At 47.8% G+C, this 57,671-nt stretch carries 51 protein-coding genes (2 of these 51 cut by a window edge); 18 read left to right on the top strand and 33 right to left on the bottom strand.

What is annotated here, in order from left to right; all coding sequences use genetic code 11:
• Positions 1 to 1,735, top strand: the 3' portion of a protein-coding gene (locus tag EHO60_RS12615) for a type I restriction-modification system subunit M (RefSeq protein ID WP_135768560.1). Its footprint begins 206 nt before the window's first position; the window shows 1,735 of its 1,941 coding nt (coding positions 207–1,941); its start codon lies off the left edge, out of view; the stop codon is at positions 1,733 to 1,735.
• Positions 1,732 to 2,463 (top strand): restriction endonuclease subunit S, encoded by a 732-nt coding sequence (locus tag EHO60_RS12610; protein ID WP_135768559.1) that lies wholly within the window; start codon positions 1,732 to 1,734, stop codon positions 2,461 to 2,463. Before EHO60_RS12615 ends, EHO60_RS12610 begins: the two co-directional genes overlap by 4 nt.
• A gap of 203 nt (positions 2,464 to 2,666) precedes the next feature.
• Here the strand turns inward: EHO60_RS12610 and EHO60_RS12605 are convergent, their stop codons facing one another.
• A complete protein-coding gene (locus EHO60_RS12605) occupies positions 2,667 to 3,986 on the bottom strand; it encodes an ATP-dependent 6-phosphofructokinase (protein ID WP_281283059.1) in 1,320 nt (439 codons plus the stop codon).
• A 98-nt stretch (positions 3,987 to 4,084) separates the two neighbouring features.
• Between EHO60_RS12605 and EHO60_RS12600 the strand changes: the two genes are divergently transcribed.
• Positions 4,085 to 5,101, top strand: a complete 1,017-nt coding sequence (locus EHO60_RS12600) for an LIC_20087 family outer membrane protein (protein ID WP_135768557.1) — start codon at positions 4,085 to 4,087, stop codon at positions 5,099 to 5,101.
• 14 nt (positions 5,102 to 5,115) lie between these two features.
• On the opposite strand, the gene EHO60_RS12595 is transcribed toward EHO60_RS12600, so the two are convergent.
• Genes EHO60_RS12595 through EHO60_RS12575 form a run of 5 tightly spaced genes read right to left on the bottom strand, consistent with a single transcriptional unit; the run spans position 5,116 to position 11,802 of the window.
• A complete protein-coding gene (locus EHO60_RS12595) occupies positions 5,116 to 5,505 on the bottom strand; it encodes a hypothetical protein (RefSeq protein WP_246028303.1) in 390 nt (129 codons plus the stop codon).
• Positions 5,451 to 9,188 carry a methionine synthase gene (metH, locus tag EHO60_RS12590; protein ID WP_135768555.1) on the bottom strand — a complete coding sequence of 1,246 codons (3,738 nt, stop codon included), beginning with the start codon at positions 9,186 to 9,188 and terminating at the stop codon, positions 5,451 to 5,453. Before metH ends, EHO60_RS12595 begins: the two co-directional genes overlap by 55 nt.
• On the bottom strand, positions 9,185 to 9,484 hold the full coding sequence (locus EHO60_RS12585) for an indolepyruvate ferredoxin oxidoreductase subunit alpha (RefSeq protein ID WP_135768554.1): 300 nt from the start codon (positions 9,482 to 9,484) through the stop codon (positions 9,185 to 9,187). Before EHO60_RS12585 ends, metH begins: the two co-directional genes overlap by 4 nt.
• A gap of 24 nt (positions 9,485 to 9,508) precedes the next feature.
• Positions 9,509 to 10,822: an adenosylhomocysteinase gene (ahcY, locus tag EHO60_RS12580; protein ID WP_135768553.1), complete on the bottom strand. Its 1,314-nt coding sequence runs from the start codon at positions 10,820 to 10,822 to the stop codon at positions 9,509 to 9,511.
• Positions 10,822 to 11,802 carry an ArsR/SmtB family transcription factor gene (locus EHO60_RS12575; protein ID WP_135768773.1) on the bottom strand — a complete coding sequence of 327 codons (981 nt, stop codon included), beginning with the start codon at positions 11,800 to 11,802 and terminating at the stop codon, positions 10,822 to 10,824. Before EHO60_RS12575 ends, ahcY begins: the two co-directional genes overlap by 1 nt.
• A 281-nt stretch (positions 11,803 to 12,083) precedes the next feature.
• Here EHO60_RS12575 and EHO60_RS12570 point away from each other — a divergent pair, with 281 nt between their 5' ends.
• Positions 12,084 to 12,332, top strand: coding sequence for an AbrB/MazE/SpoVT family DNA-binding domain-containing protein (locus EHO60_RS12570; RefSeq protein WP_135768552.1), 249 nt, complete (start codon positions 12,084 to 12,086; stop codon positions 12,330 to 12,332).
• Positions 12,326 to 12,652: a type II toxin-antitoxin system PemK/MazF family toxin gene (locus EHO60_RS12565; protein WP_135768551.1), complete on the top strand. Its 327-nt coding sequence runs from the start codon at positions 12,326 to 12,328 to the stop codon at positions 12,650 to 12,652. Before EHO60_RS12570 ends, EHO60_RS12565 begins: the two co-directional genes overlap by 7 nt.
• Here EHO60_RS12565 and EHO60_RS12560 read toward each other — a convergent pair.
• From EHO60_RS12560 to EHO60_RS12535, 6 genes are all read right to left on the bottom strand, one after another.
• Complete coding sequence (locus EHO60_RS12560; protein ID WP_425460296.1) at positions 12,645 to 13,310, bottom strand: FecR family protein; 666 nt, start codon at positions 13,308 to 13,310, stop codon at positions 12,645 to 12,647. The genes EHO60_RS12565 and EHO60_RS12560 overlap by 8 nt on opposite strands.
• 133 nt (positions 13,311 to 13,443) lie before the next feature.
• The gene (locus tag EHO60_RS12555) at positions 13,444 to 14,469 is read right to left on the bottom strand and encodes a DNA methyltransferase (RefSeq protein ID WP_135768550.1); all 1,026 of its coding nucleotides are present in this window, start codon (positions 14,467 to 14,469) and stop codon (positions 13,444 to 13,446) included.
• Between the two features lie 75 nt (positions 14,470 to 14,544).
• A complete protein-coding gene (locus tag EHO60_RS12550; protein ID WP_135768549.1) occupies positions 14,545 to 15,108 on the bottom strand; it encodes a hypothetical protein in 564 nt (187 codons plus the stop codon).
• A 62-nt stretch (positions 15,109 to 15,170) separates the two neighbouring features.
• Entirely contained in the window at positions 15,171 to 16,199 is a 1,029-nt protein-coding gene (locus EHO60_RS12545) for a FecR domain-containing protein (RefSeq protein WP_135768548.1), read from the bottom strand.
• Between the two features lie 35 nt (positions 16,200 to 16,234).
• Entirely contained in the window at positions 16,235 to 16,759 is a 525-nt protein-coding gene (locus tag EHO60_RS12540; protein WP_135768547.1) for an RNA polymerase sigma factor, read from the bottom strand.
• A gap of 167 nt (positions 16,760 to 16,926) precedes the next feature.
• Entirely contained in the window at positions 16,927 to 17,688 is a 762-nt protein-coding gene (locus EHO60_RS12535; RefSeq protein ID WP_425460295.1) for a DUF547 domain-containing protein, read from the bottom strand.
• Positions 17,689 to 17,731: 43 nt separating this feature from the next.
• On the opposite strand from EHO60_RS12535, the gene EHO60_RS12530 reads away from it, so the two are divergent.
• On the top strand, positions 17,732 to 18,037 hold the full coding sequence (locus EHO60_RS12530) for a hypothetical protein (protein ID WP_135768546.1): 306 nt from the start codon (positions 17,732 to 17,734) through the stop codon (positions 18,035 to 18,037).
• A 57-nt stretch (positions 18,038 to 18,094) separates the two neighbouring features.
• Here the strand turns inward: EHO60_RS12530 and EHO60_RS12525 are convergent, their stop codons facing one another.
• The 4 genes from EHO60_RS12525 to EHO60_RS12510 form a co-directional block, all read right to left on the bottom strand.
• Entirely contained in the window at positions 18,095 to 18,418 is a 324-nt protein-coding gene (locus EHO60_RS12525) for a TIGR04454 family lipoprotein (RefSeq protein ID WP_246028301.1), read from the bottom strand.
• A 27-nt stretch (positions 18,419 to 18,445) separates the two neighbouring features.
• Positions 18,446 to 20,347, bottom strand: coding sequence for a glycoside hydrolase family 5 protein (locus tag EHO60_RS12520; RefSeq protein WP_135768545.1), 1,902 nt, complete (start codon positions 20,345 to 20,347; stop codon positions 18,446 to 18,448).
• Between the two features lie 7 nt (positions 20,348 to 20,354).
• Entirely contained in the window at positions 20,355 to 21,242 is an 888-nt protein-coding gene (locus EHO60_RS12515) for a patatin-like phospholipase family protein (protein ID WP_135768544.1), read from the bottom strand.
• A 451-nt stretch (positions 21,243 to 21,693) separates the two neighbouring features.
• Positions 21,694 to 22,911, bottom strand: a complete 1,218-nt coding sequence (locus EHO60_RS12510) for an MFS transporter (RefSeq protein WP_135768543.1) — start codon at positions 22,909 to 22,911, stop codon at positions 21,694 to 21,696.
• A gap of 140 nt (positions 22,912 to 23,051) precedes the next feature.
• On the opposite strand from EHO60_RS12510, the gene EHO60_RS12505 reads away from it, so the two are divergent.
• Complete coding sequence (locus EHO60_RS12505) at positions 23,052 to 24,329, top strand: acetyl-CoA hydrolase/transferase family protein (protein ID WP_135768542.1); 1,278 nt, start codon at positions 23,052 to 23,054, stop codon at positions 24,327 to 24,329.
• 172 nt (positions 24,330 to 24,501) lie between these two features.
• Positions 24,502 to 25,611: a GGDEF domain-containing protein gene (locus EHO60_RS12500; protein WP_135768541.1), complete on the top strand. Its 1,110-nt coding sequence runs from the start codon at positions 24,502 to 24,504 to the stop codon at positions 25,609 to 25,611.
• On the opposite strand, the gene EHO60_RS12495 is transcribed toward EHO60_RS12500, so the two are convergent.
• The 4 genes from EHO60_RS12495 to EHO60_RS12480 are packed head-to-tail and all read right to left on the bottom strand — an operon-like array spanning position 25,608 to position 34,104.
• Positions 25,608 to 27,002: a high affinity choline transporter 1 gene (locus tag EHO60_RS12495; protein ID WP_135768540.1), complete on the bottom strand. Its 1,395-nt coding sequence runs from the start codon at positions 27,000 to 27,002 to the stop codon at positions 25,608 to 25,610. The two genes, EHO60_RS12500 and EHO60_RS12495, sit on opposite strands and share 4 nt — an antisense overlap.
• A 31-nt stretch (positions 27,003 to 27,033) precedes the next feature.
• On the bottom strand, positions 27,034 to 32,307 hold the full coding sequence (locus EHO60_RS12490; RefSeq protein WP_135768539.1) for a trifunctional serine/threonine-protein kinase/ATP-binding protein/SpoIIE family protein phosphatase: 5,274 nt from the start codon (positions 32,305 to 32,307) through the stop codon (positions 27,034 to 27,036).
• A gap of 6 nt (positions 32,308 to 32,313) precedes the next feature.
• Positions 32,314 to 32,976, bottom strand: a complete 663-nt coding sequence (locus EHO60_RS12485) for a transmembrane-type terpene cyclase (RefSeq protein ID WP_135768538.1) — start codon at positions 32,974 to 32,976, stop codon at positions 32,314 to 32,316.
• A 3-nt stretch (positions 32,977 to 32,979) separates the two neighbouring features.
• Positions 32,980 to 34,104, bottom strand: a complete 1,125-nt coding sequence (locus tag EHO60_RS12480) for an oxygenase MpaB family protein (protein ID WP_135768537.1) — start codon at positions 34,102 to 34,104, stop codon at positions 32,980 to 32,982.
• A 107-nt stretch (positions 34,105 to 34,211) separates the two neighbouring features.
• Here EHO60_RS12480 and EHO60_RS12475 point away from each other — a divergent pair, with 107 nt between their 5' ends.
• From EHO60_RS12475 to EHO60_RS12460, 4 genes are all read left to right on the top strand, one after another.
• Complete coding sequence (locus EHO60_RS12475) at positions 34,212 to 35,600, top strand: OmpP1/FadL family transporter (protein WP_135768536.1); 1,389 nt, start codon at positions 34,212 to 34,214, stop codon at positions 35,598 to 35,600.
• A gap of 182 nt (positions 35,601 to 35,782) precedes the next feature.
• Positions 35,783 to 36,016 (top strand): YgaP family membrane protein, encoded by a 234-nt coding sequence (locus EHO60_RS12470; RefSeq protein WP_425460293.1) that lies wholly within the window; start codon positions 35,783 to 35,785, stop codon positions 36,014 to 36,016.
• A 1-nt stretch (position 36,017) separates the two neighbouring features.
• Complete coding sequence (locus EHO60_RS12465) at positions 36,018 to 37,433, top strand: TolC family protein (protein ID WP_135768535.1); 1,416 nt, start codon at positions 36,018 to 36,020, stop codon at positions 37,431 to 37,433.
• A 1-nt stretch (position 37,434) separates the two neighbouring features.
• A complete protein-coding gene (locus tag EHO60_RS12460; protein WP_135768534.1) occupies positions 37,435 to 40,605 on the top strand; it encodes an efflux RND transporter permease subunit in 3,171 nt (1,056 codons plus the stop codon).
• Positions 40,606 to 40,624: 19 nt separating this feature from the next.
• On the opposite strand, the gene EHO60_RS12455 is transcribed toward EHO60_RS12460, so the two are convergent.
• From EHO60_RS12455 to epmA, 6 genes are all read right to left on the bottom strand, one after another.
• Positions 40,625 to 40,891 (bottom strand): metal-sensing transcriptional repressor, encoded by a 267-nt coding sequence (locus tag EHO60_RS12455; RefSeq protein ID WP_135768533.1) that lies wholly within the window; start codon positions 40,889 to 40,891, stop codon positions 40,625 to 40,627.
• A 72-nt stretch (positions 40,892 to 40,963) separates the two neighbouring features.
• Entirely contained in the window at positions 40,964 to 41,554 is a 591-nt protein-coding gene (locus EHO60_RS12450) for a TetR/AcrR family transcriptional regulator (protein ID WP_135768532.1), read from the bottom strand.
• A gap of 12 nt (positions 41,555 to 41,566) precedes the next feature.
• Positions 41,567 to 42,556, bottom strand: coding sequence for an aldo/keto reductase (locus EHO60_RS12445; RefSeq protein WP_135768531.1), 990 nt, complete (start codon positions 42,554 to 42,556; stop codon positions 41,567 to 41,569).
• A gap of 118 nt (positions 42,557 to 42,674) precedes the next feature.
• A complete protein-coding gene (locus tag EHO60_RS12440; RefSeq protein ID WP_135768530.1) occupies positions 42,675 to 44,939 on the bottom strand; it encodes an aconitate hydratase in 2,265 nt (754 codons plus the stop codon).
• Positions 44,940 to 45,105: 166 nt separating this feature from the next.
• Positions 45,106 to 46,140, bottom strand: coding sequence for an OmpA family protein (locus EHO60_RS12435; protein ID WP_135768529.1), 1,035 nt, complete (start codon positions 46,138 to 46,140; stop codon positions 45,106 to 45,108).
• Between the two features lie 128 nt (positions 46,141 to 46,268).
• On the bottom strand, positions 46,269 to 47,261 hold the full coding sequence (gene epmA / locus EHO60_RS12430; RefSeq protein WP_425460300.1) for an EF-P lysine aminoacylase EpmA: 993 nt from the start codon (positions 47,259 to 47,261) through the stop codon (positions 46,269 to 46,271).
• Here epmA and EHO60_RS12425 point away from each other — a divergent pair.
• Positions 47,244 to 47,618 carry an STAS domain protein gene (locus EHO60_RS12425; RefSeq protein WP_246028300.1) on the top strand — a complete coding sequence of 125 codons (375 nt, stop codon included), beginning with the start codon at positions 47,244 to 47,246 and terminating at the stop codon, positions 47,616 to 47,618. The genes epmA and EHO60_RS12425 overlap by 18 nt on opposite strands.
• Here EHO60_RS12425 and EHO60_RS12420 read toward each other — a convergent pair.
• A complete protein-coding gene (locus tag EHO60_RS12420; protein ID WP_135768527.1) occupies positions 47,592 to 48,038 on the bottom strand; it encodes a DUF4279 domain-containing protein in 447 nt (148 codons plus the stop codon). The genes EHO60_RS12425 and EHO60_RS12420 overlap by 27 nt on opposite strands.
• Positions 48,039 to 48,273: 235 nt before the next feature.
• On the opposite strand from EHO60_RS12420, the gene EHO60_RS12415 reads away from it, so the two are divergent.
• Positions 48,274 to 48,999 carry a response regulator transcription factor gene (locus tag EHO60_RS12415; protein ID WP_135768526.1) on the top strand — a complete coding sequence of 242 codons (726 nt, stop codon included), beginning with the start codon at positions 48,274 to 48,276 and terminating at the stop codon, positions 48,997 to 48,999.
• 112 nt (positions 49,000 to 49,111) lie between these two features.
• Positions 49,112 to 49,987, top strand: a complete 876-nt coding sequence (locus EHO60_RS12410) for an enoyl-CoA hydratase/isomerase family protein (protein WP_246028299.1) — start codon at positions 49,112 to 49,114, stop codon at positions 49,985 to 49,987.
• Between the two features lie 22 nt (positions 49,988 to 50,009).
• Here EHO60_RS12410 and EHO60_RS12405 read toward each other — a convergent pair whose 3' ends face one another.
• The gene (locus EHO60_RS12405) at positions 50,010 to 50,318 is read right to left on the bottom strand and encodes a 4a-hydroxytetrahydrobiopterin dehydratase (protein ID WP_135768525.1); all 309 of its coding nucleotides are present in this window, start codon (positions 50,316 to 50,318) and stop codon (positions 50,010 to 50,012) included.
• Positions 50,319 to 50,343: 25 nt separating this feature from the next.
• The gene (locus tag EHO60_RS12400) at positions 50,344 to 50,757 is read right to left on the bottom strand and encodes a TraB/GumN family protein (protein WP_135768524.1); all 414 of its coding nucleotides are present in this window, start codon (positions 50,755 to 50,757) and stop codon (positions 50,344 to 50,346) included.
• A gap of 230 nt (positions 50,758 to 50,987) precedes the next feature.
• Between EHO60_RS12400 and EHO60_RS12395 the strand changes: the two genes are divergently transcribed.
• The 3 genes from EHO60_RS12395 to EHO60_RS12385 are packed head-to-tail and all read left to right on the top strand — an operon-like array spanning position 50,988 to position 51,977.
• Positions 50,988 to 51,263 carry a DUF883 family protein gene (locus tag EHO60_RS12395; RefSeq protein WP_135768523.1) on the top strand — a complete coding sequence of 92 codons (276 nt, stop codon included), beginning with the start codon at positions 50,988 to 50,990 and terminating at the stop codon, positions 51,261 to 51,263.
• Positions 51,264 to 51,277: 14 nt separating this feature from the next.
• A complete protein-coding gene (locus EHO60_RS12390; protein WP_135768522.1) occupies positions 51,278 to 51,661 on the top strand; it encodes an LBF_4227 family protein in 384 nt (127 codons plus the stop codon).
• A gap of 13 nt (positions 51,662 to 51,674) precedes the next feature.
• Positions 51,675 to 51,977: a hypothetical protein gene (locus EHO60_RS12385; protein ID WP_135768521.1), complete on the top strand. Its 303-nt coding sequence runs from the start codon at positions 51,675 to 51,677 to the stop codon at positions 51,975 to 51,977.
• A 3-nt stretch (positions 51,978 to 51,980) separates the two neighbouring features.
• On the opposite strand, the gene pyk is transcribed toward EHO60_RS12385, so the two are convergent.
• The 4 genes from pyk to EHO60_RS12365 form a co-directional block, all read right to left on the bottom strand.
• Entirely contained in the window at positions 51,981 to 53,411 is a 1,431-nt protein-coding gene (gene pyk / locus EHO60_RS12380; protein ID WP_135768520.1) for a pyruvate kinase, read from the bottom strand.
• A gap of 56 nt (positions 53,412 to 53,467) precedes the next feature.
• Positions 53,468 to 55,435 carry a hypothetical protein gene (locus tag EHO60_RS12375; protein WP_135768519.1) on the bottom strand — a complete coding sequence of 656 codons (1,968 nt, stop codon included), beginning with the start codon at positions 55,433 to 55,435 and terminating at the stop codon, positions 53,468 to 53,470.
• Between the two features lie 14 nt (positions 55,436 to 55,449).
• Positions 55,450 to 56,496, bottom strand: a complete 1,047-nt coding sequence (gene asd / locus EHO60_RS12370) for an aspartate-semialdehyde dehydrogenase (RefSeq protein WP_135768518.1) — start codon at positions 56,494 to 56,496, stop codon at positions 55,450 to 55,452.
• Between the two features lie 81 nt (positions 56,497 to 56,577).
• On the bottom strand, positions 56,578 to 57,671 hold the 3' portion of the coding sequence (locus tag EHO60_RS12365; protein ID WP_135768517.1) for a hypothetical protein. The gene runs 454 nt beyond the window's last position; the window shows 1,094 of its 1,548 coding nt (coding positions 455–1,548); its start codon lies off the right edge, out of view; its stop codon occupies positions 56,578 to 56,580.

Raw genomic sequence — 57,671 nt, 5'->3', positions numbered from 1 at the left:
TGATATTGTAATTTTTTCTACCGGATCGCATCATGAAACAGAAACAATCGAAATAATTGTTGAAGCTAAAAAGGAAACCATCAAACCAACAAATACAGATAATGGTATTGATCAATTAAAATCATATTTAGCTGCGACTCTTAATTGTAAATATGGTTTGTGGGTGGGAAGTGAAATTCAAGCTTTCGAGAAACTTGAAAAGCCTGGCAAAAAATTACATATTGATGAATGTCTCGATATCCCGTTTGCTGACGGTAAATTTAGGATTGCGCACTCATTTACTGATCTAGTACCTGCAACTGATGTCTTGAAGGATGTTTTTAAGAGATGTCATAATTATATCGCTGCGAACCAAGGAGGAAGTAAAGAATCAGCTTTTCACGAATTTCTAAAAATTATCTTCTGTAAAGTATTTGATGAGAGAAATTCTAAATCCCCGCAGTTTTATATTGACCCCGATGAACAACGAAATTCAAAAGGCCATAAAAGTGTAAATCAGAGAATTCAAGAGTTATTCCAGAATGTTTGTGAAGAATATGGATATATTTTTGGTAAGGATGAAGAAATAAACCTCAAGATTAATGTAATAGCCTATATCGTATCTGAACTTCAGAAGTATAGCTTATTAGACACTGATTATGATTACAAAGGTCAGGCATATGAAGAAATTGTTGGGTCCAACAGTCGCGGCGATAGAGGTGAGTTCTTTACTCCACGGAACCTCTGCAAATTGGCAGTTGATATGGTTAAAGAAATTCTTGGAGAAGATAGCTTAAAGAAAATTAAAGTATTAGACCCATCGTGTGGGACTGGTGGATTTTTAAAAACTTTTGTTCACATTCTTAATGAAATAATTTTCGAGGAAGAAATGAGCAAAAGAGGGGGCGATGCCGAAAAAGCTAAGGCCCTAAGCAGAGAAAAATTAAAAGCTATTTGTGATAAGAATATTTTTGGCATGGATTTTAATCCCGTTTTAGTTCGTGCTGCGCAGATGAATCTTGTAATGCATGGCGATGGTTCTAGTAATGTGTTTCATGAGAATACTCTAAAAAGCTTCGGTGAGTATAGCGATGCAACAAGACAATATATTAAGGATGCAACCTTTGATCTCATAATAAGTAACCCACCTTTCGGTGAGGATTTATCTGTTGATGATTCCCATACATTAGATCAATATCAAATTAGCACTTTTGAATCATCGAATAAAAGAACTGTGATGGCACCTCAAGAGTTATTTATCGAAAGAAGCTATAAATTTTTGAAGCCGGGCGGACTATATGCAATTGTTACTCCTGATAATATAGTTAGTAATCCGTCTTACAGATTTTTACGACATTGGATTTTACTAAAATTCAGAATTATTGCAAGCGTTTCGCTGCCCACAGAAATGTTCCAACCTTCGACCGGCACTCAAACAACCCTATTAATCCTTCGCAAACGCGCGAAACCATTCCAGTCTCTGGAAGAGGTAAAAAAACAATGTAAAGATGAGCATGTCTTTATGTCGATTCCGAGCAGGATTGGTCACGATCAAAGAGGTAATATTATACCGCTAAGAGACGAAGAAGGAAATATTCTTTTAAAAACCATTATAAAAAAGAGAATTACTCGGACACCAGAAGGTGATTGGCAGGAAAGCTCTATCGAAATACAAGAACCTATATCGAATGATATGCTTCCTCATGTATTTAATGATTTCAAAAATTGGTTAACAAATTATAGAAATGAATTATGAAAAATATATCAGTTACAACAACAATTGAAAATATATTTGAAGGTGATTGTCGCCTTGATGCAACGTATTATGCTTCCGACGTATTTCAAGCAAACAAAATACTAGAAGCATACGAGGCTAAAGGGCATGACATCTCATCCATTGGTAATTTTTCAAAAGGAACATTTAACCCACCTCCAATAAAACGAATTTTTACTGATGACATTAAAAAGGGTACGCCTTATATGTTGCCTCATGAGATGTACGATTTTTACTGGGAAGCAAAAAAATTCGTCCTATCAAATAAAATGCCAAATATTAATGATTGGTTTTTGAAAGAAGGCTGGATTATACTATCACAGAGTGGCACTGTCGGAAAACCATATTTTGTGACAAAATCGGACGAAAAAATAGTCCTATCTCAAAATGCAATTAGAATTCCGCCGCAAAACAAAGACTATGGTGGTTTTATTTACGCATATCTTTCTACTTGGATTGGGCAAACTCTTTTAAAAAAGGACAAATTTGGAATTACCGTAAAACATATCAGACCTGCACAGGTTGATTCAATACCCGTTCCAGATATTCCAGATGAAAAAAAGAAATCGATTAGCGAAAAAATCAAAAAAGCATTCGAATTGCGTAATCAAGCTATAGAACTTCTAAATGAAGCCAAAAAAGCAATTTATCAAGAACTGAATGCTCCAGAAAAAAATATTTTCGAAGAGGATGATCCGACTGAAGAGTAATTACCGGATAATAAATTTTGGCCGTTCCCTTCGGGTTGCGCTTTCCGTTTCAATCTTTTGCAAGAGACAGGCAAAAGAATTTCCATTATAATCGTTAACGGTAGAGTAATAAAAAACGCAGGATATTTCTAATACACTCCTTGTGAAGTAAGCTATGTAAACGTAGCTTTGTTTTTTCCTATGTCCTATTTGGGATAATTGGATTAAGATCTAGCGGTCATTCTCGCCGGTTGCCCGGTGGAAGCCAAAAGAGTCCGCCACAAAGTGCTCTTCGTAGGTTGGAGCACCTTCCTTTCCTGGATCGCGAGATCGATCGGCAAGTGAGTGAATACGTTATTCCAAATTCCGATGACCATATCTGTTTTTCCGGCCATCCCCGCGTGAACGGCATTCTGGGCAAGGAAGCCGCAAAAAATCGAATCCTCCGGATTTGCGGGAATCGAACGTATGATATAACTGGGATCGATATATTTCACATTGGTGTCTATGTGTTCTTTCTTGAAAAACTCTATGATCTTTTCCTTCAAAAACACCCCTATATCCCCCAACTTCAGATTTCCGGACGCGTCCCTTTCCTCGTTTTTTCCGAAGAACTTTTGTCCGGCTCCCTCCGCCACGATAATGACCGCGTGCTTTCTTTTTAGGATGCGGTCCTTCAGCACATTCAGGAAAGCCCCTTCCCCTTCCAAATCGAAGTCCACTTCGGGGATGAGGCAGTAATTCACGTTTTGCGAAGCTAAAGCCGCATTCACGGCGATGAAGCCGGAATGTCTACCCATCAACTTCACCACACCGATTCCGTTGGGAGCGCCTTTGGCTTCCACATGCGCACATTCCACGGCTTCCATGGCCTTCGAAAACGCGGTAGAAAAACCGAAGGTCTTTTGCACGTAATTGATGTCGTTATCGATGGTCTTCGGAATTCCGATCACGGAAATTTCTTCTCTCCTTTTTTCGATCTCACGGACGATCGTTTTCGCTCCTCTCAAGGTCCCGTCTCCTCCGATACAGAACAGGATTTTGACTCCGTACAATGCCAAAGTATCGACCATATCCTCCGCTGCCTGATTTCCGCGGGAAGAAGCCAGAATGGTTCCACCGTCCGCTCCGATGTGAGCGACGTTTTCCGGAGTCAGTTCGACCGGACGAGTTCCGTATTTTTTTACCAAGCCTTGGTACCCGTAAGGAAAACCCAAAATGCGGGTAACGCCGTACCGGTAAGTCAGTTCCATCACGACTCCGCGAATCACGTCGTTGATGCCCGGGCAGAGCCCGCCGCAGGTAACGATCCCGGCGGTCACGTTCCTGGGATCGAAATAAATTTTTTCCCTGGGTCCCGCCTGCTCGAAAAAATCCACTTCGGATCCGACATATCTCGTCCAATCTTCCTGGTTTTCGAAAACGGTTCGGAAAATCGACTTGGCTTCCTCCGGAGTATAGTAGTCGTAGCCTGCCGGACTCGGAATTTTACATTCACCGAAACTCTTGATTTTCGTTTTCATCCGTTTTAACTCCTTTGTAATAGAAAAGCGGAAGAGTATTCCCTTTTTTCGACGTAGAGGTCCGATTTTTCATTGGCAGGAGGGATTCCTTCGTCATATATCTTAAATAGAGCACGTAAATGGGAAGTAAGATTCGAAAAAAGAAATCCGCTCCTTCTGTATTACGACCCGCATCCGTATTTCTCCTTTCATTCTGTTTCGGATTGAGTTTCCTCTACGCCGAAAACAACTCCAACTTCCTCTGGGACTCTTTCGGCATCTTTCCGTCCGGACAGGAGCCGACGGAAAAGGCAAAGCTCGGAACTACGGCGGAAGAACCCAAAGAAAAACCAACCGTCTTCTTTTCCTCTCTCACGCTGAAAAGTCCGTTCGAAGTGAAACTTCTACACGATCTGGTTCCTTCCGAAAACGAATCCTGGAAATCGATCCCAGGGATGGACACCGTTCTCCCGAGACCTCTTCGGATGGTCCGAGGCAGAAGGGAATTCTTTTCGCTCTATCCTTCCCTAGGAAAAGAGGAGGTTTTCGTAATGGCTTTGTCCAGTTCTACGCCCAAGGCCGGAAACGGGGAAGCGTATGTAGGGACTTCCACGGAACGTCGAACCTTCGATTCCCTGACGGATATCCGAAGCCAATCCACTCCCATTCCCGGCGGAAATCAGAATATTTCACGGGGGTTGGACAACCAGGCGGGGAACGTATCCGTCGGATATGCGGCGGGAAACGCGGGAATCCAATTCGGTTTGGGAATGAGAATGGCGGGGAACAGCGCCGGTCTCGCGGTCCCGGAATCCGCAAAGTCATCCATCGGAATCAGTTATTCCTTACTTTCCGGGAGCACCAGCCAAAATCACATGGATTTCTTCCTGCAATTTTCCGGAATCAAACGTTTCAATGATAGAACTTTGCTTTCGGTGGAGACGCCCATGCCTTTCAAAGGCTGGCACCAAGGGTATGAATATTACGTGAACCCCGGATTTTCCGTTGCGACAAGAAACCTTAGATTCGAAGGACTCGTGCGGGTCCCTCTACACCAACCTTTTCCTACCACCGACGGTGTGCTGACTCCGGAAATCCAAGGACAACTAGGGGTGAAATACAGCTTTTCGGAAAGTTCCCCGAACCTTCCGAAATAGGTCTTTTTTCCCGTTTAGATCCCTTGCTTTTGGAAAGAAAGGGATACATCCAGCTTGCTGATCAGATTTTTCTTTCGTGAAATACGGATCGTCTTCAGATGCCGGCGAAGATCCCGATCGTAGACTTCTATCCAGGTTTCGTTTACCGGACAGGAGGAATCCTCGCAGGAATATTCCCGAACCTGCAGACTCGTTTCGTGCTCGGCGATCCGCTTGCGAATTTCGGAGGCGAGCCAGGGGTGGAAAGAAAACTCGGAACCAGGTCCACAGACTTCCGTAAACTCGTCATGATGAGAAGGTGTTACCCCGGTTTTTATGGAAAGTTCCGACTTCATGAGCCCCTCTTTTTTTAGACTGTCGGAACCGGCTCTTTGGGATCGTAAGAAAGGTTGGGAGAAAGCCATTTTTCGATCTCCGGTACCGATTTGTTCTTACGCTTCGCATACTCTTCGATCTGATCCCGATCAATCTTTGCCACGGCGAAATATTTCGATTCCGGATGGGCAAAATAGAGTCCGCTGACCGAGCTGGCCGGCCACATTGCAAAATGTTCCGTCAATCGGATTCCGGTACTCTTTTCCACCTGCAATAGATCGAAGAGGGTGCGTTTTTCGGTGTGATCCGGACTTGCAGGATATCCTGCCGCCGGGCGGATTCCTCTGTATTTCTCCCGAATCAAATCTTCCAAGGGTAGATTTTCTTCCGAAGCGTAACCCCAGAATTCCTTACGAACCTTCAAATGCATGTATTCTGCAAAAGCTTCCGCCAATCTATCGCCTAGCGCCTTGGCCATGATGGAACTATAATCGTCCAGTTTCTCGTCGAAAGACTTGGCGAATTCCTCCACACCGTGACCCGCGGTCACAGCAAAGCCGCCGATATAATCGATTTTTCCGGAACTCTTGGGAGCGATGAAATCGGATAAGCAGTAATTGGGTTCGTCCTTTCCTTCCTTGGAGATCTGTTGGCGCAAGGTGTGAAAGACTGTCAGAAGTTTCGCCCGAGTCTCGTCCTCGTAGACTTCTATATCGTCCCCGACACTGTTAGCGGGAAAGATACCGATTACCCCTTTTGCCTGATAGCGCTTGTTCTTTACGATATCGTCTAAAAGTTTCTGTGCATCCGCATACAATTCGCGTGCTTGCTTTCCGTAGATTTCACTTTCCAAGATCGAAGGAAATCTTCCTTTTAATTCCCAAGCTTGAAAGAAAGGGGACCAATCTATGTACGGAACCAGTTCCTCCAAGGAAACGCTTCCGTCAAAAACTTTGACTCCAGTCAGATTCGGTTTTCGGATCTTCGAAGTTTGCCAATCGGTCTTGAGACGATTTTCCCTTGCCGATTCGATGGACACGAGTTTCCGTTCGCTCCTCGTTCCGAAATAGATTTCCCTTTGCGCCTTTTGATCCTCGCGGATCTGCTTTACGTATTCTACCTTCAAGGAAGGATTCAACAGTTTACCTACGACGTTGACTACACGGGATGCGTCGATCACATGCACGACCGGGTTGGAATACTTCTCCGCGATCTTTACCGCAGTGTGTGCGGAACTCGTCGTAGCTCCACCGATCAGCAAAGGTACCTGAAAGCCGAGCCTCTCCATTTCGGAAGCGACGTGCACCATCTCGTCCAAGGAAGGCGTGATCAAACCGGAAAGACCGACTACGTCCGCGCGATGCGCTTTCGCTTCCTCCAGAATTCTCTCGCAAGGAACCATCACTCCCAAATCGATCACTTCGTAATTGTTGCAGGCCAACACGACGGATACGATATTCTTTCCGATATCGTGCACGTCTCCCTTTACCGTCGCGATCAGGAATTTAGGTTTCTGCGACGCCTGCTCCCGTTTCCGATTTTCCTCTTCCATGAACGGTAAAAGATAAGCGACAGCCTTTTTCATCACTCGGGCGCTTTTGACCACCTGGGGAAGGAACATCTTTCCGGAACCGAATAGATCTCCTACAACCCGCATCCCGTCCATCATGGGCCCTTCTATCACTTGCAGAGGGGATTCGTACTTCACCCGAGCTTCCTCGGTATCCTGCTCTATGTATTCTACGACTCCTTTGACGAGCGCGTGTTCGAGCCTTTGTTCCACCGAGCCCGATCTCCACACGTCCTCTTTCTTGTCCGTTTTTTCACCGGCCTTTACGGTTTCCGCAAAGTCGATCAATCTCTCGGTCGCATCGGGGCGGCGATTCAAAAGAACGTCCTCGACTAGAATAAGAAGTTCTTTGGGAATCTCCTCGTAAACAGCCAACATACCTGCGTTAACGATGGCCATATCCATTCCGACTCGGATCGCATGGTACAAAAATGCGGCGTGCATCGCTTCTCTAACAGGATTGTTTCCGCGGAACGAAAAGGAAATATTACTCAAGCCTCCGCTTATTTTCGCGCCGGGACACAAGGCTTTAATCTCGCGGACCGCCTCTATGAAATCCAGAGCGTAATTATTATGCTCCTCGATACCCGTTCCGACAGTCAGAATATTCGGATCGAAAACGATATCGGATGCGGGGAAATCCGCCTTTTCCGTCAGTAATCGGAAGGCCCGAACACAAATCCGAACCTTATCGTCCTTACTCGCGGCTTGGCCCTGTTCGTCGAAGGCCATGACGATGACCGCGGCTCCGTATCTTCTCACCAATCGAGCCTGGGCCAGGAATTTTTCCTCGCCTTCTTTCAGGGAGATCGAGTTTACGATCGGTTTCCCCTGGATGCATTTCAAGCCCGCCTCCAGAACCGACCACTTCGAACTGTCGATCATAAACGGGACTTTCGCGATATCCGGTTCGACGGCGATCAAATTCAAGAATTCTCTCATGGATGCTTCGCCGTCCAAGAGGGCTTCGTCGAAATTGATATCTATGATATTGGCTCCGGCTTCCACTTGTTGGAGAGCGACGGCGACCGCTTCCTCGAAGTTTCCTTCCAGAATCAGCTTCTTAAATTTCGGGGAACCGGTTACGTTCGTCCTTTCCCCGACCATAATAAAACCCTTATCCTGAGTCAGATTTAAAGGTTCCAACCCGGAAAGCCGAGTGTAGTCCCCTATTTCCGGAATTTTTCTGGGACCACATTCTTGAACCGCGCCGGCTGCGGCGGATATATGCTCGGGAGTGGTTCCGCAACAGCCTCCCGCGATATTCAACCAGCCCGAGGACGCAAATTCCCCGATAAAGCCCCCGAACTCTTCGGGAGTCTGATCGTAACCCCCGAATGCGTTCGGCAACCCTGCATTCGGATAACAACTGATGAAACAATCTGCGATTTTGGATAATTCCTCTATGTAAGGTCGCATCTCGGCGGCGCCTAACGCGCAATTGATGCCTACGGAAAGAGGGTTCGCATGACGGATGGAATTGTAAAAAGCTTCTATGGTTTGGCCGGAAAGAGTTCTTCCCGAAGCGTCCGTAATCGTAACGGACAAGGAAACCGGAAGCCGAACCTTCAGATCTTCGAAGACGTTTTCGATGGCAAAAATGGCCGCTTTTAGGTTCAGAGTATCTATGTTTGTTTCCGGAAGGAGAATATCGACTCCTTCTTCCACCAAGGCTCTGACTTGTTCGTAGAAAGTTTCCACGAGCTCGTCGAATGTAACCGCTCTAAAGGCAGGGTTGTTCACGTCCGGGGACAGGGACAAGGTTTTGTTCGTGGGACCGAACGCCCCCGCGAGAAACACCGGCCGAGAAGGATTCTTTTCCTTGAACTTCCGAATGGCAGATTTCGCGACACTTACCGCCGCACGATTGATCTCGTCCACAAGCGTTTGAGTCAGATAATCCGCCTGAGAGATATTATTCGCGTTGAAGGTATTCGTCTCGACGATATTCGCGCCCGCTTCGAGGAATTTCAAATGGATTTCCTCGATGATTTCCGGTCTGGTAAGAACTAGAAGGTCGTTATTTCCTTTTAAGGAAAAGGAATGATCGGTAAAACGTTCCCCCCGGTAATCGGCTTCCGTAAGGTTATACCTTTGAATCATGGTGCCCATCGCGCCGTCCAAAACGAGAATACGGTCTTTCAACTGGGAAATCAGTTCTTGGGCGCTCGGATTGGTGTATAAGGAAAATTGATTTTTCATAATGTATTAATATTGCAGGGTTCTTTCAGCAGCGGTTGCTTTAAATCCCGGATTGTCGGCAACGTTTTCGACTCCAGGTCGTTTTTACGGATCCATTCTTTCCAAACCGAAGGAACTTCATCTTCGGGGAAAATTGCGTTCGCCGGACATTCCTTCCGGCAAGCGTTGCAATCGATACAAACCTCGGGATCGATCAGGACGAAATCCTCTCCTTCCCGAAAGGCTTCCACGGGGCAAACCGCGGCACAATAGGTATACTTACAGCCTCTGCAAGGCTCGGTCACTACATATGCCAAGGCTTACCCCCCTTCGGAATCCGTTTAGTAGCGATAATGCTCCGGCTTATAAGGGCCTTCGATGGAAACGCCGATATACTCCGCTTGTTTCGCGTTCAATTTCGTAAGACGTACGCCGAGCTGTTCCAGATGCAAAGCAGCGACTTTTTCGTCCAACTTCTTGGGAAGACGATAGACTCCGATCTCGTATTTGTTGTTCCAAAGTTCGATTTGAGCGAGTACTTGGTTCGTAAACGAGCACGACATCACGAAAGAAGGATGCCCTGTCGCACAACCCAGATTCACTAAACGACCTTCGGCCAAAACGATGATCGATTTGCCGTCCGGGAACGTGTATTTGTCCACCTGCGGTTTGATCTCGAGTTTCGTGACCCCTTTTTCGGAGTTCAAACGGGACATTTGGATCTCGGTATCGAAGTGTCCGATATTACAAAGGATCGCGCCGTCTTTCATGGATTTCATGCTTTCTAGGCTGATGATATCGTCGTTGCCGGTCGCGGTCACCACGATGTCCACAGTTTCGATCACGTCTTCCACGCGTAGGACCTGATAGCCTTCCATGACGGCTTGCAGCGCGCAAATTGGATCGATTTCGGTAACGATGACGCGAGCTCCGAAATTACGTAAGGACGCTGCGGACCCTTTACCTACGTCGCCATATCCGCAAACCAGTGCCACTTTACCTGCAAGCATAACGTCTGTGGCTCTCTTGATTCCGTCCGCCAGAGATTCGCGGCATCCGTAAAGATTGTCGAATTTGGATTTAGTCACCGAATCGTTCACGTTGATGGCGGGAATTTTGAGTTCGCCCTTTTTCAGGAGTTTTTCCAACCCTTTCACACCGGTAGTGGTCTCTTCCGACACGCCTTTGATTTCTTCCAGAAGTTTCGGATATTTCTCGTGCACGTACATGGTCAAATCCCCGCCGTCGTCGAGAATCATGTTCGGCCCTTTACCGCCTTCGAAGAACAACGTCTGTTCCACACACCACCAATATTCCTCTTCGGTTTCTCCTTTCCATGCGAATACGGGAACGCCGGTCTTCGCGATGGCGGCTGCGGCATGATCCTGAGTGGAGAAAATATTGCAAGAGGACCATCTTACTTCCGCTCCCAACTCGGTCAAAGTTTCGATGAGCACGGCGGTTTGAATCGTCATGTGCAACGATCCCGCGATTCTGGCTCCTTTCAGAGGTTGCTTGCCTTTATGTTCCTGACGGATAGCCATTAACCCGGGCATTTCTTTTTCCGCTAAAATTATTTCCTGACGCCCCCAATCGGCGAGGGAGATATCTTTAACCTTATAGTTTAAACCTTTTTCTTGCGCAGCAGTGGACATTATCGTCCTCCTTTTTTCTTAGCTTTTATAATCAATACTTTGAAGTATTTCTGGGTTTCTATCTCTTCTATGGAATGGATTCCGAAGCCCGAATTTTCCAGCCATTCGGATACTAGTTCCGGTTCGAATCCGAGCCACAAATCCGCAAAACTATCCCGCATAAACTCCTGGGTGTGTTTTTTCAGATCCACGATGATGAACGTTCCGTCCTCTTTCAGGGCTCTATGGATTTCCTTCATCGCCTTGGGAGGATTCGAAATATGATGGAGAACCATCGACGCAACTGCGGCATCGGCGGACGAATCCAACTCCGAAGGCAATAGCTCGAGATCGGAGGCGATGAAACGAACATTAGGATTATTTAAAAAAGAATCGCTCGCTTCCCGGATCATACTTTCCGAGGAATCGATCCCGACGATCTCGCGACTCTTGGTCAGAAGATACGGAATCAGTCCGCCCGGACCGCAACCCATATCCAAAGTCCGAACCAAAGAGTCCGGTAGAAGCTGTAATATCTTCTTTCTATATAAAACCGGGTCCAAGACGTCCCTTTGGAGGGATTCCCAATTCTTCGCGACAAAATCGAAATAGCGCGCGGTCTTTAGGCCCCGTTGCTTCAGAATCTCTTTCGCTTTTGCCGCGTCTTGGACGGAATGAGTCAGTTGTTTTTCGTAACGGCTGATCACCGAAAAAATCTCGGCGGAAAAATGGTGTGTCGCCCCATCATCTTTCACCTTATAGTACACCCAAGAACCTTCCCTTTGAGAGTCCAGAAATCCGGCGTCCAAAAGGATTTTCAGGTGTCTCGAAATTCGAGATTGTCCCATCGAAAGAACTTCCGTCACTTCCTGGACATTCAAGGGTGCAATAGAAAGAACGAGTAAGATCCGAATCCGAGTTTCATCGGAAACCGCCTTCAAAGCGGCTAGAACATGTTTTGAAGAAAGAGCTTCTTCCTTGGTTCTGGAAGGAACCGCGATTCTATTTTCGGTTTTCGACCCAGTCCCTTGCTGGAAATCCAGAATTTCTCCCGTTTTCGCCACTTTTTCTTGATATCAAGATATCTTGATTTAGGCAAGCAAAAAAGAAGAAGGAAGGGCGACTCCCGCTCCCGCGGGACCGCGCTATTCAAAGCAAAAAATCCGTCGACTTCCCTAAATTTCACTCCCGGAAGAGAATTTCTAGGACATGGAATCTGTAAGTTCACGGATCCGACCAGAATAGTATTGACAAAGCCCCAAGTAATTACATAATAATTACCATGCGCGCGTCCGTCATTCAAATCGGGAATTCCAAGGGGATTCGGATCCCAAAAGCGATTTTAGAAGAATGTCAGATAGGAGAGGAAGTGGAGTTGAAGATCGACAAAGGCAAAATTATGATCATCCCTGTAAAATCCAAACCGAGAGACGGCTGGGAAAAACGATTCAAAGAAATGTCTTCTAACAACGAAGACAAACTTCTGGTCCCCGATTCCTTAGATCTGTCCGGCAAGGATTGGGAATGGTGATTGCCCAATATGAAGTATACCTCGTAAACTTAGATCCAACGATAGGACATGAGATTCAAAAATCTCGGCCTTGTGTGATTGTCTCGCCGAACGAAATGAATCGGTTTATCGAAACGGTGATCGTAGCCCCCATGACCACCAAATCGCATCCCTATCCGACGAGAGTCGAGCTGACATTCCAAGGCAAAAAGGGTTGGGTGGTTTTGGATCAAATTCGTACCTTGGATAAGCTCCGCTTAGTCAAGAAACTCGGTAAAATCGAATCCAAAACGGTTCACAAGATCAAACAGATTCTCCAGGAAATGTTGGTGGCTATTTGATCCCCGACTTCGTGGACTCCAGCAATTGCTGGTTTTTCAATTTCTGTTCCTTTAAGAGTTGGTAATTTTCGTCGCTCAACTTTTTGAACTGGTCCATGACTCTCATTTTTTCCTTCATGAATTCCGCCAAAGGTTGTTTCAAAAGTCCTTCCTGCGACTGGACCGCTTGTTCGTCCGCATTCAGGGAAAAATCTCTACCTGCGGAGGACGAAACGCCGACTTCCCCCTCTTTGACGAAGATTCCGTCGGGAATATCCGAGTGTTCGTGAGCCTGCGGATTGCTCCCCTTCGGTTCTTCACTGATTACGAATTGCGTCCCGCGGACACCGGCAGTGTACGAGGCGGAAGTCACCGTAAAATTCTCTTTGCGTGGACTTTTATCCACCTTCGCGAATATCTTTCCGGAAACCAATTCCACCGTGGAGGAATTGTCCTTAGAGGTAGAAGATAATTCGGAAATCTTAATTTTACTGAAAGGAGCCACGCGTATCACGGCGCTAGAACCTACCTGGAGGTCCACTCTTCCGTTCGAAGTATCCAGCGTATCCTCTTTGCCCAAAACGAGATTCTTCGAAACCTTCCCCTTTTTTCCACGCTGGGAATAGGACGCCTCGCCTGTCACGAACAGAACGACAGCGACTTCGTCCGCGGCTTCCATTGCTGAAGATCCGATCGACAATAGGAAAGCCATTAAGGTCAATATCTTATTTTTGCGGTCCAACTTCTTAAACCTCTCGTTTCGGAGGAATTTTAAGTATCGATCCGTCGGAAAAAAGCAAGTAACTTCGGAGTTACCCGCTTTTTTTTCCGTTTTTAGGGTGAAAAGGAACGTATCCGATTTTGCATCCGAAAGGAGCGAACCATTCGATTTTAACGGGCTTGTCCCATTTCAGTTTTCGTTCCTGATTCGTAACGACTCGGACGGAATAAAATTCGTTCAAATAGGCGGGCTTTCCTTTGTCCTTACGACGAAGAGATAGAAAGGAAAGATGTTCGTTCCATCTCTGTTCGAGCACTTCCTTTGCGATCCCGACGGAGTGATCCATTCTTCTTTTTCCCATCTCCAAAATATCGGGTTCGATTTCGAAGCCTATGCTGTTCCTTCCCGCGATCGCCGCAGCCAACGAGGTCGTCCCAGTCCCGAGAAACGGATCCAAGACCAGATCTCCCTTGATGGAAAACATATTGATCAACCTGTATGCGAATTCCAAGGGAAACGCCGCAGTCCGGGTCCTGGAAGTTCCGAGATCTTTTGCGACCTGCCTTTCGCCTTTGATCTCCCAGATATCGGAAAACCATTTGTTTCTTTCTTCCCAAAAGAAAGCGCTCTCTCGCCTGGATTCTGATTCCGCTTTGGAATATTCCCTCTTGCCGCCTTTTCTCAAAAGCAGAATATATTCGTGTTCGTAGGTGACGTACGCGCCGACCGGGAACATTCCCGAGCCCATGAATTTCGTCGGAGAATTCGTCTGCTTTCTCCATAATATATCCGGCATACAGGAAAAACCGGATTTCAAACAGGATTGCAGGATCCGGGAATGATTGGAATAAAGCTGGAACTCTTTTCCCAAGTTCCTTGTCGCATCGCCGATATTAACGGCCAGGATACCGCCGTTTTTCAGGACCCGAAAACATCCCTTCCAAACCTTATCCAACTGCAAATGCATTCTTTCGAAAGCGAGCCTACCCTCTTCCCGATTCAGATAATCCTCGGTTTGCGCATCCCAGCTTTTGAATAAACCGTCCCACATCTGCACCATGGGATAAGGAGGAGAAGTTACGACGAGATGGACGCTTTCCTTCTCAAGCGAGTTCATCTTCCGTGAATCTCCGGTGATAAACGAATGAGATGTTTCCAGGAGTGGAAAAGAATCCAACTTCAAAAGAGCGACTTACTGCTTCCTTTCCCGCGACTTTTGATCGATGATTTTGTTCAATAGGTCGGCAAGTTCCTGGAATTCGTCCCCTTGACGTAATCGGATTTTCTCGACTTCTTCTCCGGCTAAAAGGGCTCTTAGATTCTTTTTGATATTATAAATGGGGCCGGCCATCCTATGCGAATAGACGATCACGAAGATAGCGGACATGAAAAGATATAGCAGCGAAAACAAAAGGATCCCTTTGAATTGGATCGTAAACATGTCGAGGCTATGATCGTAGTCGGGCAAAGCGATTTCCCGTTCTACGAATTTCTCCTTTTCCTCTCCGTCCTTGAACTCGAACCCTTTTTGGTATACTTTTACGGTGTCCTCCCGCAGGCGAAATACGACACCCTTATCGTATTTCGTGGAGTGGGTCCAGAAAAGAAAACCCAGAGTCAGCAATAATCCGAAAAGAAAGAGAAGCGAAAAATTCAGAAAGAATCGTAACTGAAAATCCTTATCGATCAGGTAGTTGGCAAGATGCCTTTTGTATTTCGCTGGCTTTTGAGACGGATTCGGGGTTACTTCCGACATGACATTTCCCTTAGTTAGGTAGCTTCCAGGAGAAATTGCCTCTTGTCAAAAATATTTCTGGTCTATCGGACTTGAATCACTTCCTCGACACTATCCCGAGGAATTCGAATTTCCTTTTCCAAGGTTTGGAGATACATAAATTCCCCGTCCATATCTATGATGACTCCTTCCAAGGAGGTTTTATCCGTCATAATCACCCTTTCCAATCGTTGGAATTCCTTGAAAAGCTCTTCCCGATCGGAGAAAGATCTGTTCGGATCTCTCGGAATATCCTCCACTTTCAAACGTCGGAACTCCGCTTCTAATTCCGTCAGCTCGGAAGAGGAAAGGAAGGATCTTTGAAAACCCTTGTTGCTCAACCGGATCCTTTGTCCGGGCTCCAATACTTGTTCCCCGCTATCCCCGCCTTCCTTCCGAATCGCCGCTACCCTACCTTCCAGCACGGAAACCTGGGTTTCGGTTCCGGCGATTTCCGAAACGGAGAATTTCGTTCCTCGGACTTCAATGAGTCCATTCGAAGTGAAGATTCTGAAATCCTCTTTTTTCAGATTCTTATGCAGATGGGCGAAGGCGTTTCCCGAATGGAGGTAAAACGATTTTTTAGGATCGTTGAGAATTTCGAATCTGGTCGCCGACCCCAAGAGAATTCCTTCCCCTTTCGATACGGAAAGGAAAACGGAAGAATCCTTGTCCGTAAGAAGGATCTGCCCTTTGCCCACGGTCTCGCCTTCGTTCAAAACTAATCGATCGGCCGATCCTGTCGCGGAGAGATATACCTTGCCCGTGATTTTCGTGACTAAGATGGAGGATTTAGGAAGAGTCGGATGTGTAAACGTTCCGAACTTAAATAAGTACAGAATCGGCGCGATCAAAACTAGGGCGGCAGCCAAACTAAACCATACGCGACGGTTCAAAGGAATAACACGGGAGCCGCGCGCCTTTCCGTACAGATCTTCGAAGGAAGGCAGGTCGGAATCGGGGACGGGCCAAGCCTTACCGATCAAAGAATGCAAGGACTGGATCGGCCCGGAAAGTTCGTTGGACTTCCCTTCGATCGCTTCCTTGATCTTATTTTCCTGTTCTTCGTTCATCCCCGTAAACTCATCGATCCCTTTTTTCCCCCGGCTCAATTGCCGGGAAAGATCTGTTTTTCTTTTGCGATTTCCAGTAATTTCCCCGTTGCACGAACCACCAAACGCGAGGCAGTCGCGACGGAAATTCCCATAACCTCGGCGATATCCGCCAGAGTGTAATTCTCGATATTCTTTAAAACGACCGCGTAACGTTCATCTTCCGGTAAAAACGCCAAGCATTCTTTTAGCCTGGACTCCAGATCCGAAAGTTCGGCCTTGCGAACGAATGTCGGCCCCTTTTCCTGAAACACTCCCATATCCTCCGCTCCGGTTTCCCGAACGGTGGAGAATTTTTTAGCATGATTGATCGAACGATTGCGTGCGATCGTATACAAAAGTTTTAGAGACTGTTCGCGATTGAGGTCGGAATCGGCGTATTTCTTGAAGAAATTCAAGAAAGTATCCTGCATTAGGTCGGAGGCGACTTCCGGATTTCCAGTGTACTTGTATAGGAAATCGAAAATTCTCCCGCTGGATTCCCTATAAAGAGTTTCCATAAAGTCTCTCCGGGATGCCATTCAGCAATGTTCCCATCCGGAAAACCGAATTCAAGTCATTTCCGGAAGAAGAACGCTTTCCGCTCCGATTCGCCGCTGCCCCCCAACTTTCGACGGTCTCGTAAAATCTAACATCCGGTACTTCCCGTTTTTCCACGAGAGGAGGATTTTTCCCGAAAAAAGATTCTTCAGGGCAAACGATTCAAATTCCAGTCGTAATCCTTGAATTTCACTTTCGCATCCGCAGGAACCGAAGCACCCGTATTCCGATTGTAGAAATCGATGAGACCGGTCCCGGCTCCGGTGAAATCCTCCCGAAACCAATCGAAAATTTTGGACATGTACAGGACGTTTGCGCCGGAATCGTACTCGTTCTTGCGCTTATCCTTTAGAAAATCCTTGGTCACTCGAGCCAATTGCTCGGAAACCTTGCCCGGCTGAAACGACTCGTTCATGAGAGGGGGACAACCTAGAGAAGCGCAATTGATCGCAAAATGAATCCTCGGCTCGCGAAATTCTTTCCGCAACTTCTCGTGCTCTATCCAATCTAGATTTCTAGGCCGACCCAAGAGTTCGAAAAATTCCCGTTTCCACGGGCTCTGTAGAATGCTTCCGATATCCTTGATGCTCTTTACGGGATAATGATCCAGGATCAACCTTACCGTGAATGCGTTGTACGAGTTGATCAAAAAACAGAGTTTCTCTTCCCGAGAAAATGTCGCATACTCCGCTTCCGTGACCAGACGGAAGGATTTCAGAACTCCGTCGAGGACGGCACTTTCCTTCTTAAACGAGACATAATCAACCAATCCGTTTTTTACATTCCGTTTTAATAAAGTATTCCAGCCCGAATACTCCTGATCGATGGCGAAAAGATCCGAAGGAGAAGCAGAAGCGAACGCAGCCAAGGAAAGGAAAAGAAAAAAGGAAAAGCGACGGTTCAAAAACACAAAATCACCTCGAAACGACCGATACTATACCAGGCCGGAAAACATGAAATCCAGGACTCGACAATACGGGATTTTTACGTGCATGATTCTACTCCTCTGCTTCGGTACTCCGTCAATCCCAAAGCCGAATTTTCCGGGAGAAGAGCCCGAGTCTAAACCCCTACTTCGGGTTCTGCCCGCCTTCCGGCAGGAAGAATGCGAATGGGCGATCCGATGGGATGTTTGCCTAAAATGCGTTCGGCAAGGGGTTCGGTACGCGCAAAGGATCCATTTTTATCCCTCGGGAGTGTATCGGGAGCATGGATGTTATACGGAGGAAGAGGGATTTTTTCTATTAGAAAATCGTTGAGAATAAGAGGAGGAGTCCCTCGGGCGCTCCGAAAAGCGTCCGAAGGCGAAGGAAAGATTACTTCTTACAAACTGCGAGAGCTTGGATATCTTTTGCGGACTTCAAGCAACTTAGTTCGTATTTACCGGACATACATTCTTTCAACAACATGGGCGACAAAGAAGGCCTGAGAGAATTCAATTTTTCGATCTCTTCTGCGGATTTGCCTTCGGTGAGATTCTTGAACAGATCGTTCACCACAGGCTCGCATTCCGCTTGGCTAACCTTCGGACCGCCGCAGGAAACGATCGCCGCTAGAATAAGGGCGGAGAGAATAGCGAAGGATAGTTTTTTCATGGAAACCTCTGAATATTGGTCTTTAAAATATGGAAACTTTGCCATTTTACCTCCTCCTGTCCTTCTGAAAAGTTATTTTTTAGAGGGCAAAACGGTAATGCCGTAGTGGGAAATCCCTTTCTCCCCTCGGAAGAATAGTGTTCTAGACTTAGGATCGAATTTGAAGGTGCCCGCATTTACCAGCACTTCGAACCCGTTTTTATAGTGAATCTCCGGCAAGAAGATCTCCGCACTCGGAATCTCCCTACCGTCTTCGCGAAAGGAATATTTGAATAGAGAAGTCTGCATATCGAAACGGATGGCTTCCGGAACCCCTTTCGTTCGGATCGGATAAGGACGGGAAAAGGCTCTGACCGCCCTTCCTCCGTCTGCATCCACCTCTTGCGGCGTGTCCAAAGAAAACAGGGAAAGATCCTCTTCGTTCCATCGATCTCCTAGACTATGCGTATTATCCGGAGTATAATTCCATAACGTATAATGTACGAATTGTTTTTCCAAAGGAACGAGCATCCGGTCCAAGGCCGATTCGAGAGGAGCGTAATTCTTATCGAGGAAGGCGGTTCTCCCGTTCAGATCCATAGGAATCCCTGTCTCCCCGATTACGGTAGGACAGTTCCTCATCTTTTTCAAGGAAAGATCTTTGATCATCCGAACCGTGTCCTCGTAAGCCGCTTGGATATTCTTGCGTCCAAAAACCGGCCTTTGTTTGAACACATGAATCCCGAACCAAGGAATGAATCTCTTCAACAGTAGAACGGAAGCGTCGTACCAATGTGTCGCGTTTACGACTCCGGACACTCCCGGCCTGTCCTCCTCTCTCCATTCCAGATCCAAACCGGTAGGATCGCTTTCCACGAAAATGAAAAATCTCTTTTGAACCGCCTGTACGTTCTTCTTGAACTTTTGGAGAAACGGAAGCATGTATTCTGAGTAAAATTCGACTTTTCGGCCGCGGTATTTATAAAAATAGTCCGCCTTCAAAAGCATTGGAGCCCCGTTCGGATCGTAATCCCAAACCCCGTGATCCTTCCAAACGCAGCTCTTGCCCTCTTTCCAGAGCCGTACCGAATGAGAGTTGAGTCTCGATTTTCCGAAATTGACTCCGGTAAAACCGAGCATGTACGATTGGTTCGCATTCACGGATTTTCCTTCCGACAAGAACATTTCCTGGAACGGAGAAGTCGCCGTAACTTTGCCGAAACCGAAACCGGAAAACTCGCCTAGATTTCTCTTTCCGATCCATCCTGGGGAAGGTTCGTTCAAGGAATCGAATCCTATTACATTTTTATATTTTACTAAACGTTTGGCCAACTTGCAGACTGCGGCTATGTACTGGTCCTGTAGAAAATCCTGAACGTTCCTTCCGCGGATCATCAAATGGGGAGCGAAAGTCCTTCCTCCGAAAAATAGGGAAAACATCGTAGCACAGGCGTACTTCTGGTAATTCAACGGCCAGGACATTCTTCGATAATTTCTACCTTGGTGGTGGTGAACGATGGCCGTATCGGAGTCCCGGATTTTGGAGATGTCCATTCCGATTTCTTCCAAGGTCCATCCCGGAGCTCCGTCGCCTCCGGTAAAACGGGACCAAACATCCTGATGAGGATCTACGAAGATATAAAAACCTTTCTTTTCCGCGAGAGCGACCATGCGCTCCACATATTCCAAATACTCCTGGTCGTACTTCCCCGGACCCTTGTGCTCGATCGCCTCCCAAGTGACGAGAAAGCGCAGAAAGTTGAACCCCCATTTTTTCAAACGGTCGAGATGTTCTTTGGCCTCGGCTTCCTCTAAAGGTCTTCCCACGAAAGAAACGTTTCGGTGATCGTAAAAGGTCAGAGTCTGATCGAAGTGAGTCGTTCCGTCGGGACGAAACGGGACCTTGGAACTTCCGGAAAGATTCACTCCCCGCAATTGTAAAAGAAAACCCGCGGAATCGTAAAAATTCCCGTTTAAGGAGTGCACCGGTAGCATTCTTTCCTCAATCCTCTCCGTACTGGACTTTGGCGTCTTCATAACCGCGGCTGATAAGATAATCCGCTTGGACTTGGGAAAAATTCAGAATGCTCCCGAAGCCGAGAGAGGTTCTAGGGCCGATGACTCGAATCCGAATCTCGGGGTTTTCCTTTTCCGCAAAAGAGTAAATCGCTTCGCGAAAGAACCCTTTGGGGGACCTTCTTCTTTTCTTCCTTTCGTATTGCAGATTGGACATCACCGTCTGAAAGGAACCGATGAGGGAAAGTTCGAATACCCGTTCCAGGCCTTCCCTTCGACTCCTTGGGAGAGGCATATTCACTCCTCCCACCGGGGAAAGAAGGACGACCACGATATCCGTAGCTCCTCGTTCCACCGCAGGCAAGATGGGAGTGTTGGCCATGATTCCCCCGTCCCAGTGAGGTTTTCCGTCCACGTACTGCCAGGGAAAAATCAACGGAATCGCGGAGGATGCCATTACGTGTTCGATATCTATGTCCTTATTCCGAAAAAATACCAATTCCGCCGTCAGGATATTCACGGCGGTAATGATGACCTGGACCGGATTTTTGCGAAGCTTACGAAAATCTAGATGGGAGTAGAGCAGGTGTTTCAGAGGAGTCGTATCCGCCAAGGGAGAAAATCTTCGGAAGATCAGATCCAGAAAATCGTTCCAGACGGAATACTTCATGACTTTTTGAACTTCTATGGATTTCCAAAGTTCTACGATCTGCCTCGCATCCAGCCCGCAGCCGATGGCCGAAGCGGTAATCGCTCCCACGGAAGTACCGCAGACGATGTCGGGCTTGTATCCGATTTCTTCCAGATATTTTAAGACACCTGCCTGGTAAGCTCCTCGAGCCCCGCCACCGGATAAAATCAAAGCACGCTTCATTCTGGAAGATCCGTTCGCCAGTTTTCGATCGGAGGAGGAATTTTCAAAGCCGAATATTCTACTCGGCGCGGCGATTCACGTTCTTTCGGTTACCGGATTTCGATCGAAAATGAAATTGAAAAAAGACGGGAAAGGAAACTAAAACCTTCTGAGCGTCTGCATCCGCTCGGATATTTTTGGTATCCGAATAGAGCCCGAAAGTGACCAATTTTCGGAGCTCAGAAAGGCCAGTGGTCTGATGGTATTGCAATAGGTCCCAAAGGGCCTTTTTTGCAAGCGGCTTGGGCTATTGCTCAGCCACCTCACAGGTCAATTTCTTGCTGCAACTATCGCTACTCACTAAACCACCTCCTTTACGTGTGGCCAGAACGTATTCTGTCTCTTTAAAAAGTCAAGAAATGTCCGAAATTTTTTGCAAAATCCAGATCGCATTGGTACAGGGTCTACCGTCTTAGGAAACGATCCGTACTTTACGGGAAAGATACAAACCGATCAGGTTGAACCCCACTGCAAGATAGCCGACGATATCGAAGCGCGCAAAAGACCCGTCGGGCTGGGTCACCAGAACAAAGCCTGCGATCGTAGCTCCCAAACCGGTGGCAACACTCTGGAGTCCGGAGCTGACGGACATAAAACTTCCCCTCAGTTCCGGTCGGACTGCGGAGGTCATCAAAGCCATCGCCGGAATGATTCTTCCAGAGACCAAGACCATAAAGCTAGTCGTCACGAGTAGAGCAAGAGGCAAAGGCACCTTAGGCAAATGGGTCAATACGATGATGGGCACGATCGCAACGAGAACCATATTTAGAAAAACCTTATGCTTTCCGTATTTGTCCGCCATAATTCCGATAAAGCGAGAGGAGAAAAACGTGCAAAGTCCTCCGATCAGATAGATCAACTGGACATCCTGTTTGGAAAATCCCACGTTTCTTTCCATATAGACTGCGATCGAGGTAACTACCACGAATCCGCCCAAGATCACGGACATAAAGAACGCGATCGCTTTCAAGTGGTTCCGATCCGAAAGGACCGCAACCAATTGGGAAAAGTCCAGAGCGCTGGTTTTGGCTTGCTTCGAAGGGATACTAGGCAGATAGACGATGGCGGTAAGTAAGATCGGAAGACTCAATACGACCACGAACCCGAACGTGTAATTCCAGGAGAAGGCATGAGCGATCCAGAGTCCGATGGGAACCCCTGCGACGGAAGCCACGGAAAAAGCTCCCATCACCGCACCCATAGCTCTTCCCCTTCTTTCGATCGGAAGTACGTCTCCGATGATGGAAAGCACGATCCCGCCGATCATACCGCCGAAGGTTCCCGCGATGATACGAGCTGCCAACAGAAAATAAAAGGAATCCGCCACCGCGCAAAGCGCCGTTCCGATAATGAATCCGGAATACAGAAAGATCGCCGCGGACTTGCGATTGAAACGATCTATAAAGTTCGCCCCCAATAAGGCGGCTGCCGCAGCGGCATAGGAATAGGAAGAAAGAACGAAAGAAAACACACCCGTATCGATCGCGAACTGCTTTAGAAAATAATCCTGCAGCGGAAACATGATCATGAAATCCATGATATGGGTGAATTGGATGCTAGCCAAAAGAAAGATCAAAAATGGCTCGCTCAATGAGACTTTATTACGGGGGGCGGTGGCAGTTGACTCCATAATACAACCAGCCTTTCTAAGATTCCGAAGAAAGGGAGAAAATTTTACTTTTAGAAAGAAACTCGAACTAAAAAATCCAACTTTAGAATCTAATATCCCTGTATAACTAGAATTTAGTCTAGCGAGTTTTCGATCCGAACATGAACCAACGATTTACCACAGCCGCCCAAGCAGTATCTTCCATCCGGTCCAACGATCGCGTTTTCATTCATAGCGTTTTTGCGGCCCCTCCACTTCTCATCCAAGCCCTTGCCAATCGATCGCGAGAACTTAAAAACGTGGAGATTGTCCACATCCATACAGAAGGGGAAGCTCCTTACAGCTCGCCGGGTATGGAAGAAAGCTTTAAAATCAATGCGCTTTTCGTAGCCGCGAATATGCGCAAGGCTGTGGAAGAAGGTCGGGCGGATTACGTTCCCGTTTTCTTAAGCGAATGTCCTTCCCTATTCCGAAAGGGAATCCTCCCGATCGATGTCGCTCTGATCTCCGTGTCTCCTCCGGACAAGCACGGATTCTGTTCCTTGGGAGTTTCCGTAGACATAGCCAAGGCGGCGGTCGATACGGCAAAAATCGTGATTGCCCAAGTGAACAACAACATGCCGCGGACCCATGGAGACGGGATCCTGCACGTAAGTAAGATCCACTCCATCGTGGAGGGACATACTCCGCTGCTGGAGGCGGCGACTTTTCCTACTAGCGAAGTGGAGACGTTGATCGGAAAGCATGTGGCGGGATTGGTCGAGGACGGCGCAACATTACAGATGGGAATCGGAGCGATTCCGAACGCGGTACTTTCCTGTTTGTCGAATCACAAAGATCTAGGAATTCACACGGAAATGTTTTCGGACGGAGCGATTCCTTTGATCGAAAAAGGAATCGTCAACGGACTGAAGAAAAAGAAACACCCGGGAAAAGTGGTGAGCGGGTTCGTTATGGGAACCAAAAGATTGTACGACTTTATCGACGATAACCCCGAAGTTCTGTTATTGGATATAGCTTACGTTAACGATACCTCCGTGATCCGAAAGAACCCGAAAGTCACCGCAATCAATTCCGCAATCGAAGTGGATCTTACCGGACAGATTTGCGCGGACTCCATAGGCACACGCCAATTTTCGGGAGTGGGAGGACAAATGGATTTTATCCGCGGTGCTTCCTTGTCCGAAGGAGGAAAACCGATCATCGCGCTCCCCTCCACCACTTCCAAAGGAGAATCCAGAATCGTGGCCATGTTAAAACCGGGAGCAAGCATCACGACCACACGAGCACATGTTCATTACATCGTTACCGAATACGGAGTGGCGGATTTGTACGGAAAAAACCTACGCCAGAGGGCGAACGAACTCATTCGGATCTCTCATCCGAATCATAGGGAAACATTGGAACGTTTGGCGGCGGAAAGATTCAAAGGGTTCTAAAAAATCGGACGGTTGTCCTTTTACCCTTCGGATATGAGACGAAAGCGGAAGCATATTTCCTTCCCTAAGATCCCATATTTTCGTTAAGAAAAAAATTATAAAATACCGGCCGACTCCGAACGATCTAAGTGTTAAATCCGCAACGATCATCCGTCTATGAATCTGATCGGCCATGAAAATCTGGGACTTTATCAACGAAGATCTGCTTAGGGCAAAATCCTCCCAAATCAGGGAGATACGTGCGACAGACAACGGCAAGACCGTGAGAGTACTCTGCATCTCCTCCATCCTGATCTCCGCATTATTGATCGTACAGTATTCGGTGTCTCCCGGACTGCCGGAGGGAAGTATAATACAATATTTATATATCCTCACGTTCGGAACGATAGCGGTCTTTTCCATCGCTTGGTATTTTCTGCTAAGCGCAATTTCCGATACGAAATCCTTGCGTATCCTCACGAATGTTTACGCCGTCGGGGCGACTCTTTTGACCACGTCCCTCACTCTCGTGGACTTGGCGCACATAACTGATTATTCCGCCTACTGTTTCGGCCTTCTTACCCTGCCCTTATTCGTACGGACCAGTATCATAACCTATGTACTGGTCGTAGCGGTGAACTTTTCCTGGTTTCTGGTCGGATATGAATTCGTGTTAAACGAAAAAATAGATTTCAGCACCGTCGCTCCGATCATCGCATTCAGCACCGGAAGCCTGTTTTCTTCCGTAATAGTGGAGAAGGCGCGGCTGAAGGCGAATTTTCTCCAACTGCAATTGGAGGAATCGAATCGTAACCTACTCGAACTTTCGCACAAGGACCAACTGACCGGATTATACAATAGGCGACATCTAATGGAGGCGATGAACACCATGCTTTCCGCGTCCAAGCGTTACGATTTTCCCGTGTCCGCCCTACTCTTGGATCTGGACAATTTTAAGAAGGCGAACGACATGCTCGGACATTTGACCGGAGACCGATTGCTCTCTCGAATCGGAGGATTGTTGATGGGCCTAGTAAGGGATTGCGACGTCGCTGCCCGATACGGCGGAGAAGAGTTCTGCATCATCTTGACGAATACGGGCAAAGACGGAGCTCTCTTCGTAGCCGAAAGGATCCGGAATCGAATAGAATCCGAAATCTTCGAAGGGATTCCATGGCGGGTCACGGTGAGTATAGGAATTTCCACTTTGGAACCGGACCAGAGCGCCGAGGATTTTCTTAAGGTAGCGGATGAGAAACTATACCAATCCAAATCCGGCGGTCGCAACCGTGTTTCCGCTTAAGGATCTTTCGGGGATTCTAACCGGGAAATCGGAAAATAAACCCCCGTCCATTGTCCTAAAAAACTGATCGCTAATCCGGGAAGAGAAGCCGGAAGCCAGTCCGGTCCGAAAAGTTTAAAACTGATCCAGGCAATCGTTCCCCAAAACATCGCGAAGATCGCTCCGGTCGCATTGGATCTTTTCCAAAAAAGGGCGGCCACAAGAGGGACGAAGAGAGAAACCAAACTGATGGACGAGGAATCGGCGACTAATTGATAGATATTCGTTTCGCTTAACGCCATTCCCGTAGAGACAGCGGTAACGGATAATACGGACAAACGTAGAGTCCGCAGCAAGAGAGCCTCGTTCGGATCTTTCATAAAAGGACGGATCAGATTTTCCCCCAGTACGGTCGCCGGAGCCAGGATGGCGCCGGAGGCGGTACTTAGGATGGCGGAGAGTACGGCTCCGAAAAAAAGAATCTGAATCAGAAGACCGGAATGGGTCAGCACTACCTGAGGCAGGATCATCTGATTGTCGCCTACCGCGATATCGGGATAGACTTTCCTTGCGAAATATCCGGCCAACAAAGGCAGAAATGCCACGGTCAGATACATCAAAGCACCTAAGTAAGAGGAATACACCGCCACCTTTTCGGATTTGGAAGACATCACTCTCTGAAAGATATCCTGCTGCGGAACGGAACCTAACCCGATCGTGATCCACGCCGCTATATAGGCCAACACGGCGTCCAATTTCGGAGGAGGAAGAAAATCGAAGAAGCCTGGCCTAGAATCGGAAGTCAGGGTTTGAATCCCTCCCGCCTTTTCCATCAGGTCCCAAACCAAAACGCTCAAACCCAATACGATGAGGATCGTCTGCGCAAAATCGGTAATCGAAATCGCCCACATCCCTCCCACATACGTATAGACGAGCACTACGACCGCGGCGATCAGAATCCCGACATATATTTCGAAGTCGAACAAGGAATTCAACACGATCCCCATAGCCACCAATTGTGCGGCGATCCATCCGAAGTAAGAGGGAATCATAAAAAGGGAAGAAAGAAATTCCACCTTCCTACCGAACCTGTTCCGATACAAATCTCCGAACGTAAGGATATTCATCCGATACAACGGTCTTGCAAAAACGAATCCGACCAGGAAAAGACAAAGAGCCGCACCGAAAGGATCTTCGATTACGGAGAGAATCCCTCCGTCCACGAATTTAGAGGAAGCCCCCATCAACGTTTCGGACCCGAACCAAGTGGCGAATAACGCGGAAGACGCGAGAAAAAGCGGAAGCCTTCTTCCCGCAAGAACGTAGTCCGTGGAGCTCCGAACGAATTTGGAGGCGAACGCCCCCACAAGGATCGTGATCAGAATATAAAAGACTACGAAAAAACCCAGCAAATCTAAACTTCTCCTTCGAGAACCGTAAGACTCATTCTACGGCGAGAACGATCAAAGTAATATCGTCCTGGACGGACTCCCCGTCTAGAAATTCGTGCAACGAATGAATGATCTTCTCGGCTTGCTGTTGCGGTTCGAAATGCCTTGTCGACTTAACGGAATCCAAAAACCGGCTCTCGCCGTATTCGACCTTATCCACGTCGAACTCCTCGAAGACTCCGTCGGAAAATAAATAAAGACGATCCCCGGAATGAAGCGGCATCCCTTCGGTCTTATACGGATAATCCTTCATAAAACCCAGAATTGCGCCGGTTTTGGAGAGTTCGCTTGCTTCGCTGTCGTGTATCAGGTATTGGGAAACATGGCCGGCGGAGGCGTATCGCATTTTCATTTCGCTCAGATCCAGGTCGGCGAGTACGGCGGTAAAGTAAAGGGTTTTATATTTCATTAAAATTGCATTATTTAATTCGGATAACAATTGCCCTGGGTCGTCGAATTTGAATTTCAAGTTCTCGTATTCCCCTTTTATAGCCATGGTTACGAGCGCCGCCTGGACCCCGTGACCGGTCGCGTCCGCCAGAAAAAACCTATATTTACCTTCCTTTACCTTGGATAGATCGTAGAAATCCCCTCCCACCTCGTCCATGGGATGATAATTCACGGAATACCTCAATCGGGGAATAGTAAAATGCTCCGGAAGAATACTCCGCTGGATCCGTTTGGAATAGATCATATCCTTTCGAATGATCTCCAGGGATTGCTCCAATTCTTCCGTGCGTTCGGCGACCTTCTTTTCCAATTCCGAATTCATGGAAGTGATTTCTTCGTACAGTTTTGCGTTCTCTAGGGAAATTGCGGCCTGCGCGGAAAGGATCTCCAAAATTTCCAAACGATGTTGGTCGAAAATTCCGGAAGTAAGTCTGTTTTCCAAATACAACACGCAAAGAGTGCGTCCCTGTTTCGTGATCGGCATACATAGAAGCGATTTCGGCTTACTCCTGCGAACATAGGAATTTACGGAATATAACGGATCCTTGGACGCGTCCGCCAAAAGGATTTTCTGCCCGGAACGGAAACAAAAGTAGATCACTTCGGTCGGAAGTAAGTGTCCGGCTTCGTCCAAACCGATCGACTTCGGCAAAAATCCTGGCTCTTCTATGTCCGATCCCGCTCGTAGATAGAGTTCTTTTCCGACAGGCAAAACCAGGAAACCTCTGGTCGCTGCGGCGTTTTCCATGATCGTACGCACCAACTGTCTCAGAAGTTCGTTCAGTTCGATCACGCCGGAAATACTCTGCGAAGCCTTCAATACCGTGCGCATATCCAAGTTATAAGAAGTAAGCGTAGAGTCCGAAAGAATCCTTCCTGCGGAACGTTTTCCTCCGTCGGAAGTCCGTAACAATTCCTCGAATTCCTCCCGCAGTCGATCTGCGAGTATCTTGGCTCCCCAGTATCCGTAGAATCGGATCGAATTTTGAAGCAGAAACTTCCCGTAAACGATACGGTCCTGTTTTATATTCCACCGCGCGGCATGCTCGAATACGATCGCTTTTCTTAGGTCGCTGGATTCGACTTCCAATTCATGGATCGCAGATTCGAAATAAAAATTCGCAAGATCCGACTTGCCCTTGTATTCGGCGATTTCCGCCTTCAATACCGCGGAATACGTAAGGAAAGCGGAAGGATAGATCTTTTCCCATCTCGTGAACAGGAAACGGGAATTTCTAACGAAAAATCTTTCTCTCAGAGTCAGATTCCTTCCCTTTTCGGACATCCGGATCAGAAGCAAAGACTTGTAAAATCTGAATTCGGAATATAAGAAAAGAATTCTGGACTTTTCCACATCATCCTTGTATTTCTCCAGAATCCTCTCCGCCTCGCTGTAATTCTGAGCCAAGTATGCCGACGATCCTATCAAAGTCGAATACCAGGAATTCGCGGTTCCATTGCCGGTTACGTCCAGAACTCCGGATTCGAAATCCGGATAACCCAGAATCGAACCCTTGAATTTGATCGTCTCTACCGATTGCCCTTCCAATCCGTCGAGATAAGATTCCGAGGTATGGAAGAAAATATTTAGAATATCATAATTTAGTTTCGATCCCCTATCGGCATTTTCCCGTATCTTTTCCCGATAAGATTGGGACGTTTCGGAGGAATACAACTGGTACATATTCTGGGAAACCAAAGCAAAACCGGCCCACAGATAGTCCCCGTACTGTAGGCATTTTTGATAGGCTTCCTCCGCAAAATCGACGATCGATCGGAAAGGATGCCTGAAGTAATCCAGAAGAATCGTTCGGCCGAATATATATCTCCCGTAAAGGTGATCCGCACCGAAACGTTCCAAAACGGCTTCGGCCAATTGCCAATAACGGAGCGAAAGTTTAAAGTTCCCCGTTCCGGCGAGAATCACGGAACCGAAACCCGCGTATCCGAAAAAGCTAGGAGGAGAATTTCCTTCCTTTAAAGTGAGATTGATCAATTTCAGATAAAGATACGCCATTACGGTCTCGTCCATGTGCTTTCCGTAATTCAGCAGGTTGACTATGATGTTGACCGCCTCCACCTTATGCGGATTCTTGTTTTCCTTCGCTTCGACCAACTTCTCCGGACTTCTACCTCTGGAATAAACCATCATCTTTAGGAATTCCCAAGACAGATCCAAAACTCCCGGTTTTTCCCTGAATCGGATTCCTAAGCATTCCAATGCATCGACCCCGATACGATAAGCGGCTTCCAAATCGTTATATACGTTCATCACCTCCAACTGCATGAGGTAGATCTCCGCCTTTTCGATCGCATTCTCCGTCTGGTTCAATAATTCCTGAACGATCCGCTCCGCTTCCTCTTTCTTAAAAAGATAATAGGCGGATTCTGCCAGAGACTTCATGATTCCGAAAGCTGTCTTTCTCTCGGAATTCCAATGTCTTTTTTTCAGATGCGAGGAAAGAAGACTGAAAATCGAATATGCGGATTCATAAGCGGCTGCCGCTTTGGAAGCGTTTCCGGCGAGTACCATATAACGGAAAAAATCCTCGCTATTTTCCTCGTCTTCTTGCAGTTCTTGGGAGCGGACCAAATGACTCGCGATTTCTAGGACCAAGGAGGAGGTCCCGTTCTGTTTTTGTTTTTCTATGAGTATCAGAGCCAGACGCTTATGGATTTTCCTGCGTTCGACCGGATCCGTGGCATCCGAGATTCCTTGGCTCATTCTGTCGTGGGAAAAACGGAACCGAACCTCCGATAAGGAGGAAAGTAGTCCGGAATCCTCGATTTTCCCCTGCGTGATGTATTGCAAAGCGGGAAAGAGCATGGTCCCCGCCTCCTGGTACAACAGGATCCCTTCTCGAACGCTTTCTCGGATCCCTCTTACGAGAAGATTCGGGGTATCCTTAAAATAATCGTAAAGTACTCTGAGATCGAACCTCGCTCCGATACAAGCCCCGACTCTCAAAACCAGGGCGGTCTCCTCGGGAAGTTTTAAAATTCTCTCGAATACGAGATCAAGAACGTTCTCCGTGACCGTACGATGCACGATACGCTCCCATTCCGGAACATATTTGCCCGTGGAAGTATGGAACGTCAGACAGGAGTCTTGGAACAGAGACCTCAAGAATTGGTGCAAAAACAGCGGGTTTCCGTCCGTCTTCGATATGAGAACGTCCACCAATCGATTCGCATCTTCCGCCTCTATGTAAAGACTATCCTGGACGTATTTACGGACGCTTTCTCTACTCAGGGGAGAAAGTACGATTTCCCGTATCCTCAGACTGGGCGCGATCTGCCTGGCCTTAGGATCGGAAAATTCCCCCTCTCCCAATCTGTTGGTCAAAACGAATAAGATCCCTTCCCACTCTTCGTTCTGTAAAAAATATTCGATCAAAGCTTGGGAGGCGGAATCCGCCCATTGCAAATCATCTAACAGGATGATACCTGGATTTCTCCGGTCGAAGCAAAGACTCAAGAAACGCAGGGCTACCGCGAATAAGGTTTTTTCGTCCCTGGCTTTTTTACGCTCCTTTCGTTTTTGCCCGATCGACAAAAGATCCACGAGCTCGGGTAATAAATGTGCGAGGATCTCGAAACTTTCACCTAACGTTTCCTTAATATAGGTTTTTAACCTTACGATTTCCTCTTCCTTTCTTTCCAGAACGGTTCTGAGAAGATCGCTCATAATCTGACGGAATGCGAAATAGGGAATGTCCTGTTTATCCTCTTCGAACTTCCCCCTGATGAAATGTACCGAGTATATGTCCAGATAGGACACCGCGTTTTCGACAAAGGTCGTCTTTCCCGTGCCGGACTTACCTTGAACGAACAAAATCTCCCGTTTTCCGCGAGTCGTCTCGACGAGTGCCGATTCGAAAATCTTCCTCTCCTGTTCGCGATCGTAAACTCTTCCGGAGTCGCGGAATCCGATCCTTTCTTCGTAAACTCCGGGTATGAATTGGGAAAGTCTCCGCCTGGAATGCAACGAATCCCGGATCCCTTTCAGATCGAAGACGAGACTCTCCAGGGATTGGTATCTTTCCTCCGGCATTTTCGAAAGCAATTTACCTACGACATCCGATACCGCCTGGGGTATATCCTTCCGCAACTTCGTAAGCGGAACGGGCGACCTGGCGATATGATAATGGATAAGTTCCAACGGATCGCTCGATCGGAACGGAGGAGTTCCGGAAAGGATTTCGTAAAAGAGAGCTCCTAAGGCGTATCCGTCGGAACGGGAATCCACGGCCCGGTTCAATCTGCCCGTATTTTCCGGCGAACAGTACGCCAGAAGATCCAAAGTGTATCTTTGAGGAACGTATCCTCCTTTGTCCGAGAGAAGAAAAGAGCCGCCGCTCAACCAAGCCAGTTTAGAAAGGCGCGAGGATTCGTCGTAAAAAAAAGCGTTCGGAGAAATCTGATTATGAACGATCCCAACCGTATGCAACTGGAGCAGGTTCTCCGAAAAGGAGATCGCCATTTCGAGAAATTCCTCCATCTCCACGAAAAGTCCGCTCTTCAACCTTTCGGCCAACAATCCGTACGGAAGGTTTTCGTAGACGAGACACATCGTTTCGGACACGTCCAGCATAGACTCGGGGCGAAGGATCCCGGAACTAGAGACCAACTTTCCCAATTCGAATTCGTTTACGAAATAAAAAGCGGAGGCTTCGCGACCTTCCGCTTTTTGCACGCGGATGATCTTCGGGTTCCGCTCTGCCCCCAAAAAGCCCCGATACGCGATCGAGACGGAATCCTCGAAAATTTCCTCTCCCAACTCGTACGGGATCTTTTCGGACTTCGCGTGAACCATGATCCGTCAGTGGGAGCGTTTAAAACCGATCAGGTAGTACGAATCGGCGATAAAGCACAAGACGCCGAGAGTCAAAACGAAGTATTCCTTCGGGAAGTAGAGGAAAAGAAAAATCGTAAAAAACCCGTTTCCCACCAGCTTGGCCCAGGACACAGGATAAGAGAACAATGAGGGATTCTGCATTTTAAAGAATAGAAGAGGATACAACCCCGAAATGAACAGATTCAGTATGTACGCGGAATTCGAACCGGTAAATAGATCGTACCCTCCCGCGTGGAACGTGTAAATGAGTACACCCCAAGAAACGACTAAAAAAGCCAAAAGGAACCTGTAAGCGGTGTCGCTCATAGGAATGGAGATCTGCTTTTTACCGTACCGGATCACGTGGGAGAAAATGACGATGTCCAATAAAAACGCGAGCCTGTATCCCCATAAAAGAACGGCGCCCATAGGCTCGGAGATGACGAATCCCCAAAGAAATTCCCAAATGATATTTCCGCAGGCGATGAAGACCGGCATTTCGACAAAGTGCGTTTTGAACGGAGCGATCGCAAGTTCCAAGTACATATACGCCCAGAATGCGACCCCGAGAAAAAGAAGAAGGTTCTCTAGAGGTGTATACCTACCCAGGTATTCCGGATCCGTCCAAATCGACTGCCAAAAATCCATTCCTTAAATCCCCCAGTCTCCCCTGAGCGACGGCGGAATCCAAAATTTGGCCTTCTTACCGTCGTAGTAAAAATGATCCATCGAGAACAACAGCTTTGTCGCAAAATAAGAGGAGAGTTTGCTGAAGCCGCTGCCATCGTCCGCTTTCAGATCCAGATCCACGAAGATCTTTTCGATAAAGGTCCCCAAATCATCCTTAGGCGGCCAAGGCAAGCCTAAGGCCTTGGAAGTCTCTTCTCCCGTATAGGTCTGGAGAAAATAAAGAGGCAAACCATCGAATATGTTTCCGGGGAGCATGTATTCCATAAAGTCGATCAAAGACTGGGTCAGGATATGCCCCGCTTCCGATGCCTTTCTTTGGTCCAAAAAAATGGATTCTCCGAGGGCGTAAGCCGCTTCGTATCCTTCGGGACAAAGTTCCGGTTTTACGCCTAAAATATGCCCTACCACTCTCCAAAGATGAACGAAGGAATCTTTTTCTTCTATCGTTAATTTGATTCCGGAAAGATCCAATCCTTGGAGAACCAGGCTCGAAAAAGATTGCAATGTTCCGGCCATATCCTCCTGGTTGATCGGGCTTCCCCATTCCGGATTCCAATCTCCGCCTTGCGCGAGAAAATAACGGATCGACGCGTGCATCAGCCGGACTTTTTGAGCGACTCTCACTCCTCTTCCATCCGGTCCGAGTCCGCTCAACTGCAATATGGAGATCACGAACTGGGTCGTCTCCATCAGACGACGGTTCACGCCGGATACGGAACCTTTCTGCTCGACCAGTCTTCCGGTTTTCAAAAGAACTTGAGCGCCGTTTCCGCAGGAGTAAGCCATCGGTAAGGACTTAACGCAAAGCATCATCAGGATCTGAGGTCCAAAGCGACTAAATATACCCTGCGCCCTAGCGATCTGTTGCGGGTCCGTCCAGTCCGGTAGAACTTCTGATTCTTTGAAATAATCTTCGAAGTAGGGAGGAAGACCCGGAGGGATCGGATTGGAATTCTTGGCTAAGAAGTCGAAGAAAAATAAGGTTTTAGACCTGTCAAACGAGGACTCTTGGAAATATTTTTGCACGACCCCGTCAGCCAAAGGATCCGTTTCTTGCCTCAGGGATCTGAGTTCGCTTGGTTCCATCCGTATCAGCTCCTTCCCGATCCTAGCGCCCAGGATTCGTCAATGTAATAACCGGATTATAAAAAGAAAGCACTTGTAAAAAAATCGCGTGCGAAATCATTATTCCAATGCTCTACGCGAAGCCTCGCAAAATCTTTCCGCTTTTCCCGATCACCCTAGTTCTCTTAATCGCGAGCCAAGATCTTATTTCCGTAGGGATATTTCAACCTTCCCACAACGCTCGGTACGGTGGAATGGGCGGCACAAATCTAGCGATAGGCGGATCTCCTATGGATATAGGAACGAATCCCGCAAATTTAGGCCTGAGTTCCAAAAAGGAACTGGAATTCGGAGTGTCTTTGCCTTACATTCGGTCCACTTATAAAGACCAATTTCTGGATTCCGACCCGAGTCTTGCCTATGAAAATTCTCAAAAATATAATGTACTCGCTCCCCTCCCTTATCTAGCCCTCAGGGTACCCCTATCCGAGCGATTGACGTACGGAGTCGGAATATACATTCCGGGAGGTGGGAACGGGAACGTAAACCAATTATTCCGTGCAACTCCGAATGGACAAAGTTTCCAAAATTGGTCCGGTTTGAATATTTCCGGTCCGATCGGAGACTCGAAACGGATCAAGGAATCCTATTCCAGCACGTTTTATGTAGCCAAAAACACTCACGCTCTCTCTTACAAGATCGGGAATCTTCTCATCGGGGCGGGCTTAGAGGTGATCTATGCTCACCAAGTCGCGGAGCAAAAATACTATGATCCTACGGGAACCTTCCAACTCCAAGGACAAGGGTTCTATTACCGAAGCCAAAACGCCTTTTCTGCGGGCGGAATTTTCGGCCTTACCTACCGGATCTCCGACTCTTTCAAAGCGGCATATTCCTACCAAACCTCCGCAAGATTGCCTCTGGATGGGGACATGCAAGTGGGAGCCAACCCTGGGCGAACGGGAGTCTCCGCTTCCTTCTTTCTTCCGGAAAGACACGGACTCGGATTCTCTTATGGAAAGGAAAATTTTCGGGTCGGAGTGGACTTTCTATATTACAATTATAGTTCGTACGATACCACATACAAACAGGTCTTGGCTTCCTCCTGGTACCCGACCGTTTTCGGGAACACGAATACCGTCCCCCAAAACATAGATTATCACGATTCTTGGGCGGCCGGCATAGGAGGAGAATATGAATCCGACTCCTGGATTTATCGAGCCGGAGCCAGACATAACGCAGGAGTACTTCGATCCGACGGAACAAACGCACTGCAAGCCGGGATCATGGTGCAGGATCTAGCCTCCCTTGGGCTCGGATACAAATCCGGAAAATGGAAGTTCGATATGACCTTCTTGTATTACTTCCCCTTGCAAACGAAAGGCAAACCGTCTAGCGATTGGACCTTGGTTCATTCCGTCTTTAGTGCGACCGACGTTCGCATACAGGAATTTAGACATTCCTTGAAATCGGATATTCCGGCATTCATGTTCGGAGCCAGCCGCACATTCGATTAACCGATCCTACGATCGGTTTTAGAGGCAATTTCTCCGCAACTCCACCGGCGGCATAAGTCGTCCCAATTCCCTTCCGAATCCGATTTTTCCGCATCCCGCGCCAAAAAAGAGACGTTTTTTCTTGACTTCTTAATATACCCGGCAGGGTATTGTTCGTATATAATACCTATGGGGGTATATGTATGACGAATTCTAAAAAATGGCACCTCGAAAGACTCCTCTTCCTGATAGCAGGGTCCTTTTCCCTCGTCGGACTGGCGGTCGGCTTTTTTATAAGCCCTTGGGGATACGCGCTCAACCTCTTAGTAGCGGTAAATATGATCCTGAACGCGACCGTCGGGTTCTGCCCTATGGCAATCCCATTGAAGTCCTTCGGAGTAAAAAGCTGCGACTATCGTCTTACCGGCGAGAATTGACATGAAGGTCGCGTTTTCCGCAGCAATTCCTCTGATCGTTTTTATCGGATATTCGCCGCTCTTCGCGGAGGAATCGAAATTCGGATTCGCGGCCCTTTGGGAAAAAGTAAGAACCCATTCCCCTGCCGTTAAAGCCAAGGCTCTGGAAGTTCGGGCGGCAGAAATCTCCAAGGAGAATTCAGAATACCATTGGATTCCCAGGGTCTATACGGATTTAAGAAATTATAATACGAACGACCCGGGACTGAATTTCCAAGGGAAATTGGGCCAGCGGGCCGCAAACGAAGGGGATTTTTCCACCGCCAGCGTGCGTCAACGTCCTTCCAATTTTCTGGATTCCAACAACCTTCCCTATCAGAATCTGAACTCGAATTCCCTGAACCTTGCCGCCAAGGACACTTTGAACCATCCGGGAAGCAATACGTATTCGAGAGGAACCTTAGGAGTGGATTTAGCCCTGTACGAGGGCGGGGCCAAGAAAAACTCCACGATATTGAAACAAAAGAACCTGGAAGGGAACAGATTCGAAGAACAACACATTCTAAAAAAGGAATATTATGAAACTTCGATCGCATTTCAAACGATAGAAAGTTCCTACGAGATGGAGCGAAAAATCGAGGAATTGATCAAAAAATCGGATCGTTTTTTAAGATCCTATAGGATCGGAGCATCCGGGAATCCTTTGGACAAGTCCGGAGCTCTCGCCTTACAATCCTTGAGATTGAAATTGGAATCGATGAAATCCGATTTTTCGGCTCGCAGACAAGCCGCTGAGGAAATCATACAAATGCTCAGTGGAGATCCCTTCCAAAGGGATCCGGCCCGAAAATGGGAAGGTGGGATCCGATTTGCGGAACTCCACCTACCGCTTCCCGATCGCAAAACGGGAGGAAAAACCCCACTCTCGGAAGCATATTCCGCCTATGCCGAAGGAGCGGAAATCGCGGTGAATTTCGAAAGATCGCGTTTTTTGCCGAAAGTGGGCGTTTATGCGGAAGCTTACGCTTATGACGGAAGCAGAAGCACCGCAACTTCGTATAATACCGGAATTTATTTGCAGATGAACTTGTTGAACCCTGGCGACATCGGCGCCGTCAAGGAAGCGAAAAGCAAATCCGCAGCCGCCAACAAAAAAGCGGAAGAGATCCGCGCCAAAGAAGAGACCAATTTCAGAGTCCTGCTTTTGCAGGAAGAGTCCCTAAAGAACGGTCTTACGCTTACCTCGGAAGCTTTGAAAAACCAGGAAGAACAACTCGAATTAAATCTTGGGCTGTTCCGAAATGGAACCTTACAATCCGTTCAGATAGCGGAAGTTTTCGGTCGGACTGTCGACGTTCTGCGGGAAAAATACGTTCTCGAATCCGAATACTTAAAGGTAAGAGCCGGACTCAACATGTATAATCATTTAGAGAAATAGAATGAACCATGAATCTAATACTCCCGAATCCGGATTTGCAGGACGAGTGTCCTCTTTTTTCATCAAATCGAAATTGACTCCGGTGTTTTCGATCGCCAGCGTTCTGCTCGGTCTGTTTGCCGTGGCGATGACTCCGAAGGAGGAGGAGCCTCAGATTTCGGTTCCAATGATCGACATCCGGATTGCAAATCCCGGATTCGGACCGAAAGAAACGGAACGCAACGTCGTCGAGCCTATCGAAAGGGCCGTTTGGGGCTTGGAAGGCGTAGAATACGTTTACTCCGCCAGCTCGGATCACGGAGCATTGGTCACGGTACGTTTCAAAGTCGGCGAACCGTTGGAACCGTCCTTGGTAAAAATCCACCATAGCCTGATGGAACTTCGACCTTCCCTACCTCCCAACGTCCAGGAACCGGTGATTCGCTCCTACACGATAGATGACGTTCCCTTTTTGGCCCTCACATTCAGTTCGGCAAAGAGAGACGATTTTTCCCTTCGCACCGCGATCGCTCCGCTTGCTAGGGAATTGTCCAGCACTCCCGATATAGCACGTACGGAATTATTAGGCGGAAGAAAAAAATCGATCCGCGTAGTGGCTGATCCGAATCGGATGCGCCTGCACGGATTAAGCATCTCCGAAATAGCGGAAGGGATCGGAGCAAACAATGCCTTTGTTCTTTCGGGCAAAAATTGGGGAAAAGATTTTCTATACGACGTGGAGGTCGGCACTCCCATCTCCAATAGAACACAGGTAGAGGCCACTCCGATTTCGACGAGAGGAGGCAGAGTCCTCCGCGTCGGTGACGTGGCGGAAACAAAAGAAGGACCGGAAGAAAGAACCCGAGAATCCGTACTCTTGGATAAAAAATTGGGCTCCGAACCGAGAAATGCGGTCACCCTCGTTTTCTCCAAAAGAAAGGGAACGGATATAACGAATCTTTCCAAAGAGTTGATCCAAAGAGCCGAGAATTTTACCGAAGCTCTTCCGAAAGACGTTTCCTTGTCGGTACTGCGGGACTACGGCGCGACAGCGGGGGCTAAATCGAACGAGTTGATAGAGCATTTGTTGATCGCCACGTTTTCCGTCGCCGCTCTAATCGCCTTATGGATGGGTCTACGGGCTTCGTTTATCGTTTCCGTTTCCATTCCCGTCACTTTGGCCTTGACCCTATCTTTATATTACTTTTTGGGATACACGTTGAATCGAGTGACTCTGTTCGCTTTGATCTTCTCGATCGGTATCCTCGTGGACGATGCTATCGTAGTTCTGGAGAATATCGAACGACACCTGAAGTCGAACCCCAAAGGTGCATTCCTGAATACGATCCTTCGCGCGGTAGGCGAAGTAGGAAACCCAACGATACTGGCGACGTTCACGGTGATCGCGGCCATTCTCCCTATGGCGTTCGTACGGGGACTTATGGGTCCGTACATGAAACCCATTCCGGTCGGAGCAAGCCTCGCAATGATTCTTTCTCTCCTGGTCGCCTTCGTAGTGACTCCCTGGGCAGCGAATCGTTTTCTGAAAACCAGTTCCCATCGGAACGACAACGTGAAAACGGAATCCAAACTGAATCGGATCTACGAGAACATAACCGCTTGGCTTTTGTATTCCAGAAAGAACGCGCTTTTATTCGGACTCGCAATTCTAGTCCTATTACTAAGTGCCTTCTCCCTAGTTGCATTAAAATTCGTGAAAGTAAAGATGCTCCCTTTCGATGACAAAGAGGAATTTCAGGTTTTGATCGATTATGAACCGAGGACCACCTTGGAAGAGTCGATGAGATCTTCCAAGGAACTTGCCAAAATCATAGCCTCCGATAGGAATGTGGAAAAAGTGCAGATTTTCGTAGGAGATTCGGCACCTTTCTCTTTTTCAGGAATGGTCAAACATAGTTTTCTCAGGAGTAAGGAATGGCAGGCGGATCTTCACGTCGTCCTGACTCCCAAAAAAGAAAGAAAATCGAAAAGTCACTCTATCATAGAATCCTTAAGACCTCCGATATCGAAGTTCGGAAAAGAGCATAACGCTGTGACCAAGGTTCTGGAAATTCCCCCCGGGCCTCCCGTGCTCGCCACCTTTGTCGCGGAAGTCTATGGACCTACGGAAGAGATCCGTCGCGATATCGCTTCCGAACTTCTGGACCTTCTCCGGACACAAAAAGGAACAGCGGACATCGATTCGAGCCTTAGATTACAGAGACCCAGCGTCCTTTATCCGTTCGATTATAGGACGGCAGGAGCCTTAGGAGTCAAGGCATCCACCCTCGCCCGGAACGCCAATCTGGTCTTCAGAGAAACGGAACTTTTGTCCCTCTCTAATACGGACTCTCCGGAGGAGGTACCTGTTTCGCTTTCCCTTTCGGATTCCGCCCGCAGTTCCAAAAATCCTTTTATAGGTTTGAATCTTTCCACCATGCAAAGCGGAACCGTATCCGCGGAGAAAACCGTAGGGCCTTCGGCCATCCGAAACAATCGGACACTGCACCGGAAAAATCTCAGATCCTTGGAATACGTTACGGCGGAATTTACGGGAAAAGAGGAAGCTCCCGTGTACGGAATCCTGAATCTTTCGGATCAGGTAAAATATCCGACCGCCACCCTCGAAGCTCCTCCCTCCAACGGATCACCGACCGTCAAGTGGGATGGAGAATGGTTCATTACGTACGAAGTGTTCAGAGATCTAGGAATCGCGTTCGCCGTCGTAATGGTGATCATCTATCTGTTGGTTCTGGGATGGTTTCAGGATTATATGATCCCGTTGATCATCATGGCTCCCATCCCTATATCGTTGATCGGGATTCTACCCGGACATTGGATTACCGGAGCGTATTTTACGGCAACCTCTATGATCGGATTCATCGCCGGAGCCGGGATCATAGTGCGGAACTCGATCATTTTGGTCGATTTCATCCGAACGGAAACGGAAACAGGGATAGAGTTAAAACGAGCGGTCATCAACGCCGGCTTAGTCAGATTCCGTCCCATGCTTTTGACTGCTTCCGCTGTGGTCGTCGGAAGCTCCGTTATGCTCTTTGATCCGATTTTTCAGGGCCTCGCGGTTTCCCTGATTTTCGGAGAGATCGCGGCGACCTTATTGAGCCGGTTTTCGATCCCGGCACTATATTATTGGTTCTTAATGGGAAAAAGACAAAAAGCCGCAGTACAATAACCCGAGGAACGGAGGAAGGTCAGATGGAGAATGCGGTCCGGATCGCCTTTCTTACGTTCTCCTTAATATTCGAGCTCCCTCTCTTTTCCGTAAAACATTTGTCCATGTACGCGTGCATATACGCTTCCCCGAATTTTTTCAAAGCCTGACTGGATGCTTTTAATTGCATCAGGGTTTTTTCACAATCCGCCTTGTCGTCGAAGAGACCTTTTTCGATCGCTTCTAATTGGCCTTGAATCCTATGGATTCTATGTACTAGTTGAGTCCGAACGTCGATTTCCTTCATTATCCTATACCCTTATGGGTATTATCCTGACGGATAGCCCGGATTCGTCAAGGATTCCTAGAACGGAAAGGATTATGCGATCCCTTTCAATAGAACTTCTACGACCTGTTTTAACAAAGGTTCACGATCCGATTCCAGATGATCCAAAACCAGTTTCGGGTGATGGAATCCGAGGGTTCCTTGAAACAGAACCGAAGCGAGGACTTTGGGGTCCTTCTTCGAAAACTCGCCCGAACGGATCCCGGATTCCAAAATGGATCGCAATTGATCCAGGGCGTTCTCGAGGTGACGGACGACGACCGGACGTCTCAACTCCGCGGAGGTATTGAAGGCTCGGTACAACTCGGGATCCATCGAAACTTTCTCCCGTTTGAGGCGGTGCAAAGCGAGAAACCAGGAATGCAAACGCTGCTTTGCGGTCCCTTTTTTGGAAGCGATCCCTGCAAGCTCTTCGTCGATCCGGTTCAACCAACGCTCCGAGACCGCGTCCACTAGGGCCGCCTTATCCGGGAACAATCTATATAGGATCGGATGACTTACCCCGATTTCTTTGGCGATATCCACAAGATGGGTCTTGTCAAACCCATACTTGCGGATCATCTTTTCTGCCGTATCCAAAGCGGTTTGTTTTAATTCTTCCTGGGATAGGCCGGTCCTTGGCATGCTTCCTTCTTTCTACTTGGCGACCATACCCATCTGAGGTGCGGGGTATCTGTCCCCCGAAATGGCTCCCTCCGCAAAGGTTCGATCTAATTTTTCAAGCTCCTCCGAGGTCAGAGGAACTTCAAGTGCTTTTAAGTTTTCGGCTAGCCTTTCCCGCTTGCTCGTACTGATCAAGGGAACGATGTCCTCTCCTCTGGATAGTACCCAAGCGATGGCGATCTGAGCCGCAGTACAGCCTTTCGAATTCGCCAAATCCTGTAGAATCGTGACCCGTTCCAAATTCTTGGCGAGATTCTCTCCTTGAAACCTTGGTAAATGATTTCGATAATCGGATTGAGGCAAACCGCCGAAAATATTCCCCGTCAAGAGACCTCTCCCCACGATGCCGTAAGGTACAAGACCTATCCCTAACTCGCGGATCGTAGGAAGGATATTCGTTTCGATCAACCGAGTCGCCAAAGAGTATTCGATCTGAAGAGCGCTTACCGGATGAACGCTATGCGCTCTCCGGATCTGCTCCGCATTCGCCTCCGAAAGACCCAAATATCTTACTTTGCCTTCCTTGATCAGATCAGCCACGGCGCCTACCGTATCTTCGATCGGAACCGAAGGATCCACACGGGCCGGTTGGTACAAATCGATGACTTCCACTCCGAGTCTCTGTAGAGAATAAGCGGCAAACGTTTTCACCGCGTTAGGTCTCGTATCGAAGCCTAAAAACGCTCCATTATGGGAACGTAATGCACCGAACTTCACGCTTAAAAAAGCCTTGTCTCTTCTATCCCGGATCGCGGCGGCCACTAGGAGTTCGTTATGCCCCATCCCGTAAAAGTCGCCGGTGTCCAGATAATCGATACCCGCATCCAAAGCAGCGTGAATCGTGGAAATACTTTCCCGATCGTCGCGTGTCGCCTTAGAACCGTAAAAGTCGGACATGCCCATGCAGCCCAAACCGACCGAGGATACTTCGGGTCCGTTCTTACCTAATTTTTTCCGTTTCATGCCGTCCTCCAAAAGTTACATGTTATGATTTTTATAACTTGTAACTTTCGAAAGTCAAGCAATCTTCAAAAGGATGAAAGGTGCCGATTTGACAGTCGGCACCTTTGTTTTTACTCTCTTACTTCTTTTTCCCGCCGATCAGATTCAAAGCACTGCCCGCCTTAAACCATTCGATCTGTTGTTCGTTATAAGTATGGTTCGCTTTGATCTCTTCCGAGGATCCGCCCGCGTGGTGGAGGACCAAGGTCAACGGAACTCCTTCCTGAAAGCCCAGTAGTCCGGAGATATCGATCGTATCGTCTTCCTGGATCTTGTCGTAATCGGCCTTGTCCGCGAACGTCAAAGCGAGCATTCCTTGCTTCTTCAGGTTGGTTTCGTGGATTCGCGCAAAGGATTTTACCAGCACGGCACGGACTCCGAGATGGCGGGGTTCCATTGCCGCGTGTTCTCGGGAAGAACCTTCTCCGTAGTTCTCATCGCCTACTACCAAAGAGCCGATCCCTTTTGCCTTATATTGGCGCTGCACTTTCGGAACTTCGTCGTACGATCCGTCCAACTGGTTCTTAACGGAATTCGTCTTACTGTTAAACGCATTCGTCGCGCCTATCAAAAGGTTATTGGAAATATTGTCCAAGTGACCGCGGAACTTCAACCAAGGGCCGGCCATGGAAATATGGTCCGTGGTACATTTGCCTTTCGCTTTGATCAAAAGTTTCAATCCTTTCAGATCGGTTCCTTCCCATTTCGTAAAAGGAGCCAGCAACTGTAAGCGGTTGGAATTGGGATCGACCACCACTTGGATTTTGGAACCGTCCGGAGCAGGCGCCTGAAAACCGGCATCTTTGACATCGAATCCCCGTTTCGGCAACTCGTCTCCGTTCGGTGGATCCAGTTTTACTCTTTCACCCTTATCGTTTACGAGAGTGTCTTTGTTCGGATCGAAAGTCAGATCCCCGGCGATTGCAAGCGCGGTTACCAATTCGGGAGAAGCGACGAAAGCGAAGGTATTCGGGTTTCCGTCGTTTCTAGATTGGAAATTCCGATTGAAGGAATGCACGATGGTGTTCTTTTCCTTCTTCTCGGCTCCTACGCGAGACCACATACCGATGCAAGGACCGCAAGCATTCGCAAAAACCTTTGCGCCGATTTTTTCGAAGGTTTGAATGAACCCGTCCCTTTCGATGGTAAAGCGCACCTGCTCCGAGCCGGGCGTAATCGTGAATTCGGCCTTCGGGGTCAGCGATTTTTCCACTGCTTGGTTTGCCAAGGAAGCGGCACGGGAAATATCCTCATACGATGAGTTCGTGCAGGAACCGATGAGTCCGACTTCCACCTTGGTGGGCCATCCGTTTTTCTCGGCTTCTTGTTTCATTTTGGAAATGGGTGTCGCCAAATCCGGAGTAAAAGGACCGTTTACGTGCGGCTCCAATTCGCTCAAATTGATCTCGATGACTTGGTCGAAGTATTTTTCCGGACTTGCATATACTTCCGGGTCCGCAGTCAAGTGTTCCTTGATACCGTTGGCAAGGTCCGCAATCGCGGCACGACCAGTGGAACGAAGATAACGTTCCATGGATTCGTCGTAACCGAAGGTGGAAGTGGTAGCGCCGATCTCCGCTCCCATATTGCAGATCGTTCCCTTTCCGGTGCAGGAAAGAGAAGTTGCCCCTTCTCCGAAATATTCCACAATCGCGCCTGTTCCTCCTTTTACGGTAAGGATGCCGGCTACTTTTAAGATTACGTCTTTCGCTGAAGTCCAACCGTTTAACTTACCGGTCAGTTTGACTCCGATCAACTTCGGCCATTTCAATTCCCAAGCCAGCCCAGCCATCACGTCGCAGGCGTCCGCTCCTCCGACTCCGATCGCGACCATTCCCAATCCGCCCGCATTTACGGTGTGGGAATCCGTTCCGATCATCATCCCTCCAGGGAATGCGTAATTTTCCAGAACAACCTGGTGAATGATCCCTGCACCCGGTTTCCAAAATCCGATACCGTACTTGTTGGAAACGGAGGAAAGAAAATCGTAAACCTCTTTGTTTTCCGAGGCGGCCTTATTTAAGTCCACAGAAGAACCGATCTGAGCGGTGATCAAATGATCGCAATGCACTGTGGAAGGAACGGCCACCTTTTCTCTTCCCGCGGACATAAACTGAAGGAGAGCCATTTGAGCGGTAGCGTCCTGCATGGCCACTCTGTCCGGAGCGAAATCCACATAGGACTTTCCTCGTTCGAACGCGTGCGAGGGTTCTCCGTTCCAAAGGTGGGAATACAGAATTTTTTCGGTCAAGGTCAGAGGTTTGCCCACTACCTGCCTAGCTTTTTTTACCAAGGTCCCGATCTTGTCGTACCGTGCGCGGATCATATCTATATCAAATGCCATTGTTATCTCCGGGAGTTGGTTTCATCGTCCTCGGACCTAGGGTACTTGTATAGGATTTTTCAGACGGAGAGGGATTTTTGGAAATCGCGGAGGTACGAAACGAAAAGAGGCTCCGATCTAAGTCTAAGATTAGAGAACTAGGCCGTACCCTTTAAAATTTCGGAATCTATTCGACGATCCGGATTTCCACTCGGCGATTCTCATGGCGGCCGGCTTCGGAGGAATTGTCCGCTACCGGCTCGGTGGCTCCTTTGGCTTGGATCGAAATTCTCTGAGCGGGAACCCCGTTCCCCAAAAGATAATCCCGAACCATTTCCGCACGGAGCAGAGAGACTTTCCGATTCGCCTCTTCGGAACCTTCGTTGGACGTATGCCCTGTCAGGGTAATCTTAAGTTCCGGTTTCCTCTTTAGGAGGCGGGAGAGGTGATCTAGAGTTTTGCGGGAAGAAGAAGTTACGGAAATACTGTTCTTTTCGAATCGAACGGGAGAAGATTCCACGCCTTTTGCGATTTCTCCATCCTTTCCTTCCAGTTTTGCGGACTTCTCCTTCGTTCCCGAAAACAGCTGGAAGACTCCTTTTTCCGAGGAATCTTGTTCGGATGGCGTACTGTCCGTTTTTTTCTCTTTCGGAACTCTCTTTTCGTTCTCCTTTTCGACCTTGGACGCGATTTTCTTTTTTGGATTTTGATCCGGGGTTCCGAACGCGTAATAAATTCCGATCCCGATTCCCGTCAAAATCAGGACGGATAAAAGTAAGATCGGAATTCCGCTCCTGTTCCGGGGTTTTCCGGCAGAAGGTGTAGGGATATAATTCGTGTATCCGGAGTAGCTGTTGTCCGCTTCCACGGATGCCGGAGCTAGGCTGGCAGCCTCATCGGGGGTGGTATAGATTTCCTCCGCTTCCTCCTCCGCAGACTGAGCTTTTGCGGATTTTTCTCCCGCCCATTTTCTAATTTCCGACCGGAACCATTCGTCGGCCTTGTCCGTAAATTTATAATTTTCCCGGATATGCTCTATGGTTTTCTTTTCGATATCCGTATAAGTGTCGTTATCTTTTACCGCACTCAGTAGTTTCTTGGCGTCGTTGACGGAAATGCGTCCGTCTTTTTTCCCGGATACGGAACTTTCGGCGATTTCAATCAGGCTGCGATCGTATTTCTTTCCGTTGATGGTGACGTAATAATTCTTTTTTTTTGCCATGTTCCGTTCGTCCCGTAGTAGAGTACTCGGAGAGTGAATCCGTGCAACCAAAGTTTTGCGATTCTATTTTGAATATCGAACCGGAGAAAGGGGAATCTTAAACCAATTTACTCCTCGATCCGAGATTCTTACCGGTCTAGACGGGCCCAATACGGACTGACGCGGGCAAGAGTTTCCTCTCCTTGCAGAGTCAAAAACAATCGATCCAGTCCGATCGCATTGCCGGAGCAGGCGGGCAGCCCCTGATCCAGGGCTCCCAAAAATTCTTCGTCGATCGGAAACGCCTCCTTGCCCAACTTTTCCCGTAATTTCCTTTCCGAGGAAAAACGGAGGCGCTGTTCCGTCGGATCCGAGAGCTCGAAAAAACCGTTCCCCAATTCCAAACTTCCGAAGTACGTTTCAAAACGTTTGGCGCATCCGTCCTCTATTCTTGCCAAAGCGGCCATTTCCGGAGGATAGTCGTACAAAAATTGGAATTCCGATGGAAGACTAGGTTCCACAAAGTTCAGAAAAACCAGATAAAAACAATCCTCGTATTCCAGCTCCTCCAAGGGCAATCGAGTCAAAGAAGAAGCGACGATTTTTTCCTCTAAAGAAGATCTGTCCCAGTCGCAACCCGCGATTGTTTTTAAAAGTTCCCTCACGCTCCTTCTCGGAATTTTTTTCTCCCCACTCCCGAGGATCCGATTCAGATCCACGGCTCTTAGGAAATTCTCCGTGAGATCCATCAATCCATTCAGATCAATCCGAGTCCGATAAAATTCCAACATCAGAAATTCCGCGGTGTGGAAACGGCTCCCTTTTTCTCCCGACCGGAACGTATGACTGATTTCGTACACCTTTTCCAGCCCCGCAGACAAAGCCTGCTTCAGGGAATATTCTGGAGAAGTGATCAGGTATCCCGATTCTTGTCCGGAAGGGGAACGGACCGAAAACGGATCCAAATGAGGCTCCATCCCGGGCACTTTTTTGAGACAAGGAGTGTCGATCTCCAGGAAATTTTCGGATGAAAAAAAGTCCCTCACCGATTTCAAGAACCGAGCTCGAGCTTCCATGGTCGTTCTGGAGGTAAGGTTCATGGATCGTATCTCTCCATATCGGACTTGCAGACTTCCCGCTATCGAATCAATCTGTTCGTACGGACTCCCGCTTTGGAACAGATTCGCAGATACTCCTATTTCGAAATCCGAAAAAAAAGCAAAGTAGTGGAAATCGAGCCCTTATCCGGCATGTTGGAAGGAGAAGCCTCCAAAGAATTCCAATCAGCTCTCGCCATGGCATTTTACGAATCCAGCAGGCACGTCAAATTGGAATTGGGCAACGTCAAAACTCCGTCCATCGCCACCCTCGAAAAATTGGTCAAATACGCGCTGGATTTAAGGGAAAAGAAAAGGGTATTCATCTTTTCCCATCCTTCCCTTCCGATTCGAAAATACCTGGAAAGATTTCGATTAACGGAGATTATTCTGATCCTCTGACCTTCTTCCTCTCTCCTGAAGTCTCCAGGCTTGGAAGGCGATTTTCAGACCTAAATTTCCGAGCAAAAGCAGTAGTTTGGAATCCAACGAAGCTTCCTCCATACGACCGTCGTTATATTCCACGGAACAATACAATACGGCTCGGTGTCTCTCACATACGGATTTGAACTCCTTACGATGGGGAGAGATTCTTTCTATCAATTCCCAGATATGTTCCTCTAGGGGAAGGTTCGCGTCCTTTTTGGAATGGATTTGCCAGAGAGGAGAACTGACCGGCTCTCCCGAAATTCCCTCCACGGTTCCGGGAACCGGCAAGTCCGGTCTGATTCCGGTTTGACGGGTGATTTCATGAACGTCTAAACCGGGTTCCGAGATGGCGATCAAAGCCCAGGATCTAGGATTCCTATCGGTGAAACTCATTCGAAATATACCGCCTTCCAGGTCGAGTTGCCTGGGACAAAAATTCAAAAATCATATGACACAGCTTGATCTCAAATTTCCTAGATTTTAGTTCTTTTAAACATCGTTTTTTTCCGAAAAATCGGCATTTTTCACGTGAATTCCTCGGTTCTTAATTTTTGTTTTGAAGCATTTTTCATGGGAAGAATATGTTGTATTCAGGTTAAATTTTCCATCAAATTCACTTGAGGTATTTATGAAGAACATTTTGGTCATCGAAGACGATCCGGATATCGGAAACCTCATCCGCAAGTCTTTGGATTCGGCCCATTATAAAACCACGATACAAACCTCCGGGGAGGAAGGCCTGAAATATTATAAGGCAAACCATCCTGATCTTCTAATATTAGACCTCTCTCTTCCTGATATAGACGGCATGGACGTTTGTCGCACCGTCAGAAGGTCGGATGAAAACACTCCGATCTTCATCGTTACCGCTCGTAACGAGGAAATAGATCGCATTATGGGATTGGAATTGGGCGCCGACGACTATATTACGAAACCCTTTTCCGTCAGGGAGCTCAAGACGAGAGTGGACGTCTTCTTCCGTCGATGGGACAAAAAAGCCGGAATCAAACCCAATTTGGGAAGCGGAGGAGAAATCATCCGCGGCAATCTCAAGATAGATCCGGTTCGTCGCAGGGTGACTCTGAAAGACCAAGTCATCAATATTTCCCGCAAAGAATTCGACATACTGCAACTCATGGCTACCGCTCCCGGAAAAGTCTTCTCCCGGGAAATGATTTTGGAAGCCGTTTGGGGAATGGAATGGGACGGATTCGAACGGATGATCGATTCGCATATCAAACGGATCCGATCGAAGTTGGAAAAAAACTCCGCTCAGCCGGAATGGATCGAAACGATCTGGGGAATCGGATATCGCTTTACGGACAATTACGATAATATCGTGATCCCCGAATAAAATCTCCCCAAAAATCGAATCCATTTCAGAAAAGGCCCTCCGGGCCTTTTTCTTTTGAATCGACGAACGACATTCGTTATGTTTCGGATTCCACTTGAAAGAATCGGAGCCTATGTCAGTTCGTCAAAAAGGAACGAAAAAGCAGGTGATCGACTATCGTTCCAGCAAGCTTGTTAGTTTGAGTGCAAAAGGATTTACGATGAAGAATATTAAAATCGAAGAAAAGGAATCTTTGGCTTGGATCTGGTTGGACCGTGCGCCTTCCAACGAAATGACCGAGGAATTGATGGACGAATTGATCGAAGCCCATCGGATTCTGGGAGAGAAAAAAAGCGTAAGAGCCGTTCTCATCGGATCCAAACACGAGAAATTCTTTTCCAACGGCCTGGATCCTAGATACATGCTGGAGCGTTCCGCGAACGACCGCATCAAAGTCTTTGCGAAACTTTTCGATATGATGCGGGTGATCTACACTTTTCCGAAACCGGAAGTCACGGTGATCAACGGACACGCGATGGCTGGCGGAGCTGTGTTAGGCATTTTGACGGACTTCCGATTTATGAGCGACGGGAAAGCGAGATACTGTTTTTCGGAAGTGCTGGTCGGATTGACCATCCCTCCTACCCTGCTAAACATCGTCGAATCGGTGGTGGGAAAAGGAAAACTGAAAGACGTAGCGATGCTGGGAACCGCATACAAACCGGAGGAAGCGAAAGCGATCGGACTCGTGGACCAGATCTTTCCGGCCGCGGAATTGCATAAAAAATCGGAGGATTATATGTTAAACATGTTGAATCTTCCACAGGCAAGCCTGGAATCCCTGAAAAAAAGCATTAGAAAAAACTTAATCTTGGAGTTCGACGCTCCGACGGATCATCTGATCCAGGAATTCAAACCTTTCGTTTCCGGAAATTTCGACGAAGGATTGAAAGCGGTCTTGGAAAGAAGAAAACCGAAATTCGACCAAGAGATTCGAGCGGTCCGTTAAGCGGCCGCTTTGCCGAATCCGATTAAAGTCGGACGTTTTCGTACGCTCTTTCTGCGAACGCCACGAACTCCAGATCCAGGTCGGACAGCCCTTGCAAAGAATGCGTGAAGATCTCGACGTTCACGCTTCCGTAAAATACTCCTAGGTCCGGATGGTGATCCAGTCGTTCCGCTTCTTTCGCCAATTCGTTTACGAAACGGATCCCCGCAGAATATTGCGAAAACGAATACTTCTTACGAAGTCGGGGAATTTCATCCACGATAAAGATTTCCCAACCCTTCGGCAGTTTCCGCCGGACCTCGTCCGGATCCATTTTTTTCGCGTTGCTCATGACAAGAGATTCGCCGGATCAAAAATCAAAGCACTTTCTTCAAAGCCAGTTTGATTTTCTCCGCGTCGTCGATCGCACCGTTGGATAGAGAACCGGCTCTCGCCATGAGATTTACTGCGCCGTCCATCCTGGCTTTCAGTTCCTCTATCTTGTGGAGCTGGTCGTTCAGAAAGGCCAACTTGGACTCCAATTCCATTTCCTTCCGTTCCAAAAGAAGTTTGTAATTTTCCAATTCCTGGATTTTTTTACGGGTCTTCTTGGCTTCGGTGTCGACATCTTTGCGATAATATTTTTCCAGTTCCTTCTCGGCCTGAACATGGCGGTCGGACTCCGCCTTGAACTCGCGTTTCAAGTGCTTCATCGCTTGTCGATAAGCACGGTTATAAATCCTTTGTCTTTGTTTCCGGCGGATTTTAGCGATTTTGGTGAAGAGATTCATAGCGCATCCCCTAATGAAAATCTATGATGTCGATCGGGTTTCGCTTGAGAGAGAAATCGCCCGCATAGGGACTCCCCGATGACCATGCTGTCAATATTAGAGGAATTTTCGATCGAATTCTCTCAAATTTTGGATCTAGAAAAATGATTTTATTCGTCGTTTTTGACGAATTTGGAAAGTTCTTGAAATCAGAATCCGATCCTCTAATACAAGACTCTGGAGGTTCTTTTATGTCCAATGCAGAAAGCCTGAACCAGGAACTGGAATCCCTGAAGGAAAAGGCGAAAAAAATCACGGGAAAAGCGAGAGAGGAATATTTGGAACACGTATCAGATCTAAAAGAGCGCCTGAAACAAGTAACGGGCGAAACCAGTGAAAGAGCGAAGCAGATCATCGATCAAACCGGCGTCTATATCAAGGAAAATCCGCAAAAAGCCGCACTGATCGGACTGGGAGTCGGAGTTGGGTTAGGTCTGCTCGTCGGACTTTTGATTCGTAGGAAATAAAGAGGCATTTTCGGTTGGCCCGCAAAAGAGAAAAATCCCATACGGCTGATACGGAAACTCCGCCGAAAGAAGCCGGAGGTTTTTTCGAAAATTTCGAATTAAGAAATCATCTCCTCTCTTTGATCGATTCCTTCCTGGAATACATCGAAACCCTCCTACTGTATCTTAGAAAATCTGCACAAGTAAAGATCAAACAGGGCCTCCAGGCCTATCTATTTCTGAAGATCAGCCTCTATTTTTTAGGAATAGGAGTTCTGTTTTTCCTGGCCGCCGTATTCCTCTTCTTCTTGAAAACGTTCGGCGGGGACTTCCTACTTGCTTCCCTCGGAACCGGCGGCGTTTGTATCTTTTTTTCCTTCCTCTCCTTGGGAATCGCAGCTTCGAGATTCAAGAATTAAGACCTTAGAAAGGATGAGTAAAAAAAAGAAACAGAGCGATTTTTCCGGACTTCGGCTCAATCCTTTCGTCGGATCCGAAGACTTTTCGGAAAAGGATCCCGAAGATATGACTCCGGAGGAATTGAAATTGTACCTTCACATCAAGAAGTTGAAGGTCCGATTGGAGTTCGAACGTTTCCAATCCTCATTGAATTATACGGGAATGTTATTCGAAGCTTTGGACCGCCTCGGAGTCAAAGAAGCCCTTTTGGCCTGGATCGAAAGCCAAGCCTTCGGACCATCCGACTCCGAAAACCCTGGCGGAGGCGGAGAATAAAGATCACTTTACTTCCCTGATCTGAATCGTTTCCACGCGGTCGTCCCCCGCGATAATATCCGAAAGAATCACTACCTGATCGCCTTCCTTGATCCTTCCGCTGGTCTTCAACGTCTCGATGGCCAACTTAATGGTCTTTTCCGGATCACTGGAAAAATCGATGCGATAAGGAATGACTCCTCGAGTCAGCCAAAGCTTTCTTCTTACCGTCGTCATGTTCGTGAACGCGTAGATCAGAGGATGCCTCGGATGAAAGGAAGCCACGTTCAATGCGGTCGTTCCCCTGCGGGTAATCACTATAATCGCAGGACTCTTGATCGAATCCGAAAGCATCGCGGCGGATTTTGCCATCTCTTCCTTCTTGTTGGAAGGAATACGATCGCCTACATACCCGACGCCCGGAGTTTTTTCCACTCTCTCCGCGATTTTATGAAGCATTTCCACGCAACGGATCGGGAATTTTCCCGCTGCGGTTTCTCCGGAGAGCATGATCGCGTCGGATTCCTCATAAACTGCGTTGGCCACATCCGTGACCTCCGCTCTGGTAGGAGAAGGATTGCTGATCATGGACTCGAGAAGGTGGGTCGCGACGATCACTCTTTTTCCGCGGACCGCGCATTCCCGTATGATGGCTCTTTGTATGATGGGTAATTCTTCTATCGGGAGCTCCACTCCCAAATCCCCTCTCGCTACCATGACGCCGTCGGCAGAATCCACGATTTCGATCATATTTTTGACCGCTTCCTGGTCCTCTATCTTGGCCACGATCGCGGAGTGTCCGTTATTTTCCTCGATGATCTTTCGAAGTTGCAGGATGTCATCTTTGGACCTGACAAAGGAAAGAGCGATAAAATCGACGTCCTCCTCCAATCCGAAAAGAATATCCTTATGATCCTTTTGAGTGATGGAAGGCAAATTGACGCGGATTCCGGGAAGGTTGATATGCTTTCGAGAACCTAACTTTCCTCCGTCCACTACTTTGCATTTCAAGGCGGTCTCCTGAATTTCTTCCACCACCAGATTGATCAGACCGTTATCCACCGTGACCCGGTCGCCGACCTTTAAGTCGTTTACGATGTCCCTGTAATTCACGAAAACGGATTGTTCTTCCGATTCGACACCCGGAATGATATGGAAAGTAAAAGACTCCCCCACTTTCAGATCCAGATGGTCCACCTGTAGATCTCCGGTTCGGATTTCCGGTCCTTGGGTATCCAATAAAATCGCGATCGGGTGCTTGAGAACGTCTTTATTCAGAGCTTTGATGATTTTGATGATCGAACGGTGGAATTCGTGGTTCCCGTGCGACATGTTCAGCCTGGCGACGTTCATCCCGGCTTCCGCTAAAGCGAGAATCATCTTCTTATCCGCGGTGGCCGGACCGATCGTGCAGATGATTTTGGTTTTTCTATAATTAACGAGTTCGTTTTTCATGAGATTCGGAAGAATCCGCGGATTCGCCGTCTTCCAGACGAACGCGAAGGATTCGGTTAAATTTTCGCAAGAGTTCGATTCAGAAAATCTTCGAAAGAAATATAGAAATCGAACTTTTCCTGCTCGGGCATATCGGCGTCTTTCTGTTCGTCGACCACCTTCTTTGCCTTATCCAAGAGGGCTTTTCCGTTCTTCTTCAAATATCTCTTGGTGATCAATATCGGAAACGTATATCTCTCTTGCTGATTTCTTACCATAAAGGAAAGGATTTCCTTTTTTGCATTCTTTTTCAGAAAGTTCAAAAGGGTATTTTCGTCGGAGTCGGCTCCTAACTTTTCCAAAAGATAATTGCGATCCGGAGTCTCCCCTTTTGACCAAGCGGCGTCCAAAATGTCCAGAACGGCGGAAAGCATTTTCTTGCCTTCCGGATCCACTTCCTGTTCCCCCGACCGAGAAAAGGCCGAAACCGTTTCCGCGGGGGCCGACGCCGCTGCCTTAGGTTTTGCAACGGTCTCCGCCGCGTCTTTTTCTTTGAGCCTACGCTCCGCTAGACGCTGCTTTTCTTCCTGGGCAGCCCGCGTTTTGGCTTCCAACACCATCTTGTTCTGTTCGGTGGACAATCTAGCTTTGATCTCTTCCGCCTCGAAACGATGCACTACGTTATTTCCGAACAAGGATCTCCAAAATCTGGTAATAAAAGGAAGGTACTTAAACAAAGACGAATATTCCAGTTTGTCAAACTGCTCGGCCGCCTCCCGAGGATCCAGAAAATCCCTTACGTCCATCTTTTCCAGGACACGGATTTCGCTGTCATTGCCGGTGGCGCTAAAAACTCGCCGCGCGTTTTCGATCGCCCCCGGAACGCATTCCTTGTGAAGCGCGAAAGTGTACAGGTTTTTCCTATCCGCGTAATCGGCGCTGAGGATGCTCTCATTATTGACGATCAGAGTGCGCAATTCCCCCTCGATCGGTTCCCCTCGGAATCTGAGAAAATTCAGATCAACCAAACGGTTTGCCGAGTGGATATAGTCCAGGAGCTCGGAGAGTTTCGCCTTTTTTTCCTCTTTTTCCTTCTTTTCCTTCTCCTCTTCCTCGAAGTGGATCAGGGTCGACAGTTCTTCCATAACCGTCTTTTGATCCCCGTAAGCGGGGCTTAGGAAAGGAATGACTTGCGTAACGAGATTTCTGGTACTATCCATCTCTTCGGGAGTAAAATTTCCTATGACTCCGATTCTCTGCAATTCCGGGACGATTTTCTCCTTTAGATATTTCTTATACGCTTCCAGCCGTAAAATGATTTCCTCGTGGACGTTGTAATAGAATACGGACCGGTTTCCCGGGCTGAGAGCCTGTTCGTTCCGAAAAAAATATAGGTTCTTGGAATCGACCAATCGTTTCAGTACGGGTTTCAGGTTTATATTGATCGTCGTCTGCTTCATCGGCGGAGTGATGTCGAAAGAATCCTGAAAAAGACCTCCGATCTCCGAAGAAGCATACGTTTCGCTCAATCGGTTCGAATCGATGCACTCCCAAATCCACCTCTGGAAGTTTTCCGGACCCGGGAATTTTCTTCTCTCCTTGATCCATCTCTGGACGGAGGCAAAAGATGCCTGGTTAATCCCCTCCACATACCGATGGCTGGAGGATCCGTCCGTCTGCAAAGGTCGGGCAAACACGGTCATTAAACGAAGAGAGGAACCGATGGATCGTCCGTCCGAAGTGTCTCCGGTCGGATCAAAATCGATCATGCAGATCTTTTTGATCAAAGGAGGATTTTGTCGCGAGGATAATTCGCGAAGATAGGCCGAAACCCTTTCCCGATCTAGAGCCAATTCCCGAGCGAGCTGATCGGCCGCGGGAAGGATTTTGTTCGCGACGAATTTTTCCGTCCAATCTCCGACGATCAGTACGAGCTTATAGATCCCTTTGTATTGGAAATCTCCCCGGGCTTCCAAAGCCTGAGTCAATTGCAATGCAGAGTTGTAATCCGCAACCTTGAGTTCCGGCGATTGTGGATCCAGCACGGCAAAGTCCTCTCTTAGAGTAGGTTTTTTCGAACCATCAGTTCCGCGTTCAAGACGGCCGCTCCGGCGGCGCCTCGAACGGTATTATGACTTAAGACGACGTATTTCCAATCGAAAAGAGGATCCGGTCTTAGCCTACCGATCACAGTGGCCATACTTTTTCCGGTATCCAAATCCAACCTTGGCTGCGGTCGATCTTCCTCTTCCCTATATACGATCGGCACGGGTGGGGCCAAGGGAAGTTCCAATTCCTGAGGAAGTCCCCGAAAAGAAGTCCAAGCCTTGCGGATTTCCTGCTCCGTAGCTTTCTTTTTCAACTTAACGGAAACGCAAACCGTATGTCCGTCAAAAACGGGAACACGATTGCAATGAGCGGAAATAGGAAAATCCGCATTTACGATACGACCGTCTACGACTTTGCCCAGGCATTTCAAAGGTTCGATTTCCGCCTTCTCCTCTTCTCCACCGATAAATGGGACGACATTTCCTAGAATATCCATACTAGGAACTCCGGGATAACCGGCACCGGAAACCGCCTGCATGGAAAAAAGCATTACCGCTTCAATCCCGAATTGCTCGAAGAGGGGCTTCAATGAGATCGTAACTCCCATGATCGTGCAATTAGAATTCGTAAGGATTTTTCCCGGAGTCTTCTGAAACGAAAGCACGGAAAGATGGTCCGGATTGACTTCGGCGGAAAGCAAAGGCACGTTCTCCACCATACGATGGTTCTTAGAGTTCGAAATGATATGGATCCCGGAGTTTGCAAAAGCGGTTTCGACTTCTCCGGCGACACTTGCGTCCAGACCGGAAAAAGCCAATTTTACTCCGGGTGCGCGGGAAGGGTCCGGCGTCGTAACGATTATGTCCCGCGCATACGAAGGAATGTCCGAAGAAATTTTCCAACGCTTCCTCATCACCTCTCCGTACGTTTTTCCCGCGCTGTTTTCGGACGCACATAGATGGGTAACTTGGAAATATGGATGATTCTCCAAAAGCTGGATGAATCTTTGTCCGACGGAGCCGGTCGCTCCGAGTACGGCAACGCTTATTTTATTCATATCCTTCCGCAATACAAAAGGTCGGAAACGTGAGTCGCCTCCTCCCCTTTTTGATCTATTTTTTTCCCGCGCAGAGCTTTGTCATTCGACAAATTTAACGACTTCTCTCGCGTACATCGGATTCATCTCTTTCATCCCGGGATACGTGAGGTGATGGTAGTCGCTGAAATCCGTTTCCCCCAAGGCGTCCTTCCAATCCAAAAACACGACACCGTTTCCGGAGACCTTCCTCAAATATTCCAGATGATCCCGGTACCATTTCGAATGTGCGTACCATTCCAAACTGATCGGACTTTCCGGATTGTTGACGAGCAGAACCGGAACTTTTGCGGTCCGCATCGATTCCAAAAACTCCGCCATAAAGCGGAAATGAAGCGCCGGACGAAACGTCTCCGACGAAACCTTTCTCTTCGCTTCGGCTAGGGCGACCAGGTATCCGATCCCGGGTCTTTTTTCCGGCTCGGACAATAGGCGAAAAAAGAAATATTCCCTGTATTCTTTCTCACTCATTCCGAGATAGCGAAGGTCTTCGCTCCTTTCTTCCCTAGTGTACTGCATTCCGGACCTGGGGACCTCGGACCCGAACGTTTGTTGTAACCGGACCCCCAACTCGTCGTACACCCAGTCCTTGTTTTCCGCTTCCGCAAAATACGGAACCCAAGTATGGGAGAGCTCTGCCGTCACAGGTGAAGGTTCTTTTAAAAATTTCGGATCCAGAAGAATCCGTTTCCAACCGGGAGAATCGAATTCCAAGATCTGCGAATCCCCCGATCGATTGCGAAGAGAAACGGAAAGTTTTCTCTCCCTCAAAATTTCCCGTACGACCTGGAGATAAAATCCCTTCCGAGTCATATATTCTTCGGGAAGAAAGGAAAAGGACTTTCCGGTCCAACCCAAACTAGTAATCCTTTCCGGAATTTGTACGCCGTTATATCCGTGGTAACTCGTGTTTCTCCCGAAGCGATGGTCGAATAGGGAACGGATATTTTTCCAATAGATGTCCTTGTACCTGTAAAAATCGAAAAGTGCGGCAGCCGCGAATTCTGCGCTCTTTTCCGGTCCCAAGAGATCCCAAAACGAAAATAAGGTCTCGGAGGGAAAGATATACCTGGATTGAGGAGCCTCGCCGTAATTCAAAGCATCCAAGATCAATTTTTCCTCGGGAAACGTATCGT

This window comes from Leptospira fletcheri (assembly GCF_004769195.1).
Classification (GTDB): domain Bacteria; phylum Spirochaetota; class Leptospiria; order Leptospirales; family Leptospiraceae; genus Leptospira_B; species Leptospira_B fletcheri.
Note: the sequence above shows the minus strand (reverse complement) of the source record. Positions and strands in the feature narration are given on the sequence as shown.

What these genes read in the sequence shown, in the direction of transcription:
- EHO60_RS12565 (WP_135768551.1), top strand. Translation starts at nt 12,326, where the DNA reads ATGGTGATTGCCCAATATGAAGTATACCTCGTAAACTTAGATCCAACG.
- EHO60_RS12570 (WP_135768552.1), top strand. Translation starts at nt 12,084, where the DNA reads ATGCGCGCGTCCGTCATTCAAATCGGGAATTCCAAGGGGATTCGGATC.
- EHO60_RS12560 (WP_425460296.1), bottom strand. Translation starts at nt 13,310, where the DNA reads ATGGAAGCCGCGGACGAAGTCGCTGTCGTTCTGTTCGTGACAGGCGAG.
- EHO60_RS12600 (WP_135768557.1), top strand. Translation starts at nt 4,085, where the DNA reads ATGGGAAGTAAGATTCGAAAAAAGAAATCCGCTCCTTCTGTATTACGA.
- EHO60_RS12610 (WP_135768559.1), top strand. Translation starts at nt 1,732, where the DNA reads ATGAAAAATATATCAGTTACAACAACAATTGAAAATATATTTGAAGGT.
- EHO60_RS12505 (WP_135768542.1), top strand. Translation starts at nt 23,052, where the DNA reads ATGAACCAACGATTTACCACAGCCGCCCAAGCAGTATCTTCCATCCGG.
- EHO60_RS12555 (WP_135768550.1), bottom strand. Translation starts at nt 14,469, where the DNA reads ATGAACTCGCTTGAGAAGGAAAGCGTCCATCTCGTCGTAACTTCTCCT.
- EHO60_RS12395 (WP_135768523.1), top strand. Translation starts at nt 50,988, where the DNA reads ATGTCCAATGCAGAAAGCCTGAACCAGGAACTGGAATCCCTGAAGGAA.
- EHO60_RS12530 (WP_135768546.1), top strand. Translation starts at nt 17,732, where the DNA reads ATGAAATCCAGGACTCGACAATACGGGATTTTTACGTGCATGATTCTA.
- EHO60_RS12465 (WP_135768535.1), top strand. Translation starts at nt 36,018, where the DNA reads ATGAAGGTCGCGTTTTCCGCAGCAATTCCTCTGATCGTTTTTATCGGA.
- EHO60_RS12450 (WP_135768532.1), bottom strand. Translation starts at nt 41,554, where the DNA reads ATGCCAAGGACCGGCCTATCCCAGGAAGAATTAAAACAAACCGCTTTG.
- EHO60_RS12455 (WP_135768533.1), bottom strand. Translation starts at nt 40,891, where the DNA reads ATGAAGGAAATCGACGTTCGGACTCAACTAGTACATAGAATCCATAGG.
- asd (WP_135768518.1), bottom strand. Translation starts at nt 56,496, where the DNA reads ATGAATAAAATAAGCGTTGCCGTACTCGGAGCGACCGGCTCCGTCGGA.
- metH (WP_135768555.1), bottom strand. Translation starts at nt 9,188, where the DNA reads ATGAAAAATCAATTTTCCTTATACACCAATCCGAGCGCCCAAGAACTG.
- EHO60_RS12470 (WP_425460293.1), top strand. Translation starts at nt 35,783, where the DNA reads ATGACGAATTCTAAAAAATGGCACCTCGAAAGACTCCTCTTCCTGATA.
- EHO60_RS12510 (WP_135768543.1), bottom strand. Translation starts at nt 22,911, where the DNA reads ATGGAGTCAACTGCCACCGCCCCCCGTAATAAAGTCTCATTGAGCGAG.
- EHO60_RS12385 (WP_135768521.1), top strand. Translation starts at nt 51,675, where the DNA reads ATGAGTAAAAAAAAGAAACAGAGCGATTTTTCCGGACTTCGGCTCAAT.
- EHO60_RS12445 (WP_135768531.1), bottom strand. Translation starts at nt 42,556, where the DNA reads ATGAAACGGAAAAAATTAGGTAAGAACGGACCCGAAGTATCCTCGGTC.
- EHO60_RS12520 (WP_135768545.1), bottom strand. Translation starts at nt 20,347, where the DNA reads ATGCTACCGGTGCACTCCTTAAACGGGAATTTTTACGATTCCGCGGGT.
- EHO60_RS12420 (WP_135768527.1), bottom strand. Translation starts at nt 48,038, where the DNA reads ATGAGTTTCACCGATAGGAATCCTAGATCCTGGGCTTTGATCGCCATC.
- EHO60_RS12410 (WP_246028299.1), top strand. Translation starts at nt 49,112, where the DNA reads ATGTCAGTTCGTCAAAAAGGAACGAAAAAGCAGGTGATCGACTATCGT.
- EHO60_RS12400 (WP_135768524.1), bottom strand. Translation starts at nt 50,757, where the DNA reads ATGAATCTCTTCACCAAAATCGCTAAAATCCGCCGGAAACAAAGACAA.
- EHO60_RS12525 (WP_246028301.1), bottom strand. Translation starts at nt 18,418, where the DNA reads ATGGCAAAGTTTCCATATTTTAAAGACCAATATTCAGAGGTTTCCATG.
- EHO60_RS12460 (WP_135768534.1), top strand. Translation starts at nt 37,435, where the DNA reads ATGAACCATGAATCTAATACTCCCGAATCCGGATTTGCAGGACGAGTG.
- EHO60_RS12435 (WP_135768529.1), bottom strand. Translation starts at nt 46,140, where the DNA reads ATGGCAAAAAAAAAGAATTATTACGTCACCATCAACGGAAAGAAATAC.
- EHO60_RS12540 (WP_135768547.1), bottom strand. Translation starts at nt 16,759, where the DNA reads ATGGCATCCCGGAGAGACTTTATGGAAACTCTTTATAGGGAATCCAGC.
- EHO60_RS12545 (WP_135768548.1), bottom strand. Translation starts at nt 16,199, where the DNA reads ATGAACGAAGAACAGGAAAATAAGATCAAGGAAGCGATCGAAGGGAAG.
- EHO60_RS12490 (WP_135768539.1), bottom strand. Translation starts at nt 32,307, where the DNA reads ATGGTTCACGCGAAGTCCGAAAAGATCCCGTACGAGTTGGGAGAGGAA.
- pyk (WP_135768520.1), bottom strand. Translation starts at nt 53,411, where the DNA reads ATGAAAAACGAACTCGTTAATTATAGAAAAACCAAAATCATCTGCACG.
- EHO60_RS12405 (WP_135768525.1), bottom strand. Translation starts at nt 50,318, where the DNA reads ATGAGCAACGCGAAAAAAATGGATCCGGACGAGGTCCGGCGGAAACTG.
- ahcY (WP_135768553.1), bottom strand. Translation starts at nt 10,822, where the DNA reads ATGTCCACTGCTGCGCAAGAAAAAGGTTTAAACTATAAGGTTAAAGAT.
- EHO60_RS12485 (WP_135768538.1), bottom strand. Translation starts at nt 32,976, where the DNA reads ATGGATTTTTGGCAGTCGATTTGGACGGATCCGGAATACCTGGGTAGG.
- EHO60_RS12480 (WP_135768537.1), bottom strand. Translation starts at nt 34,104, where the DNA reads ATGGAACCAAGCGAACTCAGATCCCTGAGGCAAGAAACGGATCCTTTG.
- EHO60_RS12475 (WP_135768536.1), top strand. Translation starts at nt 34,212, where the DNA reads ATGCTCTACGCGAAGCCTCGCAAAATCTTTCCGCTTTTCCCGATCACC.
- EHO60_RS12515 (WP_135768544.1), bottom strand. Translation starts at nt 21,242, where the DNA reads ATGAAGCGTGCTTTGATTTTATCCGGTGGCGGGGCTCGAGGAGCTTAC.
- EHO60_RS12415 (WP_135768526.1), top strand. Translation starts at nt 48,274, where the DNA reads ATGAAGAACATTTTGGTCATCGAAGACGATCCGGATATCGGAAACCTC.
- EHO60_RS12440 (WP_135768530.1), bottom strand. Translation starts at nt 44,939, where the DNA reads ATGGCATTTGATATAGATATGATCCGCGCACGGTACGACAAGATCGGG.
- EHO60_RS12595 (WP_246028303.1), bottom strand. Translation starts at nt 5,505, where the DNA reads ATGGCTTTCTCCCAACCTTTCTTACGATCCCAAAGAGCCGGTTCCGAC.
- EHO60_RS12500 (WP_135768541.1), top strand. Translation starts at nt 24,502, where the DNA reads ATGAAAATCTGGGACTTTATCAACGAAGATCTGCTTAGGGCAAAATCC.
- EHO60_RS12550 (WP_135768549.1), bottom strand. Translation starts at nt 15,108, where the DNA reads ATGTCGGAAGTAACCCCGAATCCGTCTCAAAAGCCAGCGAAATACAAA.